The organism is Pollutibacter soli (genome assembly GCA_029269725.1).
Classification (GTDB): Bacteria; Bacteroidota; Bacteroidia; order Chitinophagales; family Chitinophagaceae; genus Pollutibacter; species Pollutibacter soli.
This window is the reverse complement of sequence record JARJHS010000002.1, coordinates 346029-403699: the sequence shown is the minus strand read 5'-3', so window position 1 is coordinate 403699 and position 57671 is coordinate 346029. Positions and strand designations below refer to the sequence as shown.

General features: G+C 42.4%; 52 protein-coding genes (2 of these 52 cut by a window edge). 32 read left to right on the top strand and 20 right to left on the bottom strand.

Annotated features, from left to right (window positions below; translation table 11 throughout):
* From P2W82_RS06265 to P2W82_RS06250, 4 genes are all read right to left on the bottom strand, one after another.
* On the bottom strand, nucleotides 1-2526 hold the 5' portion of the coding sequence (locus P2W82_RS06265; RefSeq protein ID WP_336514994.1) for a VCBS repeat-containing protein. Its footprint begins 882 nt before the window's first position; only the first 2526 of its 3408 coding nucleotides appear in the window; its start codon is at nucleotides 2524-2526; the stop codon falls past the left edge of the window.
* 145 nt (nucleotides 2527-2671) lie between these two features.
* Nucleotides 2672-4279 carry a RagB/SusD family nutrient uptake outer membrane protein gene (locus tag P2W82_RS06260; RefSeq protein ID WP_336514993.1) on the bottom strand — a complete coding sequence of 536 codons (1608 nt, stop codon included), beginning with the start codon at nucleotides 4277-4279 and terminating at the stop codon, nucleotides 2672-2674.
* Between the two features lie 26 nt (nucleotides 4280-4305).
* A complete protein-coding gene (locus P2W82_RS06255) occupies nucleotides 4306-7269 on the bottom strand; it encodes a SusC/RagA family TonB-linked outer membrane protein (protein ID WP_336514992.1) in 2964 nt (987 codons plus the stop codon).
* A gap of 218 nt (nucleotides 7270-7487) precedes the next feature.
* Nucleotides 7488-8216 (bottom strand): NUDIX hydrolase, encoded by a 729-nt coding sequence (locus P2W82_RS06250; protein WP_336514991.1) that lies wholly within the window; start codon nucleotides 8214-8216, stop codon nucleotides 7488-7490.
* 155 nt (nucleotides 8217-8371) lie between these two features.
* Here P2W82_RS06250 and ligA point away from each other — a divergent pair, with 155 nt between their 5' ends.
* The 3 genes from ligA to P2W82_RS06235 all read left to right on the top strand — a co-directional run bounded on the left by ligA (nucleotide 8372) and on the right by P2W82_RS06235 (nucleotide 11925).
* Nucleotides 8372-10474, top strand: a complete 2103-nt coding sequence (ligA, locus tag P2W82_RS06245; RefSeq protein WP_336514990.1) for an NAD-dependent DNA ligase LigA — start codon at nucleotides 8372-8374, stop codon at nucleotides 10472-10474.
* A gap of 92 nt (nucleotides 10475-10566) precedes the next feature.
* A complete protein-coding gene (locus P2W82_RS06240) occupies nucleotides 10567-11127 on the top strand; it encodes an NUMOD4 domain-containing protein (RefSeq protein ID WP_336514989.1) in 561 nt (186 codons plus the stop codon).
* Nucleotides 11128-11256: 129 nt separating this feature from the next.
* On the top strand, nucleotides 11257-11925 hold the full coding sequence (locus tag P2W82_RS06235) for a DUF2461 domain-containing protein (RefSeq protein ID WP_336514988.1): 669 nt from the start codon (nucleotides 11257-11259) through the stop codon (nucleotides 11923-11925).
* A gap of 178 nt (nucleotides 11926-12103) precedes the next feature.
* Here P2W82_RS06235 and P2W82_RS06230 read toward each other — a convergent pair whose 3' ends face one another.
* Nucleotides 12104-13111 (bottom strand): aspartate-semialdehyde dehydrogenase, encoded by a 1008-nt coding sequence (locus P2W82_RS06230; protein ID WP_336514987.1) that lies wholly within the window; start codon nucleotides 13109-13111, stop codon nucleotides 12104-12106.
* 252 nt (nucleotides 13112-13363) lie between these two features.
* On the opposite strand from P2W82_RS06230, the gene P2W82_RS06225 reads away from it, so the two are divergent.
* Nucleotides 13364-15079 carry a lamin tail domain-containing protein gene (locus P2W82_RS06225; RefSeq protein WP_336514986.1) on the top strand — a complete coding sequence of 572 codons (1716 nt, stop codon included), beginning with the start codon at nucleotides 13364-13366 and terminating at the stop codon, nucleotides 15077-15079.
* Nucleotides 15080-15086: 7 nt separating this feature from the next.
* On the opposite strand, the gene P2W82_RS06220 is transcribed toward P2W82_RS06225, so the two are convergent.
* Nucleotides 15087-16010 (bottom strand): PfkB family carbohydrate kinase, encoded by a 924-nt coding sequence (locus P2W82_RS06220; protein WP_336514985.1) that lies wholly within the window; start codon nucleotides 16008-16010, stop codon nucleotides 15087-15089.
* 66 nt (nucleotides 16011-16076) lie between these two features.
* Here P2W82_RS06220 and P2W82_RS06215 point away from each other — a divergent pair, with 66 nt between their 5' ends.
* From P2W82_RS06215 to paaE, 3 genes are all read left to right on the top strand, one after another.
* On the top strand, nucleotides 16077-16628 hold the full coding sequence (locus P2W82_RS06215) for a hypothetical protein (RefSeq protein ID WP_336514984.1): 552 nt from the start codon (nucleotides 16077-16079) through the stop codon (nucleotides 16626-16628).
* A 139-nt stretch (nucleotides 16629-16767) separates the two neighbouring features.
* Nucleotides 16768-17364 carry a TetR/AcrR family transcriptional regulator gene (locus P2W82_RS06210; protein ID WP_336514983.1) on the top strand — a complete coding sequence of 199 codons (597 nt, stop codon included), beginning with the start codon at nucleotides 16768-16770 and terminating at the stop codon, nucleotides 17362-17364.
* Between the two features lie 12 nt (nucleotides 17365-17376).
* The gene (gene paaE / locus P2W82_RS06205) at nucleotides 17377-18459 is read left to right on the top strand and encodes a 1,2-phenylacetyl-CoA epoxidase subunit PaaE (RefSeq protein ID WP_336514982.1); all 1083 of its coding nucleotides are present in this window, start codon (nucleotides 17377-17379) and stop codon (nucleotides 18457-18459) included.
* An 11-nt stretch (nucleotides 18460-18470) separates the two neighbouring features.
* Here paaE and P2W82_RS06200 read toward each other — a convergent pair whose 3' ends face one another.
* Nucleotides 18471-19094, bottom strand: a complete 624-nt coding sequence (locus P2W82_RS06200) for a Yip1 family protein (protein WP_336514981.1) — start codon at nucleotides 19092-19094, stop codon at nucleotides 18471-18473.
* A 223-nt stretch (nucleotides 19095-19317) separates the two neighbouring features.
* On the opposite strand from P2W82_RS06200, the gene paaA reads away from it, so the two are divergent.
* Genes paaA through obgE form a run of 8 tightly spaced genes read left to right on the top strand, consistent with a single transcriptional unit; the run spans nucleotide 19318 to nucleotide 24849 of the window.
* The gene (gene paaA, locus P2W82_RS06195; protein ID WP_336514980.1) at nucleotides 19318-20256 is read left to right on the top strand and encodes a 1,2-phenylacetyl-CoA epoxidase subunit PaaA; all 939 of its coding nucleotides are present in this window, start codon (nucleotides 19318-19320) and stop codon (nucleotides 20254-20256) included.
* Nucleotides 20257-20276: 20 nt separating this feature from the next.
* A complete protein-coding gene (gene paaB, locus P2W82_RS06190; RefSeq protein WP_473741691.1) occupies nucleotides 20277-20645 on the top strand; it encodes a 1,2-phenylacetyl-CoA epoxidase subunit PaaB in 369 nt (122 codons plus the stop codon).
* Nucleotides 20646-20666: 21 nt separating this feature from the next.
* Complete coding sequence (gene paaC / locus P2W82_RS06185) at nucleotides 20667-21416, top strand: 1,2-phenylacetyl-CoA epoxidase subunit PaaC (RefSeq protein ID WP_336514979.1); 750 nt, start codon at nucleotides 20667-20669, stop codon at nucleotides 21414-21416.
* A 3-nt stretch (nucleotides 21417-21419) separates the two neighbouring features.
* A complete protein-coding gene (gene paaD, locus P2W82_RS06180; protein ID WP_336514978.1) occupies nucleotides 21420-21908 on the top strand; it encodes a 1,2-phenylacetyl-CoA epoxidase subunit PaaD in 489 nt (162 codons plus the stop codon).
* Nucleotides 21909-21949: 41 nt separating this feature from the next.
* The gene (locus P2W82_RS06175) at nucleotides 21950-22726 is read left to right on the top strand and encodes an enoyl-CoA hydratase-related protein (RefSeq protein WP_336514977.1); all 777 of its coding nucleotides are present in this window, start codon (nucleotides 21950-21952) and stop codon (nucleotides 22724-22726) included.
* Nucleotides 22727-22737: 11 nt separating this feature from the next.
* On the top strand, nucleotides 22738-23175 hold the full coding sequence (gene paaI / locus P2W82_RS06170; protein ID WP_336514976.1) for a hydroxyphenylacetyl-CoA thioesterase PaaI: 438 nt from the start codon (nucleotides 22738-22740) through the stop codon (nucleotides 23173-23175).
* Nucleotides 23176-23213: 38 nt separating this feature from the next.
* Nucleotides 23214-23816, top strand: a complete 603-nt coding sequence (locus tag P2W82_RS06165) for an acyltransferase (RefSeq protein ID WP_336514975.1) — start codon at nucleotides 23214-23216, stop codon at nucleotides 23814-23816.
* A 31-nt stretch (nucleotides 23817-23847) separates the two neighbouring features.
* Nucleotides 23848-24849, top strand: a complete 1002-nt coding sequence (gene obgE / locus P2W82_RS06160) for a GTPase ObgE (protein WP_336514974.1) — start codon at nucleotides 23848-23850, stop codon at nucleotides 24847-24849.
* A 19-nt stretch (nucleotides 24850-24868) separates the two neighbouring features.
* On the opposite strand, the gene P2W82_RS06155 is transcribed toward obgE, so the two are convergent.
* Complete coding sequence (locus tag P2W82_RS06155) at nucleotides 24869-25189, bottom strand: heavy metal-binding domain-containing protein (RefSeq protein WP_336514973.1); 321 nt, start codon at nucleotides 25187-25189, stop codon at nucleotides 24869-24871.
* Between the two features lie 99 nt (nucleotides 25190-25288).
* Between P2W82_RS06155 and P2W82_RS06150 the strand changes: the two genes are divergently transcribed.
* The gene (locus P2W82_RS06150) at nucleotides 25289-27445 is read left to right on the top strand and encodes a S46 family peptidase (protein WP_336514972.1); all 2157 of its coding nucleotides are present in this window, start codon (nucleotides 25289-25291) and stop codon (nucleotides 27443-27445) included.
* 118 nt (nucleotides 27446-27563) lie between these two features.
* On the opposite strand, the gene P2W82_RS06145 is transcribed toward P2W82_RS06150, so the two are convergent.
* Nucleotides 27564-28169: a DNA-3-methyladenine glycosylase family protein gene (locus P2W82_RS06145; RefSeq protein WP_336514971.1), complete on the bottom strand. Its 606-nt coding sequence runs from the start codon at nucleotides 28167-28169 to the stop codon at nucleotides 27564-27566.
* Nucleotides 28170-28314: 145 nt separating this feature from the next.
* Here P2W82_RS06145 and P2W82_RS06140 point away from each other — a divergent pair, with 145 nt between their 5' ends.
* Complete coding sequence (locus tag P2W82_RS06140; protein ID WP_336514970.1) at nucleotides 28315-29136, top strand: UDP-2,3-diacylglucosamine diphosphatase; 822 nt, start codon at nucleotides 28315-28317, stop codon at nucleotides 29134-29136.
* Between the two features lie 20 nt (nucleotides 29137-29156).
* Complete coding sequence (locus P2W82_RS06135) at nucleotides 29157-30257, top strand: glycosyltransferase family protein (protein WP_336514969.1); 1101 nt, start codon at nucleotides 29157-29159, stop codon at nucleotides 30255-30257.
* Nucleotides 30258-30443: 186 nt separating this feature from the next.
* On the opposite strand, the gene cysS is transcribed toward P2W82_RS06135, so the two are convergent.
* From cysS to rlmD, 5 genes are all read right to left on the bottom strand, one after another.
* Nucleotides 30444-31961 carry a cysteine--tRNA ligase gene (gene cysS / locus P2W82_RS06130; RefSeq protein WP_336514968.1) on the bottom strand — a complete coding sequence of 506 codons (1518 nt, stop codon included), beginning with the start codon at nucleotides 31959-31961 and terminating at the stop codon, nucleotides 30444-30446.
* 118 nt (nucleotides 31962-32079) lie between these two features.
* A complete protein-coding gene (locus P2W82_RS06125; protein WP_336514967.1) occupies nucleotides 32080-33240 on the bottom strand; it encodes an endonuclease/exonuclease/phosphatase family protein in 1161 nt (386 codons plus the stop codon).
* A 9-nt stretch (nucleotides 33241-33249) separates the two neighbouring features.
* On the bottom strand, nucleotides 33250-34173 hold the full coding sequence (locus tag P2W82_RS06120) for a rhomboid family intramembrane serine protease (RefSeq protein ID WP_336514966.1): 924 nt from the start codon (nucleotides 34171-34173) through the stop codon (nucleotides 33250-33252).
* Nucleotides 34174-34237: 64 nt separating this feature from the next.
* Nucleotides 34238-34936, bottom strand: coding sequence for a rhomboid family intramembrane serine protease (locus P2W82_RS06115; RefSeq protein WP_336514965.1), 699 nt, complete (start codon nucleotides 34934-34936; stop codon nucleotides 34238-34240).
* A 50-nt stretch (nucleotides 34937-34986) separates the two neighbouring features.
* Nucleotides 34987-36405, bottom strand: a complete 1419-nt coding sequence (rlmD, locus tag P2W82_RS06110) for a 23S rRNA (uracil(1939)-C(5))-methyltransferase RlmD (RefSeq protein WP_336514964.1) — start codon at nucleotides 36403-36405, stop codon at nucleotides 34987-34989.
* A gap of 150 nt (nucleotides 36406-36555) precedes the next feature.
* Here rlmD and P2W82_RS06105 point away from each other — a divergent pair, with 150 nt between their 5' ends.
* Nucleotides 36556-37992, top strand: coding sequence for a redoxin domain-containing protein (locus P2W82_RS06105; protein WP_336514963.1), 1437 nt, complete (start codon nucleotides 36556-36558; stop codon nucleotides 37990-37992).
* Nucleotides 37993-38007: 15 nt separating this feature from the next.
* The gene (locus tag P2W82_RS06100; RefSeq protein WP_336514962.1) at nucleotides 38008-39924 is read left to right on the top strand and encodes a peptidylprolyl isomerase; all 1917 of its coding nucleotides are present in this window, start codon (nucleotides 38008-38010) and stop codon (nucleotides 39922-39924) included.
* Between the two features lie 120 nt (nucleotides 39925-40044).
* Here the strand turns inward: P2W82_RS06100 and metF are convergent, their stop codons facing one another.
* Nucleotides 40045-40998, bottom strand: coding sequence for a methylenetetrahydrofolate reductase [NAD(P)H] (gene metF, locus P2W82_RS06095; RefSeq protein WP_336514961.1), 954 nt, complete (start codon nucleotides 40996-40998; stop codon nucleotides 40045-40047).
* Nucleotides 40999-41146: 148 nt separating this feature from the next.
* Between metF and lptB the strand changes: the two genes are divergently transcribed.
* From lptB to can, 6 genes are all read left to right on the top strand, one after another.
* Complete coding sequence (gene lptB / locus P2W82_RS06090; RefSeq protein WP_336514960.1) at nucleotides 41147-41932, top strand: LPS export ABC transporter ATP-binding protein; 786 nt, start codon at nucleotides 41147-41149, stop codon at nucleotides 41930-41932.
* Nucleotides 41933-41985: 53 nt separating this feature from the next.
* Nucleotides 41986-43494 (top strand): GH3 auxin-responsive promoter family protein, encoded by a 1509-nt coding sequence (locus P2W82_RS06085; RefSeq protein WP_336514959.1) that lies wholly within the window; start codon nucleotides 41986-41988, stop codon nucleotides 43492-43494.
* 66 nt (nucleotides 43495-43560) lie between these two features.
* Nucleotides 43561-44316 carry a 3-oxoacyl-[acyl-carrier-protein] reductase gene (fabG, locus tag P2W82_RS06080; protein WP_336514958.1) on the top strand — a complete coding sequence of 252 codons (756 nt, stop codon included), beginning with the start codon at nucleotides 43561-43563 and terminating at the stop codon, nucleotides 44314-44316.
* Nucleotides 44317-44393: 77 nt separating this feature from the next.
* Nucleotides 44394-44690, top strand: a complete 297-nt coding sequence (locus tag P2W82_RS06075) for a hypothetical protein (RefSeq protein ID WP_336514957.1) — start codon at nucleotides 44394-44396, stop codon at nucleotides 44688-44690.
* Between the two features lie 70 nt (nucleotides 44691-44760).
* A complete protein-coding gene (locus tag P2W82_RS06070) occupies nucleotides 44761-46356 on the top strand; it encodes a SulP family inorganic anion transporter (protein ID WP_336514956.1) in 1596 nt (531 codons plus the stop codon).
* A gap of 8 nt (nucleotides 46357-46364) precedes the next feature.
* Nucleotides 46365-47000, top strand: coding sequence for a carbonate dehydratase (gene can, locus P2W82_RS06065; protein WP_419555704.1), 636 nt, complete (start codon nucleotides 46365-46367; stop codon nucleotides 46998-47000).
* A gap of 220 nt (nucleotides 47001-47220) precedes the next feature.
* Here the strand turns inward: can and P2W82_RS06060 are convergent, their stop codons facing one another.
* From P2W82_RS06060 to P2W82_RS06050, 3 genes are all read right to left on the bottom strand, one after another.
* The gene (locus tag P2W82_RS06060; RefSeq protein WP_336514955.1) at nucleotides 47221-47994 is read right to left on the bottom strand and encodes an enoyl-CoA hydratase/isomerase family protein; all 774 of its coding nucleotides are present in this window, start codon (nucleotides 47992-47994) and stop codon (nucleotides 47221-47223) included.
* Between the two features lie 22 nt (nucleotides 47995-48016).
* Complete coding sequence (paaZ, locus tag P2W82_RS06055) at nucleotides 48017-50065, bottom strand: phenylacetic acid degradation bifunctional protein PaaZ (protein WP_336514954.1); 2049 nt, start codon at nucleotides 50063-50065, stop codon at nucleotides 48017-48019.
* 550 nt (nucleotides 50066-50615) lie between these two features.
* Nucleotides 50616-51218 (bottom strand): adenylate kinase, encoded by a 603-nt coding sequence (locus P2W82_RS06050; RefSeq protein ID WP_336514953.1) that lies wholly within the window; start codon nucleotides 51216-51218, stop codon nucleotides 50616-50618.
* A gap of 146 nt (nucleotides 51219-51364) precedes the next feature.
* Between P2W82_RS06050 and msrB the strand changes: the two genes are divergently transcribed.
* Nucleotides 51365-51928 (top strand): peptide-methionine (R)-S-oxide reductase MsrB, encoded by a 564-nt coding sequence (gene msrB / locus P2W82_RS06045; RefSeq protein WP_336514952.1) that lies wholly within the window; start codon nucleotides 51365-51367, stop codon nucleotides 51926-51928.
* 70 nt (nucleotides 51929-51998) lie between these two features.
* Here msrB and P2W82_RS06040 read toward each other — a convergent pair whose 3' ends face one another.
* On the bottom strand, nucleotides 51999-52610 hold the full coding sequence (locus P2W82_RS06040; protein ID WP_336514951.1) for a YceI family protein: 612 nt from the start codon (nucleotides 52608-52610) through the stop codon (nucleotides 51999-52001).
* Between the two features lie 208 nt (nucleotides 52611-52818).
* On the opposite strand from P2W82_RS06040, the gene P2W82_RS06035 reads away from it, so the two are divergent.
* Complete coding sequence (locus P2W82_RS06035) at nucleotides 52819-54129, top strand: pyridoxal phosphate-dependent aminotransferase (protein ID WP_336514950.1); 1311 nt, start codon at nucleotides 52819-52821, stop codon at nucleotides 54127-54129.
* Nucleotides 54130-54225: 96 nt separating this feature from the next.
* On the opposite strand, the gene P2W82_RS06030 is transcribed toward P2W82_RS06035, so the two are convergent.
* Nucleotides 54226-54474 (bottom strand): hypothetical protein, encoded by a 249-nt coding sequence (locus P2W82_RS06030; protein WP_336514949.1) that lies wholly within the window; start codon nucleotides 54472-54474, stop codon nucleotides 54226-54228.
* A 27-nt stretch (nucleotides 54475-54501) separates the two neighbouring features.
* Here P2W82_RS06030 and P2W82_RS06025 point away from each other — a divergent pair, with 27 nt between their 5' ends.
* From P2W82_RS06025 to P2W82_RS06010, 4 genes are all read left to right on the top strand, one after another.
* Nucleotides 54502-54645 (top strand): hypothetical protein, encoded by a 144-nt coding sequence (locus tag P2W82_RS06025; RefSeq protein ID WP_336514948.1) that lies wholly within the window; start codon nucleotides 54502-54504, stop codon nucleotides 54643-54645.
* 110 nt (nucleotides 54646-54755) lie between these two features.
* Nucleotides 54756-55832 (top strand): glycosyltransferase, encoded by a 1077-nt coding sequence (locus P2W82_RS06020; protein WP_336514947.1) that lies wholly within the window; start codon nucleotides 54756-54758, stop codon nucleotides 55830-55832.
* 8 nt (nucleotides 55833-55840) lie between these two features.
* The gene (locus P2W82_RS06015) at nucleotides 55841-56746 is read left to right on the top strand and encodes a DMT family transporter (RefSeq protein WP_336514946.1); all 906 of its coding nucleotides are present in this window, start codon (nucleotides 55841-55843) and stop codon (nucleotides 56744-56746) included.
* A gap of 100 nt (nucleotides 56747-56846) precedes the next feature.
* A protein-coding gene (locus P2W82_RS06010; protein WP_336514945.1) for an amidohydrolase family protein crosses the window boundary here: on the top strand, nucleotides 56847-57671 show its 5' end (the start). It continues 2223 nt past the right edge of the window; 825 of the gene's 3048 nt are visible here — the first part of the coding sequence; it begins with the start codon at nucleotides 56847-56849; its stop codon lies beyond the right edge, outside the window.

Sequence of the window (57671 nt, the reverse complement as noted above, 5' to 3'; positions counted from 1 at the left end):
TTTCTCCGTTACATCGGTGAACTTACCTCTGCCATCGTTGTTCAGTACATAACCTTTGCACGGATAACCGTAAGCAAAGGGTTTTAATCTCACACCCACAAACAGATCCTGGTCGCCATCACCGTCATAATCAGCTGCTGCTACACAACTCGCGCTCTCAAATAAGGTTGCAGAAGGAAGCAGTTGCGGGGATTTTTTCAGCTTCCCTTTTCCTTCATTGATGTACAAGCGGCTGATCAGCTGTGTCGAGTTCGGAGAAAACTCATTGCCACCGCTGCACACAAACAGATCCTGGTCGCCATCACCGTCGGCATCAAAAAACAACGCATCTGTGTCTTCACTCTCTTTATCTGCTTCCAGTATGGCTTCGTTAGTTCTTTTATAACTGCCGCCCGCCTGTTGCATATACAGTGCGCCTGCCTGGCCACGGGCTCCGCAGATGTACAGATCCTCTCTGCCATCACCATTGACATCACCTGTCGCCATTCTCGGACCTTCCGTACTCAGCATACGAAAAATCAGTTTATCACGGTTGAAGTCTACAAAATCATTCTCCTTATGTACAAAATCGATCCCTTTGCTATCAGTTGTTGCCGTGAACAGTGTCTTCATTGGTGCCGGGGGTACTGCTGAGGCGGCTGTTGCATCTTTCTCCTTTAACACCAGCAATGTATCCATCGCTACCGTCGTCAGCGTCTGCACTTTGCCGCTATTCCACTCCACTTTTACTGAATCGATCTTCCCTGTCTTACCCAATCCAAAGTTCAGCCGCGCATCCACCGTACTCTGGAACCCGCGCATCGGCATCTGCTCCTGGTAAAACTGTTTTCCTTCCCCATACACCGTAACCTTACTGCCAATACCATAACGATTTTTCCCTTCGCCTTCAAAGGACACCTTCAGATAGTGCAGCTCCCTATGCAACTCACGGCTACGGTTACGGTACACAAAACAAGGCATGTTCACATTGTTTACCACCAGGTCCAGGTCCCCGTCATTATCCAGGTCTCCATAAGCACTGCCATTACTAAAGCCAGGTGTTCCCAAACCCCAACCCGCTGCCTCATTCGTAAACGTAAGGTCACCATTGTTCCGAAACGCATAGTTCGATAACGCATTCGATGGCATCAGGTCAATCAGCTTTTTGATGCCTTCTTTTTCAGACAACAATATTTTCCTGATCTCAGCAGGATTGGCCGTAAACTGCACATAATCCTGGTCTGTCAGATCTTTAAAAATTCCATTCGCTACAAACACATCTTTATAACCATCATTATCAAAATCTGAAATTAATGCTCCCCAACTCCAGTCTGTTGCGTACACATTTGCATAACGACTTATTTCACTAAAGTAAGGAATACTGCTGCGGCCTTCCGTCTGCTGATTCCCCCGGTTTAACTGTAAGGCATTCCGCACATATTGTTTGTAATAACCGTTGCGGATTCCCGATTGATATTTATCCCAGTCTTCAAAATTGGTTTTGGTTTTCACCCGACTCTCAATGCCAGGCAACATATCTGTAACATAAATATCAGGGCGCGCATCGTTGTTAATGTCTGCGATGTCGGCGCCCATGGAATTCATGCTGAGCTCATTGATGCCGGATTCAAGCGCTTCGGTAAATCGCCCGTTTTTTTGATTTATATACAGGTAGTCCTTTTCAAAAAAGTCGTTCGAAATATAAATGTCCTGCCAGCCATCGTTGTTGAGATCACTAACGGTAACGCCCAGGCCAAAACCAATTTTACTGGAATATATCCCGGCGGCTGCAGTGATATCTGTAAAGTGATTGTCATCGTTCCGGAAAAATTTGTTTCCTCCTATGCTGTCAGGAATGTTTCGCTGATCCTTTACCAGGTCAAAATTGCCAACAGATTTAAATGAGTTATTGAGAAGATAACAATCCAGATCGCCATCCCGATCGTAGTCGAAAAAAACAGCATGGGTTGAAAGCCCCAGGTTATTTAATCCGAATTCTTTTGCTTTCTCGGAAAATGTAAGATCACCGTTATTAATGTAAAGAGCGTTGCTCCGGTTCTTCTTTGTAAAGTCGCCTGATTTGCAAATGTAGATATCGAGCAGTCCATCGCCATTGATATCAGCAAGCGTCACTCCTGTTGACCAGATTCCTTCTGAATTTAGTCCGGCTTTATCAGTAATATCTTCAAACCGGAAATTGCCTTTATTGAGATAAAGTCTGTTTGTCTGCTGATTTCCGCAGAAAAAAATATCAGCGAGACCATCGTTATTCATATCTCCAATAGCTACGCCACCCCCATTATAAAAATTCCTGAAGGTATATACGTTGAGTTCTTCCGTATAAACAACATTATTTGCAAACTGAATTCCGGTAGTTGATGGAGACTCCTTAACAAACAACTGCTGTTCAGATACAGAGGCGTCTGAATTTAACCCGGCCTGATTGTTTTTTGATTCACAGGAAATAAATCCCGTTAGGAAAGATAATATGATCAGAGCCTTCTTAGCAAGACGATAAAATAAACAGGCACTCGTATAATTCAACATGACAGGATCTCTCGTACAGCGAATCGGTAAAGTTAAGGCGCAGTGCGGGTTTACAAGTTAATTTATGCCTAAAAAACAGAAAGGAATATAAAGAAAAAGCAAGTGAAAAATCACTTGCTTTTTCTTTATGGAGCTAAAATAATTCTTAGTATCCAGGATTCTGAACCAGGTTGGGGTTAGCATTGATCTGTGTTGCAGGAATCGGGAAAAGATTCCAGTGAGTATCACCATCTGCGGCATGCCAGTCAAATGCCCTGTTAAATGTTCCAAAACGGATCATATCGGTTCTTCTTACAGTTTCAGCGAACATCTCACGACCGCGTTCTGCAAGGAAAGATTCTGCAGTCAACGAACCCAGAGGATCAACACCACCATGTGTGGTTCTGATCTGGTTAACGATTGCCAGAGTAACCGGGTCATTCCAGTTGTTATTTTTTCGTGCAACAGCTTCTGCTTTCATCAGAAGAACATCAGCATAACGATAAATTGGGAAATCGTTATCAGCGTTCTGAAGAATACCAGTGTAGAACTGATATTTACCAATCCTTGCTCCCGATTGTCTCCATGCGTTAGGGAGCAATTCATTGATATATGGAGTAAATGTGAGCGGTGGTCCATCAGGATCAGTAAGATCAGCACCACCATCCAGCAATCTTGTAGTTCCGTTTGCAGCATATTGAGGACCTACCAGGAAGTTTGATAACCTCTTATCTACTGTACCAGTCACTTTTGTTCCAAGCGGGCTCAAACCTACAACTTCGCCCTGAGGACCAGGATTCAATGCAGGGTCGATGTAAGATTTATAAAATTCTGCTGTCGTAGCAAATCCGTTCCAGGGTTGCGCATTAATTTTGTACGTATCCTGGTTAAGATAACTCAACGTCATCATCACAATATTATTCCCGCCAGCTTTAACACCATCATAAGGAACCGCCCAGATAAACTCGCTTGATCCTTTGTTATCCCTTTTGAAGTTGTCAATATAATTAGACATCAACGCGAACTTACCAGAGTTGATGATGATATCAGCAGTAGCGATAGCTTTATCCCATTCAGGTGTCCCCTTATAAACTTGGGCATTAAGATATAAACGCAGTAATGCAGCCTGTGCAGTATAATAAGTGACGCGGCTGTAGAAAGGACCATCAGCATATCCTTCTTTAGGAAGAGCATCTGCATTTTCAAGCAGTTCTTTCTCGATGAATGCATATACTTCAGCTCGTGGTTTAGTAGCTGGAGGTGCAACATTAGTGAAGTCTGTGGTGATAGGTACGTTTCCAAACAGGTCTATAAGCCATAGATAGTATATGGCACGTAGCGCCTTTAATTCTGAAACATAAGCTGGAGCATTCGGTGAAGTACTTTCAGACACCGCAACCAGCAGTTTGTTACAGTTCGTTACGCCGGAAAATCCAAAGTTCCAGCTGTTGATGATCATTGGATCATCAATTTTATATGCGTGCTGCTTCAAACGAACCCAGTGACCACCATCACCCCAGTCAGCACCACGCTGTGGAACAACAATTTCATCTGACGGAACTTCCTGAACAGAAAAAATGTTTCCGTTTCCGAGTAAACCATATAGGTTATTGTAAGCTGCCCCTACAGCTGAAGCTAACTCTGCATCTGTTTTATAAAAATTAGCTGAGGTAACAGTATCATAAAGCAATTCCGTTTCATCCAGTTTAGTACAGGAAAGCGTGAAGCAAACGGAAGCTGCTACGGACGCTGTTATTAATTTATTCAGTTTCATATTTACTGAAATTTATTTAGTTGAGATTAGAGACCAATGTTAAGACCAAAAGTGAAAATCCTCGACATTACCCAGGTTTCCCTTCTGTCAATACCAGGAGCAAGAACGTTTGATCCATCCTGATATCTAACTTCAGGATCCACACCAGTATATTCAGTGATCATGAACAGGTTCTGACCAGTCACATACAATCTGAGATTACGAACATAGCTGGAGAAATTACTTCCCTGGCGAATCGGCAAATTGTAACCAATTGTTGCATTATCCAATTTGGCAAATGAACCCTTTTCTACGTGCAGACTGCTGTAAATCTGAGCATCAGTTATCGCAGGATTGAAGTACTTGGAATTAATAACATTATAGCTGGTTGCCACATTCGGGTTTTCATAAAACGCCCTGAACGTGTTAATCATTTCGTGGCCGATTGCACCACGGAAGAAGAAGCTAAGATCCCAATTTTTGTACTTGAAGCTGTTTGTCCAGCCAAACTCGAAATCAGGTAAACCATTTCCGATGAACTGGCGTACGGCACCGCTATCTGCTCTAACTGGCTTTCCGTTAGCATCAGCGAACAGGTATTTTCCGCGTGGATCCACTTCAATGAATTTATATCCCCAGAGATTACCAATCGGTTCACCTTCATAGTTTCGGTTCAACTCAGTAGCTTCCTGACCAGGAGTACCAAGGTTAGTAGAACCCACATAGGCACCTTTCAGTGATTCGTTTAACTCTTTAAGAAATACATTGTACGTAGTATATACCAGGCCGGTTGTCCAGGTGAAATCCTGACGTCTGAAAACGTCATAATTCAGTGACAACTCAATTCCATGGTTATCCAGTATTCCGATGTTCTGCCATGTATTGTTGAAGAGGTTTGGCGGAGAAGGTACTCCAACGTTGAAGATCAGATCTTTTGTTTGACGATTGTAGTAATCGAAGCTACCATTAAGGCGGTTGCTAAACAATGAGAAATCCAATCCGAAGTCAAGCTCTGTTTTTCTTTCCCAACCAAGGTTCGGATTTGGATTTACGAACCCTGCATAAGGGAAAAGATAGTTGTTGTTCCCGGCATAATAAGAACCGGTCTGTTGCAATCTATCCATTGAAAGGTATGGACTTGGAGGAAGCGCACCTGTTTGTCCATAGCTGGCTCTGAATTTCAACGAGTTGATGAAATCCAGATCAATTATGCGTTTCAGGTCGATACCTGCACTTACCGCTGGGAAATCACCCCATTGGTTTTCCTTACCAAACATGGTGGAACCTTCATGCCTTAAGCTCGCAGAAAGGAAGATGAAGTCATCCCAGTTCAGGTTAACACGACCAAAGAATGCGATAAGTCTGTTTGCATTTTTATAAGAACCGATTGATGCCAGACCATTACGTGTGTCAACCGCTGCACCAAAGTTGTAGCTTGATGCATCAGTGATGAAATCACCAGCACCTACGTTATGACCCTGGTAATCAAATTGCTGCCATGAATAACCGGCAACCGCATCGAGACCAAGCTTGCCGAATCTTTTGTTGTAAGAAAGAGTTGACTCAAACAACCTGTTGAAAGACTCGTTGAAGTTTCTATATGAATAACCGCGACGTGCATAACCGGTAACCCCGTTTGCAAAACCACGGGAAATGAATGCTGTTCTTGGAGAATACTGCTCGTTGATATTATTATTATCCTGTTGACCGTAACGTGCGAGCCATTTTAAACCTTTAATGATTTCCAACTCAGCAGATCCTTGCAGGAAATACCTGAGGTTTCTTGTTTTGTTGGTGTTCTGTTTCAACATAGCCACCGGATTTGAATAATCCACGAAGTTGGCTTCGTAGTATCCGCCACCAGTAATGTTGAACAGAGGGTCATTAGTATAAACGGGAGCAGTCGGGTTATAAATGGTAGCATATTTAAATGCATCAGCGTAACCATTTTTATTTTCCCTTTTTGTTCCGTTCATGTCCAGGGTTAAAACTAACCTGTTTTTGAGCGCTTTGTGCGTGATGTTGGCACGACCGTTGAACTGCTGGAAACCAGTTTCAATAGCAACGCCTTCCTGGTTACGGTAGTTGAATGAAACACTGTAAGTAGTCTGTGAGTTACCGCCAGTAAAACCAATATTATGTGTAGTAGCTACAGCTGTACGGGTAATTTCATCGTTCCAGTCTGTTGAAGCACCATAATCAGTTCCTTTGCCAAGAGCTCTGAATTCAGCAGCAGTCATATGCGGTGTGAACCTGAATGGATCTTCGATACTTACAGAACCTGAATAGTTCAATTGTGAAGTACCTGCGCGACCTTTTTTAGATGTTACAATGATAACACCTGCGGATCCACGTGTACCGTAGATAGCCGCGGCAGAACCATCTTTCAACACCTCGATGTTCGCGATGTCGTTTGGATCGATGGTGTTCAGATCAGCACCCACCTGGCCATCAACTACAACCAGTGGCTGTGAGTTTGGTCCGATGGTTGACAAACCGCGCAAACGAAGAGTATAACCTCCGTTGGGGTTGCTACCTGCTTTAGAAATGGAAAGACCTGCAACCTTACCTTGCAGCAACTGAGCAACATCAGCGATGTTACCTTTATTGAATCCTTCCGGACTAATTTTTGTAATTGCGCTGGTTACCTCCCTTCTGCGCTGCGTTCCATAACCAGTAACCACAACCTCATTCAGGTTAGAACCACCCTGCACAAGGGAAATTCCCATAGTGCCTGTAGTAATTGCTATCTCCTGGGTTACAAAGCCCACAGACGATATCACTAATGTTGTTGCTGTTGAAGGAACCGAGAGAGTAAAAGTTCCGTCTGCACCGGTGGAAGTACCCACATTGGTACCCTTTGCTGTCACAGAAGCACCAGCTACCGGAGTGTTGTCTTTACTATCGACAACCCTACCAGTTACGGTTTTATCCTGTGCTGAAGCAGTGAGAAATGAAAAAATGAGAAGACAAGGAAATACGATCGCTCGTAGCATAGTTTTGGCAGTCATAACAATCGTTTAGTTGGTTAAGATCGGGCTAAATTATGTAGTTTTTACATAAACCCAAAAAAATATTAACAGAAAATTAGTAAGACACAGCTGCAAAATCGTGTTATATCTAAGCTAAAACGTTTAATCCAAAATGAGGCATCAAATCCTTTCGTTCGAAAGAGACATTTTAAAATTTAAATCTGCTGCATAATTATATTTCGTCTTGACATTTTAATTCAGAAATCAATTCCTACAAAATGCTTTTTCTTCATTTCAGCATAATGGGCATGATTAAAGGAATACAGTTTACCTGGCCGGTGAGGAACATTGGCCTCCATTTCATCGAGATCGGTCAACAGGTTGGTAGTAAATAATTTCTTTCTGAAATTTCTCCTGTCCAATTCTACATTCAGAATCGTTTCATATAATAACTGCAATTCGCGCAATGAAAACTTATTTGCCAGCAGGTTAAAAATAATCGGCTCTTCCTGTATTTTTTTCTGCAGTGTAGCATAACAGGCATCCAGAATTTTCTTATGATCAAATGCCATCGTCGCAATGTCTTTCAACGGATGCCAGTGCAGGTCATTATTTAAAAGTTTGAGCTGATGATCGCGTATGTTCAATAAAGAATAATAGGCAGTGGTAATTACACGCCCGGCAGGATGACGTTTTACATCTCCGAAAGTGTGTACCTGTTCAAGAAATACATTTTCAAGACCTGTTCGCTCACGCAGAATGCGGTAAGAAGCTTTATCCAGATCTTCATCCGGAAGTACAAGATCTCCGAGTAAGGACCATCGGTCTTTAAATTCCGGCAGATCGCAATTGATTAACAACACCTTGAGCATGTTGTTCTCATATCCAAAAATCACGCAGTCTACAGACACTGCAAATTGAAATCTGGATTCCAGTTGAACCGGAGAGGTATTGATATTAGGTGCTGTTCCGCCGACTAATGTCATACGGCAATCGTTTAAGTTGGCTAAATCGTGCGCTGGTGTCGCTTCAAATGTAGAAAAAAAACCACGAGCCCCAATTTTAGTTTAGCCGTGACTGTCCGACTTTAATCAGTGGATGTGGTACTATCTTTATTCTGCCTTAATACATAATTCAAGCCATGTATACTATAGAACAAACAAAGAAATACCAGGCCGAAACCGTTGAATTACTTAAAACTGCAGGGAAAAAAATTTCAGCAAAAGAATTACAGCATCTGAAGGAAGTACTGCGCTTCCATGAGCACAGGTACTACATTCTCAGTGACCCTTTGATTTCAGATTTCGAATATGATCAGCTATTCAAAACGCTGGAACGAACCGAAGCCGAACATCCTGATTGGATAACAGCTGACTCTCCCACACAGCGCGTTGCTGCAGGTATTACAACCAATTTTGTAACTGTTGAACACCTGGTCCCGATGCTGTCTTTGGAGAACAGTTACAATGCAGATGATCTTTTAGATTGGGATCGCAAGGCACGTGAGCTTTCTAAATTAACTGAAGTCGAATATTGTGTCGAGCCGAAATTTGATGGAGCCAGTATTTCATTGATATACGAAAATGATTTATTTACCCGTGGAGCAACCCGCGGTGATGGTGTTCATGGTGAATTGATCACTACCAACCTGAAACAGATCAGGTCGATTCCTTTGTCAGCAGCTTTTTCACGCTATGGTATTCAACAGATTGAAATCAGGGGGGAGGTATTGATCAACAAAGACAATTTCAAAAAATTCAATGAAAAACTGGCTGAACAAAATTTGCCGCCGCTGGCCAACCCACGAAATGCAGCTTCGGGTACCCTTCGCATTAAGGATCCGAAAGAAGTCGGTAAAAGAAACCTGGAGGCCTTCCTTTATCACGTAAGCGATTACTCGCTGATTTCCGGCAAAAAGGCTGATACTGCACTTCAATCACATGCCGGTTGCCTGCAGATGCTTTGGGACCTTGGATTTCGCAGTCCGGTTAAAGAGAAAAAAGTCATTAAGGGAATCCAGGGTGTTATTGATTATTGTATCGATTATGAGGCTGAAAGAGACAAACTGCCATATGAAATTGATGGAATGGTGATTAAAGTGAATGACATCAACATTCAGGACCGGCTGGGAATGACCACTCATCACCCCCGCTGGGCAATTGCTTACAAGTTTAAAGCAAGACAGGCCACCAGTATTTTGAAGAATGTAGAATTTCAGGTAGGCCGAACCGGGAGTATCACTCCTGTTGCAAAAATTGAGCCCGTACCTATCGGTGGCGTAACAGTGGGATCGATTTCTCTCCATAACGAAGATTTTATCCGTGAAAAAGACATACGCATTGGCGATAGTGTTCTTGTGGAACGGGCTGGTGATGTTATCCCATATATCGTAAAATCCCTACCCGAATTGAGAAAGAATAATGTAAAACCTATCGTTTTTCCAACGAACTGTCCTGTTTGCGGAGATAAACTGTATAAGCCTGAAGGCGAAGCCGTGTGGCGTTGCCCGAATATGAACTGTAAGGCACAGGTCGTGGAAAGGATTATACATTTTACAAGTAAGGATGCGATGGATATCCGCGGACTGGGCGAAGCCAATATTAGAAATTTTTTCGAACTGGGATGGCTAACTGACGTTCCCTCCATCTATACTTTACCGTATGATCAGATGGCAAAGCTTGAAGGTATGGGAGCTAAATCGGTTAATAACCTGAAGGAAGCCATCGAAAAATCAAAGTCACAACCGGTACACAGACTGATCAACGCACTCGGAATCCGTTATGTTGGCGAAACAACTGCTAAAGTGCTTGCACGGACCGTGACACATTTATCCGACCTGCGCGACTATTCAATAGAAAATCTTTTACAAATCGAGGATGTTGGCGCTAAAGTTGCTGAAAGTATATATCAGTTCTTTCATAATCCGGACAACATAAAAATGATCGAAAGGCTTGAAGCACTTGGGCTCACGCTCAAAAGATCAGGAATTTCAGAAATAACCGGCAACCTGAGCAACCTTACTTTTCTTTTTACAGGTACGCTAACAAAACTGAAACGTACAGCTGCAGAAGAGCTTGTAGAAAAAAATGGTGGCAAGTTGCTTTCAGGCGTTAGTAGCAAACTGAATTACCTTGTGGTTGGGGATGATGCTGGTTCTAAATTGGAAAAAGCACGTAAAATTCCTTCAATCAATATTATCGACGAAGACGCTTTTATTAAAATGACCGGTTATGGCATACTGTGAGGTTGGAAACAATAAAACAGTTCATGCGTTTAAAAAAATATTGAGCTTTTGAAATTCAATTTTAGTAAATTAGAAATCTAAATTCTTTTCTTATGATTAAAAAATTAACCGGTGAAGTATGGAAATCGCTGCAGTTCCCGGGATGGAAGGAACTCAGAAAAAAATACGCCGTGTCTAATCAAGGCCGCGTTGCCAGTTACACCAACGATATAGTTGAAGATGGCAAACTCCTGAACGGATCACTCACCACCGGGTACAGGAGCCTGAACCTGCATCGTCCTAATAGTAAAGGCACCATTTATATTCACAGGGAAGTTGCCAAATTATTTCATAAGAAAGCATCTCCTAAATTCAAATACGTAGTTCACATCAATCATAATAAACTGGACAACCGCGCCGCAAATCTTAAATGGGCAAGCCAGGAAGAAGTTTCTGATCATCAGCAAAAATCTCCTGCAAAAATTGCTTATAAAAAAGTACAGGCATCCAGGACAACAGGTTTGAAATTGAATGCGAACCAGGTAAAAACGATAAAAAAACTGCTTGGTGATCCAAAAAGAAAACTGACCTATAAACAAATGGCAGAAAAATACGGAGTCAGTGAAATGACCCTTTACAGGATCAAAAGTGGTGAAAACTGGAGCCGTATCTAAAGTCTGAGCTATAGCTATTTTTTACTTATAAAGAAAGGCTGCTAACATCAAACTATAACCGAAAGAAACCCCGGTTGTTTGTGAGGGAATAGTATTAGCAGATCACAACTGTCTTGCCAAACTCCACAGATGCTTCAAACATCTTCCATTCGCTTTCTGAAAGAATTAAAAAAGAATAACAACAAATCCTGGTTTGATGCTCATCGTCCTGCATATGAAGCTGCAAGGAAAGATTTCGAATTGTTTATTCAACAATTAATTGATTTAACCGGCAAAAAAGATCCGGAATTAGCGGGAATCAAAGCAAAAGAATGCCTGTTTCGCATCAACAGGGATGTTCGATTTTCGAAAGATAAATCGCCCTACAAATCAAATTTTGGCGCATCTATCAACCGGGGTGGAAAGAAATCGATTTTCGGAGGGTACTATTTCCATTTTGAGCCGGGAAACTCTTTTATCGGTGGTGGACTGTGGGCACCCATGCCACAGGAATTGCAGAAAGTAAGACAGGAAATTGATTATTGCTTCGATGAGTTCAGCAAGCTTGTCAATGCAAAAAAGTTTAAGGATGTTTATAACGGGTTAGACTTTTCATCCGAATCATCCTTATCGCGTGTCCCTCGTGGTTATGAACCGGATAATCCCGCAGCAAAATATATCAAGCTGAAAAATTTTATTGCCATGAGGAAAGTTTCCGATAAAGAACTTCAATCACCTGAACTTTTAAAAGAATCAGCAAATACATTGCTCACGCTCACGCCGGTCATAAAGTTTATAAATCGCGCAATTGAACACTGACGTTGGTAAGTGTTAAGTTATAGGTTTTAAGGTAATTCATTGGGTGGCCAGAGTTCGATGGTTATCAAACGGACTGAAGTCAGGGTGCCGCACCAATTCGCGATTTTGAATAAAATTACAAATACAAAATGCCTGAATTTGCCAGGCATTTTGTTTATTATTCTACTACCACGATTTTTTACAAAAGGTTTTTTTCCTGCAGATATTCAGCGATCTGCACTGCATTTGTTGCGGCACCTTTGCGAAGATTATCAGACACAATCCACATGTTTAATGTATTCGGTTGTGTTTCGTCCCTTCTTAAACGACCAACAAAAACCTCATCACGTTCGTGTGCATCTTTCGGCATAGGATATTGCTGAGTCGCTGTGTCATCCACCAGTACTACACCTGCAGTGGCCGATAATATTTTTCTCACTTCAGCAAGATCGAAATCTTTTTCAAATTCCACGTTAACGCTTTCACTATGTCCACCCATCACAGGAATACGGACAGTAGTTGCGGTCACGCGGATACTATCATCACCCATGATCTTTCTGGTTTCATTCACCATCTTCATTTCTTCTTTGGTATATCCATTATCAAGAAATACATCGATTTGTGGAATGGCATTGAGATCAATCGGATATTTATAGGCCATCGGGTAATCTCCGGAGGATCCATTCATAGCCTTTCCGCGCTCGCCCATCAACTGATCAACTGCTTTCTTGCCAGTACCCGTTACACTCTGGTAAGTGGAAACCACGATTCTTTTGATCTTATATCTTTTATGAAGATCATTCAAAGCCACTACCATCTGAATAGTGGAGCAGTTTGGATTTGCGATGATTTTATCCTCAGCGGTAAGTACATGCGCATTGATTTCCGGTACAACCAGTTTCTTGGTTGGATCCATTCTCCATGCCGATGAATTATCGATTACTGTAATTCCTGCTTCCGCAAATTTAGGGGCCTGCTCGAGGGAAGTACTTCCACCCGCAGAAAATATCGCAACATCCGGTTTCAATGCAATGGCATCAATTGCAGTTACTACCTTATATGCCTTCCCTTTGAACTCCACTTCCTTACCTACTGATCTTTCAGAAGCCACCGGGATCAGTTCATCCACAGGGAAATTTCTTTCCGCGAGAACCTGTAACATTTTTGTGCCTACCAGGCCTGTAGCACCTACAACTGCAACTTTCATGATTTTTTTGTTTGTCTCCTTCCGGAGTTTTTGGTTTTTGGTTAATAAAAAAGCCTCCCGTTTCAGGAAGGCTTAAATATATTCTGTACATACAAATATTCTCAACCTTCCTCCGTCAGGAAAAGCTTGGTCTTCTTTGTATGTTTCTTATTGTTAAACATTGGAGAGCAAAAATAAAAGGGAAAGTTTTTTCTTCCAAATAATTGTTGTTTTTCCCCTTCTCAGCTATGTCAGTGAAGTTAATTTTATTCCATGAAGGCCTGGATACCGGTGATGTTTTGTCTTATTGGATGGAGTTCTGCGGATGCACAACCTGTAAAAATCTATGATATTGTTATTACCGAGCTCCTCGCCGATCCAAATCCTTCTGTTGGTCTTCCCGAGGCCGAATTCATAGAAATAAAAAACAATTCCAACGATACAATCATTCTCCTTGGATGGATTATCAGCGACGGGAATAGCCGCGGACGCATAACCGAAAATATCGGATTGCCGCCGGATAGTTTTCTTATTATATGTTCAAATGCTTATAAAACTGCTTTTGAAAAATTTGGTACTACCGCTGGCATCAGTGGATTTCCCTCGCTGGATAACCGCAAAGATCAGCTTATGCTTTTTGCGGCTGACGGAAGGCTCATACATGGAATCGAGTATAATATTGACAGTTTTCCTGACCCTGTGAAAGTAAACGGAGGCTGGTCGCTGGAAATGATGGATGAAAGTAAACCTTGCAGCGGCTGGAAGAACTGGCGATTCAGTGTCTCGCCGGTTGGCGGTACACCTGGCAAAAAGAATGCAATAACTTCTTCTTTCATTGATGAAGTCCCATTGTCAATTATTTCCAGCTTTGCAACAGACAGTCTTCACATTGTAGTGGTATTTAATAAATCTGTCGATAGCGCTATGATTACGCTGGAAAACGACGTATTTACTATTGATAACGGCATCGGGCAACCGCAGCAGATAACGGTTCAGCCTCCGCTTTTTAATACAGCAGTGCTTCTGTTGTCTGAACCGTTGATGCCGGATCATGTATTTACCCTATCAGCTTCGTCCATTCCCGATTGTTATGGATCACGCAACAATCTCACACTGGAGATAAAAACGGGATTTGCAGGTAAATCATATGAAGGACTTATTATAAACGAAATACTTTTTAATCCACGGCCATCAGGAATCGATTTTGTTGAAATCTATAATGCAGGAAATAGTATAATTGATTTAAACAACCTATTAGCGGCAGGACGTAACAATACAGGTGAAATCACCGGCATGGTGAGTTTGAGCAATCAGCATCAGTTGATTTTTCCGGGCGATTACTATTTGGTATCGGAAGATTTCATGATCGTCAGCAAGGAGTATGAGATCAGAAAAAATGTTGCATTTCTTAATGTTGATAACCTGCCTTCGTGGCCGGATGATAAAGGCTCAGTTATACTTTTAAATAATTCAGGTGATGTGATCGACGAATTCTCCTATTCAGAAAAAATGCACTATCCATTAGTGAATGATCCGGAAGGTGTATCGCTGGAAAGAATAGATCCGTTTGCAAAAACACAGGATGCATCTAACTGGATGTCTGCAGCAAGTGATGCAGGTTATGCTACTCCAGGCAGAAAAAACTCACAGTTCAAAAGACATATTCCATCAGAAGATGAATTCTCTACTGATCTGAAAATATTTTCTCCCGACAATGATGGGCATGATGATCAGTTAACTATCAGCTATAAGCTGGATAAACCAGGGTATAATTGCAGTATCAGTATATTTAACCAGGCTGGTTTCCTGGTGAACAACCTTGTAAAAAATCAGGTGTGCGGCACTGAAGGCTACTTTCGCTGGAACGGCCTCAACGACAGAAATCAGCTGTTACTTAGCGGAATTTATTACCTGGTCATCGATCTGTTCCACCTGGATGGGAAAAGAAAAATAATCCGTAAAGCTGCTGTATTAGTGTATCGGAACTGAGCTCAGGTTAAACCAGTTCGATATCAAAATTTACAAGCTCAACAAACTGTTGTATACGAATATCAACTTCTTCTTTGCTGATCTCACGAAGCCTGGTAGTTCCGAATTTTTCGACACAGAAAGATGCCATCGCAGAACCTACAATGATTGCAGTCTTCATGTTTTCAAAAGAAATATCCCGAGTGCGTGCGATATGCCCAATAAAACCCCCGGCAAATGTGTCGCCGGCTCCCGTTGGATCAAATACATCTTCGAGTGGCAGTGCCGGAGCATAAAAAACCTGGTCGCCATAAAACAGCAACGCGCCATGTTCACCTTTTTTTATCACCAGGTATTTCGGACCCATTTTCATGATCTCACGCGCTGCCTTCACCAATGAATATTGAGCACTGAGCTGGCGGGCTTCACTGTCATTAACAAGAAGTACATCGACATCTTTTATAACAGCTTCCAGTTCAGGCATCGCGATTTCCATCCAGAAATTCATCGTATCCATCACGATGAGTTTTGGCCTTTTCTTCAGTTGTTTGATAACACTATGCTGAACCGCCGGAGCCAGATTACCCAACATGAGGAACTCGCTGTCACCATATGATTCAGGCACTACCGGATTGAAATCAGCCAATACATTCAGTTCGGTCGTGAGTGTTTCCCTGGAATTCATATCCATATCGTACTTCCCGGCCCAGAAAAAAGATTTCTGGTCTTTTTTTATCTGCACCCCTTCCAGATCTACGCCCCTGTCAGCCAGTAATTTCAGCTCTGATTCGGGAAAATCACCACCGACAACGGAAATCTGTTGAACAGGTTTAACAAAATTTGAGGCACTCCAGGCTATATAAGTGGCCGCACCACCAACGATTTTGTTACTTTTTCCGAAGGGAGTTTCGATAGAATCAAAGGCCATTGAACCGACAACGATAAGCGACATGTGCGTTTTTTTTTAACTTTGCAAAGGTAGTCGGAAATTGTAATTTTCCGTAGAAATATTACCCTGATGAAACGTGTTTTGTGCATTTTATTTTTTTGTAGTTGTGCTCCATTTTTAAATGCGCAAACTGATTCTGTTACGCTTGCTTCCAACATCAGGACTGCTGCTGATTCAATGCTTCAATCATTCAGGGATCAAGATTTTATTGGGTTTGTCAAATACAACAATACCAATCTGGTTGCCATGATGGGTGGTGAAAATGAATTTGCATCTTATCTCCGCCAGGAAATGGATGCGTTGAAAGGTGTGGAATTCAGCCAGATGAAAGCAGGATCTGTAATAAGACTGATCACAAAAGCGAGTCCGATGCAATGTGTTGTTGAACAATTCAGCGAACTCAAAATCAATGGACAGCCAGTCAGTTCAGTTTCTCATCTTGTTGGGGTTTCCAGTGATGGCGGAAAGACCTGGCGCTTTGCTGATGCCAACACAGCTTCAGAAGAAGAAATAAAAAGCATCATACCCAATCTCAGTCCATTAATTGTCATCCCCAAAAAGCAACAGAAGTCCGGAGTGGATCTCACTACACTACTGAAATCTTATCGACCAGTTTATTGAGGCGTTATCCGTTTTTCGTTATTCGTTGTTCGTTGTTCGTATTTCGTTTTGTTCCGAAGGCTGTTTCGATGAACGAAGAACGATGAACGAACAACGTCACTAACAGCTGTTAGCTTTATTTTGTAGTTTCGCAGCAGGTATGGCAAGAATCAGGAGTAAAAAAAATAGTTCGAGGAAAGAGCTGATCACGTTGGCGGCAGCCAGGCTTTTTCGTGAGAAAGGATTTTCCGCTACCGGTATGCGTGATCTGGCGGGTGATGTAGGAGTTGAAGCTGCCAGTCTCTACAACCATATCAGCTCAAAGGCTGAATTGCTCCAGGAAATCTGTTTCAGAATTGCCAATACATTTACGACACAACTCAACGAACTGGAAGCAAACGACACGATGTCCAGCATTGAAAAAATAGAACAGGTGATCCGGTTTCATATCCGCATGTGGGTCGATCGCATTGATGAAGTGCTCGTCGCGAATAATGAAAGTAAATACCTCGACGAACCTTATCTCACGACTTTCTACAATGAAAGAAGAATTTATGTACGTCGCCTCGAAATGATTATTGAAGACGGCATTAAGAAAAAGCAGATCCGAAAAATTCAGCCTTATGCCGTTGTTCTGCTCCTGCTTAGTGCGGTGCGGGGGATTGAGTTCTGGCATCGTACAAAGAAAAATATCAGCGCCGCTGAACTGGAGGACAGTATGGTTGTGAATATCATCAATGGCCTTGCAGCACAATAAGATCCTTTACCTATGGCAGTTCATTTCCATCCGCTTACGATCAGGGATATCCGAAAAGAAACTCCGGATTGCATTTCTGTCGAGTTCGAAATTCCAGAACACCTCAAGGATCAGTTCGCATTTATTCATGGTCAGAACCTGACCCTCCGTAAAACAATTGATGGCACAGAACTTCGCCGGTCATATTCGATTTGTACGAGCCCGCATGAGAAAAGCCTGAGGATAGCAATTAAGAAAGCTGAATCAGGAAAATTTTCCGGATTTGCAAACGAGTTCTTCAGGGTCGGAGACCAGGTGGACGTAATGACGCCCACCGGAAGTTTTCATACGGTGCTAAATAAAGCTCAGAAAAAACATTATCTCGCTTTTGCATCTGGGAGTGGTATCACACCCATCATTTCCATTCTCAAGGCAATATTGTTTTTTGAACCGGAAAGTGAGTTCACTTTAGTATATGGTAACCGAAACCGCAATTCGATCATATTTCGGGAGGAGTTGGAAAACCTGAAAAATCAGTACATGACTCGTTTCAGGTTGATTCATATTCTAAGTCGGGAAGAAGCGGAACTTCCACTATTTTCAGGAAGGATCGATGCTGAAAAATGCATCCAGCTTTTTAAAAAATTGATCAATATCCGAACAATAGATGAATTTTTTATTTGCGGACCTGAGCAAATGATCCGTTCAGTGAATGGTTTTTTGTCTGAACAGGGTGTCGAAGAAAAAAAAGTTCATTTTGAATTGTTCACCACTCCGGGAGAGCAACAGCTTACTTCAAAAAAAGATAGTTCTTCTGTTTCAACTTCAGGTGAGCAGGCAAAAGTCACCATAATGCTGGATGGCAAAGCATCCTCATTCACACTCAATTATTATGGTGATTCCATCCTGAATGCTGCTCTTCACCAGGGAATGGATCTGCCTTATGCATGCAAGGGAGGAATATGCAGCAGTTGCAAAGCAAAACTCCTTATCGGCGAAGTAGAAATGGAAGCAAATTATGCATTAGGAAAAGATGAGTTGACTCAGGGTTTTATCCTAACCTGCCAGAGTCATCCACGAAGTCCGGACTTGTTTATCAATTTTGATGATCGTTGATATTGACCATCTCATTTTCCCCTGTTCAGATTTCTGAACTCTTCAACATTACTCGCATAAGGATCTCCAAAAAATTGTTCGAGTACACTGCCCACTCCAATTTGTATCAACCATGAAAGAATAATAATCAGCAAAGCGGAAACAAGCATGTAAATGATGCGCTTATCTGCAGGCGTTTTTTTAAGAACAGGCAGACCTTTATAAAACAGGTACACTCCATATAATCCCAGTAAACCTAAAAATCCCAGAAAAGGATAAAACAGCAATAAAGCAGTAATCCATGATGGGACTGATGAATATGCGATCAGTTGTGCTGACTTAATAAGGTTTCGCTCCGAATGGAATACCGGTGCCAGCATATCGATAGCATAGGTGCAGGCGAAGAATACAATAGTACCTGTAATTAAATATCTCAAACCAAACCATAACCCCCAGTTGATTCCCTTTATCTTAAGGATGAAGGTGTCCAGTCCCACAATTCCGTACCCAATAAAAATCGCGACCGATCCCAATAATAAAAAAGGCAGGACAAGCCGGAAGAAAATTGATGCTATAGCTCTGTTATCAGCCTCAATTTCCCTCCATGCGGCGACCGGCCTCGTGAGCAATCGTATGATTCTTGAAAATTCGTTCATAACAGTAACCTAAGTATAAGGTAATCATTCCCGGGACGGGTTGCAAGTAAACGGGTGCCTGAGTCACCCACCATTAAAACGAAGACAACAGTTTTGCTCTGGAAATCCTGTTAATCAGTAAGGTATAAGTTAAAAGATTCGTACCCCTGGATCAATTCCGACTAACAACTGTTAGTTTTTATCGGTTTTTTGTAGTTTTACATATTGTTCAAAATGCTTGAATATGGCACAGAACCCTGAGGAATTATTTCTGGAAAAAATTGAAGATGAAATAAAGATCGAGCCTCGCGACTGGATGCCGGAAGCTTACAGAAAAACGCTCATCCGGCAGATCAGTCAACACGCGCATAGTGAAATCATCGGCATGTTGCCGGAAGGGAACTGGATCACCCGCGCTCCGACTTTAAAGAGGAAAGCGATTCTTCTCGCTAAAGTGCAGGACGAAGCGGGTCACGGTTTGTATCTGTATGCAGCGACAGAAACATTAGGTGTGAGCAGAGAATCAACTGTTGCAGATCTGCTCTCGGGCAAGGCGAAGTACTCCTCGATATTTAATTACCCGACGCTGACATGGGCAGATATGGGTGCCATAGGCTGGCTGGTTGATGGAGCTGCCATTCTTAATCAGGTAATGCTTTGCCGAACATCTTATGGACCATATGCCCGCGCAAATATCAGGATATGTAAAGAAGAGAGTTTTCATCAACGGCAGGGATTTGAAATCCTGTTAACGTTGAGCAGGGGCACTGAAATCCAGAGAGCCATGTGCCAGGATGCCATCAATAGGTGGTGGTGGCCCTCGCTGATGATGTTCGGACCAAAAGACAGCGAATCAACACATTCAGATCAAAGCACAAAATGGAAAATTAAACGACAAAGCAATGATGAACTGCGCCAGCGTTTTGTTGATATGATCGCAGAGCAGGTTAAAGTTTTAAACATGCAGTTACCGGATCCCGACCTTAAATGGAATGAAGAACGCCGATCTTATGATTTCGGAGAAATCAATTGGGAGGAATTCTGGAACGTGGTAAAAGGGAATGGTCCATGCAATAAGGAAAGGCTTGAAGCAAGAAGAAAAGCACATACTGATGGTGCCTGGGTTCGGGATGCTGCACTTGCACATGCTGAAAAACAAAAAAATAAACAACGGGCTGCCTGAATTGAAATAAACAAATCACTATGTTAAATCATGTAAACATATTTTATTACGGAGATATTCCTGATGCAGGTGGTTCAGCTTCTGAAAACAATAAGAACAATTTTGCAGAAGTGAACTGGCCTTTGTGGGAAGTATTTATCAGGAGTAAGCAAGGTTTAGATCATAAGCATGTAGGAAGTCTGCATGCTGCCGATGCTGCTATGGCCATAGAGAATGCACGCGATGTTTACACGCGCAGGATGGAAGGAGTAAGTATCTGGGTGGTGAGAAGTGAAGATATCCATGCATCGAATCCTGATGAATCAGGAATGCTTTATGAGCCTGCAAATGATAAAGTGTATCGTCACCCCACATTTTATAACATTCCGGATTCCATTACTCACATGTAATTGTGCGTAGTATTTAATATTATGGATCATCTCCACAATTATCTTTTGCACCTGGCTGATAATGCTCTCATTCTTGGTCACAGAAACAGTGAATGGTGTGGCCACGGACCTGTTTTGGAACAGGATATCGCACTGACGAATATTTCACTTGATCTTCTGGGCCAGGCAAGATATTTCTACCAGTATGCTGCAAGCCGGGCAGGAGCGGGAGTAACCGAAGACAGCCTTGCATACCTGCGTGATACCCGTGAGTTTAAAAACTTCCTTGTTCTCGAGCTTCCGGATTCAGATTGGGGATTTACTGTTTTGCGTCAATACCTGTTCAGTCAGTATCAGTATTTGTTATATGAAAAACTGGTAGACGCTTCAGACCAGGAAATTGCGGCAATTGCTGAAAAATCGCTCAAGGAAGTGGCTTACCATGTAAGATGGAGCAAAGAATGGGTGATACGATTAGGGGATGGCACAACGGAAAGCCGGAAAAAAATGATCGCTTCATGGAATATACTTAAAGATTATGTTGGCGAATTTTTTATTGCTTCCGATGAAGAAAAAATGTTGACTGAATCCAACATGGCAGTCGATCCGGTTACGCTGAGAGAGAAGTGGATTTCGTTGGTAAATCCTGTATTTGAAGAAGCTACCCTTGAGTTCAGACTTCAGAAATGGACGCAACAAGGAGGCAGGCAGGGAATGCACACAGAACACCTGGGTTATTTACTTGCAGAAATGCAATATATGCAGCGAACCTATCCCGGTATGGAATGGTAGATCATGAAACTTCTTACTGAACATACAATTCTGGAATGGCTGGAATCAGTAAAAGACCCTGAAGTACCAGTGTTATCGATCCTTGACCTTGGAATAGTCCGAAAAGTGGAACTGATCAACGATCCAATAAATCCTTTCTGGGAAATAACGATCACTCCTACTTACTCCGGATGCCCTGCAATGGATGTTATTTCTACACAAATCAGGATGATCTTGTTTGCGAACGGCATTTCCAATTTCAGAATAAAACAGGTACTTTCACCCGCATGGACAACAGATTGGATGTCCGATGCCGGCCGTGAGAAGTTAAAGGCCTATGGTATAGCACCACCACAATATTCAGCTTCAGGAAAAGACAATTCAAAGGTTGTTTGTCCGAACTGCGGGTCTGCGGATACAACAGTGATCAGTGAATTCGGATCTACCGCATGCAAAGCTTTGTACCGGTGCGAAAATTGTCTTGAGCCTTTTGATTATTTTAAGTGTCATTAGTTATAGTGAATCCATTTCAATCCACGTTACTTTCACATGATATGTCTTCACTGCTTATAAATATAGAAGATGGTGTTGGCTTCATCCGTTTAAACCGACCGGCAAAATTAAACGCTTTCGATCGCGCAATGTCGATGGAATTGATTGATGCATTTCAAACATTTGAAAAAGATAATGCTGTTCGCTGTATTTATCTCACCGGGGAAGGAAAAGGATTTTCTGCCGGGCAGGACCTGGCTGAAGTAATCGATCCTGAAGGCCCGGGGATGCAGAAAATTTTACATGAGCATTATAATCCAATCATCAAAAAAATAAGATCGATAGAATTACCTGTCGTGGCGGCTGTAAATGGTGTTGCAGCTGGCGCCGGCGCCAATATCGCCCTGGCCTGCGATATCGTTGTTGCCACTTCTTATGCATCTTTTATACAGGCTTTTTCCAAATTAGGATTGGTCCCGGATAGTGGTGGCACTTATTTTTTACCTCGTCTTATCGGCTGGCAAAAAGCATCTGCTCTTACGATGCTGGGAGATAAAGTGTCCGCAGAAGAAGCGGAAAAAATGGGTATGATTTACCGCTGTATACCCGACGACCAATTTGTATCAGAATCCGTTTCCATCGCAAAAAAACTGGCAGCAATGCCTACCCGAAGTTTTGCATTGACGAAAAAAGCATTGAACCTATCATTTTCCAATACGCTGGAACAGCAATTAACATTGGAGGATCAGTTGCAACAGGCTGCTGCGAATACCGAAGATTTTAAAGAAGGGATAAACGCCTTCCTTGAAAAAAGAACACCATTATTTACCGGACGCTAAAAACATTTAATATGGCAGGTCAACAATTAGCAAGCGATGTAGTAGCGCATATGATGAAAAATGATTTTTTCAGTCAGTGGATGGGTGTTGAAGTAATAGACATTCGAGCTGGCTACAGTAAAATAAAAATGGTGATCCGCAAGGAAATGGTGAATGGCTTTGGAATCATCCATGGTGGAATCCCGTTTTCCCTTGCCGACAGTGCATTTGCGTTTGCCTGTAACAACCGGAATAATTTATCTGTGGCGCTGGATGTAACGATTACTTTCACAAAAGCTGTTCATGTGGGTGATGAGCTGATTGCTGAGGCAGAAGAAATCCATGATGGCAGAAGTACAGGCGTTTACCTGATACATGTACGTAATCAGTATAATGACCAGGTTGCACTATTTAAAGGAACCTGCTTCCGTACAGGTAAAGCATTGATTGGCGGAACATCTTCACTTTAATATTTCCGTTTGATTTAGCTATCTATAACTATCAGCATATGTTCTATGCATTCAGGGGTTTTACACCTGTGGCAGACCCGAGCTCCTTTGTTCACCCACAGGCATGCATAACCGGAAATGTAATTATTGGTAAAAATGTTTATATCGGTCCCGGAGCAGCCCTTCGTGGCGATTGGGGAGGAATCGTTATTAAAGATGGATGCAATATCCAGGAAAACTGTACTATTCATATGTTTCCGGGAGTTATCGTGGTGCTGGAGGAAGGAGCACATATCGGTCATGGAGCGATCATTCATGGCGCGCATATCGGAAAAAACTGCCTCATAGGAATGAATTCCGTGATCATGGATAATGTTGTATTGCGAGATGAATGCATCGTTGGAGCATTGAGTTTTGTAAAAGAGGGCGAGAAGATTGAAAGACGCAGCGTGATGGCAGGAAATCCCGCGAAGAAAGTGAAAGAGGTGAGCGATGAAATGATCGCCTGGAAGACTGCAGGCACACAACTTTATCAGCAGCTTCCTCAAGAAATGAAAAACTTCTGGCAACCCTGCGAACCTCTGCCTGAACAGGAAGCAAACAGACCAAAGCAGGAAGAACTTTATCATACACTGGGTCGAACGTTAAACGTTAAACGTTGAACGTTCAGCGTTTAACGTAATTTGCGGCCTGATGGAAAAATCAAACTTCGTAGACCAGATCAGGGTTTTCTGCAAAAGCGGGCATGGCGGCGCGGGAAGCAGGCATTTCATGCGCACAAAATTCAATCCCGAAGCCGGACCTGATGGAGGAGATGGGGGTCGCGGTGGCCATATCATTCTGAAAGGTAGTAAGCATCTCTGGACACTACTGCATCTGCGCTATTATAAGAATGTGTTAGCGGAAAACGGACAGGGTGGCAATAAGAATAACATGACTGGTCGCGATGGGAAAGACATTATTATTGAAGTACCGTTAGGAACCATTGCGCGTGACGAAGAAACGGGCGAAAAACAAGCTGAGATTTTGGAAGACGGTCAGGAAGTCATCTGGCTGAAAGGCGGACGTGGCGGACTTGGAAATAAAAATTTTGCAACAGCAACCAACCAGGCACCCGAATATGCCCAGCCCGGCGAACCAGGCGTTGAAGGCTGGAAAGTCCTCGAACTAAAAGTACTTGCTGATGTAGGTCTGGTTGGATTTCCAAATGCAGGAAAATCAACATTACTTTCTGCTATCACTGCGGCCAAACCGAAAATTGCTGATTACGCATTTACCACGTTGACACCTCAACTGGGCATGGTTGAATATCGCGAAGGAAAATCATTTTGTATTGCCGATTTGCCAGGGATCATTGAAGGCGCTTCAGAAGGAAAAGGATTGGGGCATCGGTTCCTTCGTCACATTGAAAGAAATCCTGTTTTACTTTTTATGATCCCTGCAGATAGTAAGGATCATAAAAAAGAACTGGAGATACTACTTCAGGAACTTGAAAAATACAATCCTGAACTGATGGATAAAAAATTCATCATCGCTATCAGCAAATCGGATATGCTTGACGACGAATTGAAAACAGCCATCAGCAAAGAGTTGCCGGCAAATATCCCTCATGTATTTATTTCGGGAGTATCAGGATCAGGATTGGTTCAATTAAAAGATCTGCTTTGGAAAAATCTGCAGGAACCTGTACATTAATGTTGAACGTTGAACGTAATCACCCCAGCTTAACGGCAGTACCACTGGCACTCACCATCAGCATACTTCCATTGGCTCCGATGGCCTGGTAGTCCAGGTCGATACCTACAACAGCATCAGCTCCTGCTGCATGAGCTTTTTGCGAAAGTTCAGTGATGGCATACTCTTTTGCTTCCTCAAGAACCCTTTCATAAGTGCTGCTGCGACCTCCGAAAGCATCACGCAGGCCACCGAGAATGTCTTTGAAAAAGTTTGCGCCGATAATGGTTTGGGAGGAAACGATACCCAGATAATCCCTGACGGAACGTCCTTCTACAGTAGGGGTAGTAGTTAAAATCATATGAGAAATTTTGTAGTAAAATTAAAACTTAGGACCGTTGATGGTCATGTTGAAATTGATTTTTAAACAGTAGGTTTGTCTTAATACATCGTTACACACATGAAAAAGTCATTGGTTGCTCTCATTTCATTTTTTATATCCCTATGCTGTATCGCTGAAGAAGGCATGTGGTTACCCATGCTTCTTGGTCAGGATGTTTATAATGATATGGTGAAAAAAGGCCTGCTATTAACTAAAGAACAACTTTACAGCATCAATAAACCTTCGATAAAAGACGGGATCATCATGTTTAACAGGGGCTGTTCTGGCGGAGTAGTGAGCAATGAGGGCCTCATCTTTACAAATCATCATTGTGGCTATGATGCGATTGCCGATGCAAGCTCAGTACAGAACAATTATCTGAAGGACGGGTTCTATGCAAAATCCAAGGCTGATGAGATCCCGGCAAAGCATGTGACAGTCGAGTTTCTTGTAAGTGTTGAAGATTTTACTTCTAAAATAGATAGCGCAACCAATGGCCTTAGTGTAACTGATAGGGCAAAAAAAATTCTTGAGCTTACTGAAGAAATCAATAGTCAATACAGCAAGCCCGATCAGTTTATTAAAGCGGAATTGAAATCAATTTTCAAAGGTAATCAGTACCTGCTTTTTGTGTACCAGGAATACAGGGATATCCGCCTTGTAGGAGCACCACCAGAATCCGTTGGAAATTATGGCGGCGATACGGATAACTGGGAATGGCCACGACACACAGGCGATTTTTCAATTTTTAGAATATACACAGGCAAAGATGGTAAACCTGCAGAATACGCTACTGACAATATCCCTTTCAAACCAAAATACTTTTTGCCGATCTCTGTCAAAGGAGTAAAAGATGGTGATTATGCAATGACTTATGGTTATCCGGGATCTACCAATCGTTATGAAACATCATACGGTGTAGCTCTGAAAACAACGGTAGAAAATCCGGCGCTGGTTGAATTACGTGATGTGCGACTGAAATTGATGTTAGCAGAAATGAAAAAAGATCCTGCCACCAGGCTTCAGCTGAGTTCTGCACATTCGACTATCAGTAACTACTGGAAATTTTTTGATGGTGAAACAAAACAATTAATCAAATACAATATACTTCAACGCAAACAGGCAGAAGAAGCTACATTCCAGCAATGGGCCAAAGGAAAACCTGTTTATGAAAATTTGTTTCCTGACTGGCAAAAAGCATATGATCAGTGGAAACCTTATGCAGCTCATCGTATGTACATCAGGGAAGGAATACTAGGTTCTCCATTGCTGGCATTTGCCAACTCACTTGCAAACCTGGAAGCCAGCCTCGTAAGAAAAGGACCGGATCATGCAGACACTAAAAAAGCTTTGGCGGCTGCTAGTGCACGCCGCGAGGAATTTATCAAAGATGAAAATATCGCTTCCGATAAAAAAATTCTTGCAGAAATGCTCAGCATGTTCTACCAGAACATCGATAAGAATCAGCATCCTATTGGCTTTTATGAAAATGTACGTAACACATATGGAGATCTGAAAGATCAGTCTACATGGGATAAATATGCAGCCAATGTTTTTGGTACAACATTTTTACTGGATGATTCGAAATGGAAGGCATTTGCTTCACGACCGGATGCGAACCAATTACAGAATGATGCAGCATATTCTATCGCAGATAAGTTTATCAAAAATTATGACAGCAAATACAACCCATATTTTACACGGTTTACTGCTTCGAACAATGAATACAGCAGGATCTATCTGAAAGGACTACGCGAAATGAGTCCCACAAAAAAAATGTATCCAGACGCCACCTTTACGATGCGTCTTAGTTATGGCAGTGTAAAAAACTATCAACCCAGGGATGCGGTAAAATATGACTATGTCTGCACAATGACGGGCGTACTTGAAAAATACCGGGCCGGTGATTTCGAATTTGAACTCCCGGCTAAACTAAGAGAGCTCGCTGCAAAAAAAGATTACGGGACATATATTGATAAATCGAGGAACGACCTTGTAGTAACATTCATTACTACAAATGATATCACCGGTGGCAATTCCGGCTCTCCTGTACTTAACGGAAAAGGTGAATTGATCGGTTTATCCTTTGATGGAAACTATGAAGCCATCAGTCACAAACTGGCATTTGATAAAAACCTCAACCGCACCATTTGCGTTGATGTACGTTATATTCTTTGGTGTATTGATAAACTCGGCGGGGCAGGATATCTTTTGAAAGAACTCTCTTTACGTTAAACGTAGAACGTTTAACGTAGAACGTTAGCGCTTGCGAAGGCAGTTACCCATCCTGTTTTGTTATACCCAGTCCAGAAACGGCTCTGCGTCATCAGGTTCCTACGTTCAACGTTCTACGTTAAACGTTCAGCGTATCCTTCCATCTCCACAGATACATACTCGCATAGGTCCTGTATGGTGACCATTTTTTTGCGATGCGATACATGGCTTCGGTCAGCTCTTTTTTATCCCCGGTTTTTATTTTGTAGATGCCGGCAATTGCCTGGCGGATACCGAGATCGTCCACAGGAAAAACATCTTCCCGTTGCAATGCAAACATCAATAACATTTCCACAGTCCATCTGCCGACGCCTTTGATTTCCGTCAGATAAGCAATCACTTCATCGTCAGTCATAGGATGTAGTTTGTCGTGGCTCATCCCTTTGACAATAGCAAACTCCGCAACATTTTTTACGTAGCTAACTTTCGCATTTGAAAGACCAATGGCCCGAAGTTTTTCGTGAGGCGTATCAATTATTCTTTGCGGTTCCGGCTCTTTTCCCCCGAACAACTCGATATAACGTCCATGAATAACAGAAGCCACTTTTGTTGAAAGCTGCTGACTCATGATCGATGCACATAAATAATTACAGAGATCCTTCTGCTTCCTGAGTTTTAGCGGGCCATGCGAATCCATAATCTTCTTAAGCCTGCGATCCTTTTCCAGGTGTGGTAAATAATGCATGAACCCAATTTACGCCATAGCGTTCAACAGAAATCACAGAACTGAATTCCTGTGATAACTTTTTCATCTTATTCCCTTCACATAAGCATAATCTACAGGCAACAATAGGTTAAGACAATATTTGGTTCTTTACAAAACCTCGCATTTGAAAACGCATTACAGGACGATCATTATTTCGGACATTCATCTGGGTATTAGGAATTCCCATGTAAGAGAAGCTGTACATTTTCTCCGGGAACATAGTTGCGAAACATTGATTCTGAATGGCGACATTATTGATGGATGGCAGCTGAGTAAATCAGGTAAATGGAAGAAAAAACATACTGCCTTTTTCAAACTTTTATTAAACAGACTTTCTTCCAGCGCTACAAAAATCATTTATCTCCGCGGCAATCATGATGATTTCCTTGACGAAATCCTTCCACTGGAAGTTGGAAATTTTTCTATCCTCAGAGATTATGTTCATGAATCGGAAGGCAGTAAATACTTTGTTGTTCATGGAGATATTTTTGATTCCGTTACAACCAACCTGAAATGGATCTCCAGGCTCGGAGATACAGGTTATACTTTTCTTCTTTGGGTTAACCGTCTTTACAATAACTATCGCAGAAAAAAAGGTTTGCCATATTATTCACTTTCGGCGACAGTCAAACAGCGTGTGAAATCCGCCGTGAGTTTTATTTCTGACTTTGAAAACGAATTATGTGCTGTAGCAGCAACTGAAAAATGCCAGGGAATTATCTGTGGCCATATACATCAGCCTGCTGACAAAATAATCAATGGGATTCATTACCTGAACAGCGGCGATTGGGTGGAAACATTAAGCGCTGTTGTCGAAACTGAAAACGGCGACTGGAAAATCATTTACTACAATGAATGGCTTAAAGAAACCGGCCAACATTCTGTCGATGGTAGTGCTCCTTCTGCTGATATCGATGAAGTACTTGAATCCATTATCAATTCCTGAAACCTCAACCAATTCTTCTAATGAAAAAAAAATCATTTTTATTTCTTGTACAAGGTGAGGGGCGTGGGCATTTAACTCAGGCCATTACCATCAGTGAAATGTTACAGCAACATAATCACGAAGTTTGTTGCGTTGTAGTTGGTATGTCCGGTAAAAAGACTCTTCCTGCTTTTTTCCCGGCCGCAATCAATTCACCAGTTGTTACCATACCCAGCCCGGGATTTGTTACGGACACCGAAAACAAATCTGTACTCGCAGGTAAAACAGTTTTCCATAATTTATTCAGGGTTAAAGATTATATCAGCAGCATCAGGAAGATCAATATGCTGATCCGTTTTCACAAGCCTGATGTCGTCATCAATTTTTACGAACCGCTGGCTGCAATATATAACCTCGTTTATCGTGAAAAAATCAGAACCTTTTCCATCGCGCACCAATTCGTATACCTGCATCCCGGGTTTCATTTCCCCGAAACCAGCCGGATCAGAAAAAATATCCTGAAATGGTACACACGTTTTGTCGCGTTACACTCTCATAAAATCCTGGCGATATCGATGTACCAACTTCCTTCCTCGATTTCGGAACAGATCATCGTTATCCCCCCTGTATTGCGCACCGCGATAAGAAAAATGAGTCCAGGGAAGGAGAATTTCATTCTTGTATATCTTGTCAACAGCGGATATAAAAATCAAATCATTGAATGGCACAAGCAACATCCGGAAATCAGCATCCATTGTTTCATGGATTGCAATCAATTGAAGAACGATCACAAAGGCGAATGGATTTATGATGAAACGCTTTCATTTCATTCTTTGAATGACAGGAAATTTATGGAGATGATGGCCAGTTGTAATGCGATGGCAACTACGGCAGGCTTTGAATCGGTTTGTGAAGCAATGTATCTTTCCAAACCTGTGATGATGGTGCCTGTAGAAGGACAGTTTGAGCAATGCTGCAATGCAGCAGATGCACAAAAAAATGGCGCAGGGATTCGTGCAGATCATTTTGATCTCAGTAAACTAATCCAGTACATCCCAAACCATAATCAACAATCACCGGAATATCATCGTTGGGTCGAGCAGGCGGAATCCATTATTATGCAGTCATTACAAGCCGGATGATTATCAGCAATTCCCTGGCGCACCTATAGAGCAATCGGGTTCTTGAAGCAATTATCCGGAACGTGCACGTTACACTCGTCATCGTATTAAATGAATCCGGATCTAGCAGCAGATCACTTACAACCTATCACTTTAAACCTTCAACTTTAATCTCCTTCTTACTTCTTCCTACTTAGTACTTACTATTTACTTCTCAATCGTCCAACTCACTCCGCCGCCCTTCTCATCCTTCATCTGGATACCCATTCCCAGCAACTGATTCCTGATCTTATCTGAAGTTGTAAAATCTTTTCGAAGTTTTGCTTCACTCCTGATGTCGGCAAGTAATTGCAATACCGCATCCAGCTTATTGCTTTCCTGCTGCAGTTCATCCTTCAATCCGAAAATTTCCACCAGGTATTTTTTGAATTGCGACTTCAGTTTTTCAAAAAGACTTATTGGTATCACTGTTACGGCTACCTGTTTGTCACGTATCGAATTGATCAGCGGAACAAGTTCGAATATATTTGCCAGCACCTTCGCTGTGTTAAAATCATCAGCCATAAACTCATCCATTTCATTAAGCAAACGGGTGGTATTGGCACTGAGTTCCTGATCGATCAGTTTCTCATCTTCAGTAGTGGTATACTCCAGTTTATTCAATTTCTGAAAAGCATCCCACACCCTTCTTAATCCTTTTTCCGCGGCAATTAATGCTTCATTACTGAAATCCAGGGTACTGCGGTAATGGGTTTGTAAAAGAAAGAATCTGATTGTCATCGGACTGAAGGCCTGCGATAACAGCGGATGAGAACCTGAAAAAAGTTCAGTGAGCTTAATCACGTTGTTATAACTCTTTCCCATCTTCTTTCCGTTAATGGTGATCATGTTATTATGCAACCAGTATCGTGCAGGGATTTCATGATTGCATACAGCGCTCTGCGCAATCTCGCATTCATGATGCGGAAACTGCAGATCCATTCCACCGCCATGTATATCAAACTGACCGCCCAGGTACTTGGTACTCATTGCAGAACATTCGATATGCCATCCCGGAAATCCTTCTCCCCAGGGGCTTTGCCAGCGCATAATATGTTCAGGAGCAGCATGTTTCCAGAGCGCGAAATCAGCCTTACTGTGTTTTTCATCCTGGCCATCCAGGTCTCTTGTTGTTTCCAGCTGGTCTTCGAGTATGCGTCCGCTTAATATTCCATACGGCATTCCTTTATCACCATAATCTGAATGGTATTTGTCGACATCAAAATATACCGAACCGTTGACTACATATGCGTATCCGGCAGCAATGATCTTTTCAATCATTACAATCTGTTCAACAATATGACCCGTTGCAGTTGGCTCGATGGTTGGATCAAGATTATTGAACTGGTGCATCGCCCAATGGAAAAGATTGGTATACTTCTGTACCAATTCCATTGGTTCCAGTTTTTCCAGGATTGCTTTCTTTGCGATTTTATCTTCTGCCTCCCTGCCCTCCTCTTCAAAATGTCCGGCGTCTGTAATGTTCCTCACATAACGCACCTTGTAACCAAGGCTCATGAAATAGCGATAGAAAATATCAAAAGTGATGAATGGCCGTGCATGACCGAGATGGCTTTCACCGCTTACCGTGGGTCCGCACACATACATCCCGATATGCCCCGGAGTTATACTTTCGAATGTTTCTTTAGCCCTGGTGAGTGAGTTATAAACTTTAAGCGATGCCATAAATTTTCAAAATGAAAAATCCAAAGATAATAAGGAGATGAAGCCGGAACGGGTGGTAATGGATCAACAACAACAGAAAAATACTGCTGAAAAGGGTGGAATCGACGTTGTAAAAAAATTACTTTTCATTATTCTCCATTTTTACCAGATCCACGATCAACGCGTTATGATCCGATAGTTTCCGCTGCATACGGGTGAACTGTCTGGTTTCCCATACAGGGTCTGCAAATATATAGTCAATCCTTAAAGTAGGCAAAATGTTCAACACCCGTGATGTGGTGCTGGTAAAAGTTTTGCCAAAACCCGTTCCGCGCTCGAGGAAACAATCGTTCATCCGGCTCCTGACAGTATGGTATGCATAAGAGTTAGGCACATCATTCAGATCACCACAGGCAATTACCGGGTGCGGACTTTTACTGATGTTTTCTTTAAGATAATCTGCCTGGAAAGCATGCAGATAAAATGTCTGCTTCATTTTCCGGAAAAGATTTTTTGACGCGACAAGATTGGTGTCCTGTTGAGCTTTTATTTTTCCGAAACTCGTATAATCACGCGGCCGGAATCCGAATGACTGTAAATGCAGGGTAAATATTCTCACAGTATCACTATGGACAACAATATCAGCTGCAATTACATTTTCCGCAGCGCGTGCCATAGAATCCGGATAGGTGAGAATCATCGAATCCACTATCGGGTACTTGGAAAAAATGGCAGTACCGCTAAGATGCCTGTATTGCTGGTGGTTGTCTTTGGCAAAAACAAACCATCGAAATCCCAGTTCCTGTTGTATCTGCCGGATATTGTTATTGACATCCGTAGTAGTAAAAAACTCCTGCAGGCACAGCACATCAGGATTGTATTTTTTGATTTCTGCAAAAATTGCTGGCTTATTCGCCAACTGATTGGGATTGAAATTTTTGGCGTCGAATGCTGTAAACCGCCTGATATTCCAGCTCATCACCCTGAGTGTACTATCCTTTTTTTCGACTGCAAAAGGAGCTGCAAAATTAAAAGGGAGAAAATTTTTGATTGCTGGAATCGCAGCGAGCAAACAAAAAATATTGAGAATAATTCTTTTGGGCGTAACAAAAAGCCAGAACACAATGAAGAAACAAACACCAGCAAGAAGATAAGGGAAAAGCAATCCAAGGAAACCAGAGAACCACCAGTTACGAGGATCAAAATGCGGGGTCAGGGAACTGGTAATAAACAGGAGTGCAGTCAGTACATTGATGAAAATCAGCAACCTCTTAAAAAAATTCCGAAAGAACTGCTGCATGAATTAAAGTTACAGATCTTCTTCGCTGGCTCTTTTCAGAAGGTCTTTTTCCTCTTCGGTCAGCCGGTCGTATCCTTTCTGGTTAATTTTGTCCAGGATCTCGTCAATTTTCTGCTGCGTAAGATTGGCTGTTTTTTTAAATGGCTTCTGGCCGCGCGTATTATAGAACACTTCCTGTTTTACAGGGTTTCTTTTGATGTTCTTCTTTTCCGGATTGAAAAGATTCATAAACCTGTCGTACAGATTTCCCATCCATGCTCCCCAATCAATTCCTCTTTGTAAAGCTTTTGCAAATGAAAAACCTACCGCTGCGCTGGCGATGTGCGGGAAGAAAAGTCCCGGCTGCCTGGATATCCATGCGAAGTCGACAACAACAAAAATGATAGAAATGATCCAGAGAGGGATACCTCCGCTGATCATTGGAAATAATCTGTAATTGGGAGAAATCACCGTTGTGGCAATGGCAATAGCAATAACCGAAGTGATTGCACCATTGTACACTTCTGTGTCTGCAAGACTTTTCAATTGCGGCAACGAATTAAACGAAAGAAGAAAAATGATACCGCCTGCAATACCACCATACAGGTAAAGCGGAACTATTTTCCTGTTACCTACCAGATCTTGTAATATGTAGCCGAATGTCCAGAGCCAGAATAAATTACTTAACAGGAGCATCGTCTTGAGCTCGGCAAACTGTGCGGTGAGTATTGTCCACGGACGTTGAAAAAATTTCTGGGGATCGGCAGGCATCGTAAACCAGGAATAAGTGTTTTTCATAAACGCTTCTTCCTTCATGAAAGACAATCCATAGATCGTTTTGATCATATGCAGTAAAACGAACACAATTACATTGAGGATAATGAGCATCATCAATGCATTATTATCACTCCAGATATTGCTTCGTTTCACTCTAGGATAGTCCCTTTGCCCCATACGTTCCGGAAAAAAATTGCAGATTTAAAATTAAAGCAAAATTCCTACTGATTACAGTTAATCTTTAGTAAAACGTCCTCCGGTTTCTTTTATTCCATATCATAACCAATATAATTCCCGCAGCTGCGCCTCCAAGGTGAGCGAAATGCGCTACAGACGGGTCTCTTCCGGTCAGGCCGTTAAAAAGATCAAAAGCCACCAGGCCCAGTATCGCCCATTTTACTTTTATCGGAAATGGTATCGGGAAGATGAACAATCGGTCATTCGGAAATGTGTATGCAAAAGCCGCCAATACTCCCATTACTCCACCCGACGCACCCATCATCGGAACATTCGCCACCTGTCGCAGATAAGGTTCCGGATTGAGCTGTTCTGCCATGGCTGCATGCTGAACCTGCACCATTTCCCAGGTGATGGCACCCATATGCGCAAGACCAGCCACAAAACCGCAGATAAGATAAAAAACCAGGAACCTGCCCGGCCCCCAAAGATTTTCAAGCGTACTACCAAACATCCACAAGCCGAACATATTAAACAGGAGGTGAAAAAAATCTGATGGGCTATGCAGAAACATATATGTAATGATCTGCCAGAAATGATAAAACTCGGATTTGGGATGATGAAGAGCGAAGAGATTTTCAAAGCTGAACAGCGACTTACCAACGCTTATCTGTGCCAGCCAAACCAGGCCGTTTATGATCAGCAAATTCTTAATAATTACTGGTAATATCTGGAAACTTCCCGGTCTGAAATCTGATGCCATTCTATAAAAATTAATCCTACAAATGTAGCTAAAGGCGCGTTATGCACCGGTTAAACATTTCGGTACTTCAGCTGCACAATGTTTTCAATATGATGGGTATGCGGGAACATATCTACCGGCTGAATGCGCTCGACAGAATACAATTCGTCCAGCAAGGCCAGGTCCCTGGCCTGTGTGGCAGGATTGCAACTTACATATACCACCTTGGGTGCTGCTATCTCTTTGATTTTATTTACCAGTTTTTCATGCATGCCAGCCCTCGGTGGATCTGTGATAATCACATCCGGTTTTCCTTCTCTATGAAAAAATTGTTCATCGCAAACATCAATCACGTCCCCTGCAAAAAAACGAGCGTGATTTATGCCGTTGATCTCCGCATTGATTTTTGCATCACGAATGGCTTCTGCTATTACTTCAACACCGATTATTTTCTTTGCCAGGTCGCTGACGAATAACCCAATACTTCCCGTACCACAATACAGGTCATAAACAGTTTCAGTACCCGTCAGTTCTGCAAACTGCTTCGTTACCTCGTAGAGTCTTTCTGCCTGACGTGTATTGGTTTGAAAAAATGATTTTGGTCCAATACGGAATTTGAGCTCACCCAGCATTTCCGTTGCGAACGGATTCCCCATGAAGCACACAGGTTCCAGGTCATGAATGCTGTCATTGAACTTTGTATTGATGGTATAGAAGAATGAGGTAATGGAGGGGAATTTAGCGAGTAGATGATCCATCATCATTTTCCTGTTCTCAGGCTCGTCAGCTCCTGTCACCAGGTTAACCATCACTTCCCCTGTCGTGCATACACGTACCATCAGATTCCTGAGCCATCCTGCATGATTTCTTATATCATAAAAACTGAAATCATTTGCCAAAGCGAATGAACGTGCCTCGTTGCGGATAGCATTGCTTGGATCATCTTGTAAAAAACATTGTTGTACATCCACAACTTTATCAAATATTCCAGGCACATGAAATCCCAGTGCAGGTTTTAACTGGTCGTCTGACAGCGACTCACCGGAGCGGGCAACCGAATAGGGAATGAATCTTTTACTGCTGAAAGTAAACTCAAGTTTATTCCGGTAATACCTGGTTTTTTCTGAACCCAGAATAGGTTGAATCGGCGGCAGTTTCACCTTTCCAATTCTTCTCAACTGCTGTTCGACCTCTTCCTGTTTGTATTTCAGCTGCAATTCATAAGGAAGCATCTGCCATTTACATCCGCCACAAACACCGAAATGTTCGCAAAACGGGTCAGTCCTTTGAGTAGAATACTCAATTATCTCCTGAACCTTACCTTCGGCCCAGTCTTTTTTTGATTTGGTAAGCCGAACATCCACGAGGTCACCGGGAACCGCGCCTTCAATAAAAATCACTTTACCATCCTGTTTCGCTAAAGCCTTTCCTTCGGCCGCATAACCCGTAACTCTGATTCCCCTGAGAACCTGAACCTTTTTCTTCCGCATCCGGCAAAAATAAAACCGCTGGGAAAATTTTTGTATGATTTCCCTGGTTTCGCAATAATTCGCTGGATTTCATGTTTTTATCTGCAGACACGGCTTTAACAGACCGTGAATGTCAATTTGAATAAATTTGACTCTTAATGTGGCTTATCCATGCGTAGAAACCTCTTTATCTTTTTTCTCTTTTCTGGATTGATGCAGGCCCGTTCGCAAGGGTATGAGATCAAGGTGACCCTGAAACCTTTTACCAAAGGTTACCTCTACCTGGCGCATCATTTCGGAGCCAAGCAATTCCTGATCGATTCGGCTGAGTTGAACAGCAACAGTGAAGCAACATTCCGCGGAAAGGAAAAGCTTTTTGGCGGCGTGTATATGATCGTATATCCGCAGAAAAATGGCTGGGTGGAATGCCTGGTGGACAAAGAACAAAAATTCTCCATGTCCACTGATACGGCCAACCTGATAGGTGCAACCAGATTTCAGGGATCGCCTGATAATGAGTTGTTTTCTGAATACCAGAAGAAAGCACAGACAGTTGGTATGCAGATCGGTGAGATCCGACAGAAAATGGCCGGAGCTTCACCTGCTGAGCAAAAGGAATTAAATGATAAAGCAGCTGCATTGGGGCGTGATATCCAGAAGTATAGGGAGGATTTCCTGAAGAACCATCCGGATCATTTATTATCAGCGATATTCAAAGTACTCAGAGAACCGGAGATTCCACCTGCTGCTCAACATCCCGGTGGAAAATACGATTCCAGTTATGCATACCAGTATTATAAAAAACATTACTGGGATGGAGTGTCATTTACTGATGAACGACTTCTTCGTACACCTGTTTTTCAACCCAAATTCGACAGGTATTTTGCTGAAGTGATTTCACCTGCGCCGGACTCACTGATTAAGGCGGCTGATTTTGTTCTCGATGCATCAAAGTCAAATGCCGAGATGTTCAAATTCTGTCTGTCAACACTTACCGATAAATACGTGAATCCAACTTATATGGGCCAGGATGCAGTATTTGTACACCTGTTTCAGAAATATTACCTGACTGGCATGGCGGACAGCTGGATGACTGACAAGTACAAAAAGTTTATTCATGATCGTGGTTATAGTCTGATGGGAAATATTATCGGGAACAAGGGAGCAGATTTTGAATTCCTTGACACATCCGGCAAGAAAAAAAACCTGTATTCAGTCACCGGAAAATATACCGTCATCTGTTTCTGGGATCCTACCTGCGGACATTGCAAGGAAGAAGTACCCAGACTCGATTCAATTTTTCAATCCACCTGGAAAAAACAGGGAATAACGTTGCTCGGTGTTATGACCGATGGAGGAAAGGAAGCATGGATCAAATTTATCAGGGAACATAATCTGAAAGATTGGGTTCATGTCTACCAGACAAAAGAAATGCGTGACGCAGATTACGCTAAAGGCAAACCAGGCATTCGCCAGTTATATGATGTTTACCAGACACCGATGCTATATCTGCTGGATAAAGACAAAAACATAATTGCAAAAAAACTAAGTTACCAGCAGTTGGGTGAGTTGCTCCAGGTTAAAGCCCAGACCGCAGCTGTAAACTAATATCCTTTTTACATCATGAAAAACCTCCTTGTCATATTAGGCTGTTTTTTTGTTGTTAACATTCATGCACAAACGCTTTTTACTTACGGAAAGAAAAGCGTAAGTAAAGATGAGTTCATACAGGCCTTTCTGAAGAACAAGCCGGAAAATGTGAATGAGAAAGAAGCGTTGAAAGAATACCTTGAGCTTTATACCCGCTTCAAATTAAAAGTACAGGCGGCATACGATCTCCGGATAGACACTCTTCCCAATCAGAAAGCAGATTTGGAAACTTTCAGGCACCAGGTAGAGAACAGTTTTCTTGTTGATTCCAGTGCTTTCCGCTCGCTTATTGATGAAGCATTTGAAAGAAGCAAAAAAGATATCCGGCTGTCATATATCCTGATCCCTTTCCCCGAACAGGGAAAGGATGATGCAGAAAGTACCGCACAGAAAAAAGCAACCGAGGCAATCAATAAAATTAAATCAGGTGCTGATTTTGCAGATATAGCTTCAAGCTATTCAGCGGATACTGCCGCAAAACGAAATGGTGGCGATCTTGGCTACATTACGCTTTTTACGCTGCCATATGCATTGGAAAATATTGCTTATCAATTAAAAACAGGAGAGGTTTCTTCGCCGGTAAAAACAAAAGCAGGATATATCATTCTCAAAAAAACGGATGAGAGACCTGCAGCGGGGAAAATCACGATTGCCCAGATCCTAATTGCTATTGATAAGACAGGTACTACCGATGAAAAACAAAGCCGGAAAAAACTCGCAGATTCATTGTACCAGGCAGTAATCAAAGGTTCGTCGTTTGATACACTGGCGATGCAATTCAGCAATGACCAGGCAAGTTTTGCCAATGGGGGACGTCTGGCAGAATTTGGTGTAGGTATTTACGATCCGGATTTTGAATCAAAAGCTTTTGCCTTAAAGAAAGATGGTGAGATTTCCACTCCGTTCGAAACGGGTTTTGGTTATCATATCCTGAAACGCATCAGTCTGACACCTGTTGAAACCAATCGCCAGGCTGCTGAAAATTTTCTCAAAGGCGTTATCTCGGAAGATGCGCGAAACAGGTCCGCGATGGATGTGCAGGAGAAAAAAATGCTTACACAGGTAACCATCAAAAATGAAGCTTATGACGAAAAGCAACTGTGGAGCATAACCGAAGAATATATAAAGACGGAGAGTTTTAAACCGACTGCAGCATTCGGTTTAAATAAGGTTCTTTTCCGCTTCCCAAAAAAAAATGTGGAAATTACGGACTGGTTGAGATATGCACGTACCTGGTCAGCTAATGAAAACGGTGCTGTTGATTTTCCTGGATTGATGAATAATTTCAGAAGATTTGCTTCAGCTAATTACTACAAAGCGCACCTTGAAGATTACAATCCTGCTTTCAAAAAACAGCTCAAAGAATTTGCAGATGGAAATGTGTTATTTGAAGTAATGGAAAGGGAAGTCTGGAATAAGGCTGCGGCAGATTCAAAAGGACTGCGCAGGTATTATGAAGAAAACAGGAAAAAATACACCTGGGAGAGCAGCGCATCAGCAATAATGTTTACGGCAGCGGATAAGGATATTGCTGAAAAAACAATTGCGCAGTTAAAAGCAAATCCAGCGCTCTGGCGTCAGCTCTCGGAGTCTTCTCAGGGAAAGCTTGTAGCTGACAGCGGTCGCTTCGAGATCAGCCAATTATCAACTGAAACTGATGTAAAAGAAAACAGTTTTACTCCTGTTCTCGGCAACGAGATAGACCAGACTGTGACATTCTCATATATCCTCAGATTACATCCCGCAGGAAGTATCCGCAGTTTTGATGAGGCGCGTGGAATGGTCATCAGTGATTATCAGCAGGTAGTAGAAGATCAATGGATGGCGCAGCTGAAAAAGAAATACCCGGTGGTGGTAAATCAGCAGGTATGGAAGGAGGTCATACGTTAAAAGTGTTAAGTTATAGGTTATAAGTTATATCATGCAATTTGGAGAACTCTTAGATCCTAATTTCATCTTCATTGACTTTTCAAAATCTGAAAAGTTAACCTATAACTTAAAACTTACAACTTAAAACACAGCTTTCACCGTATTATAAATCACCTTCGGTTTTCCCAGCGTATAGTAATGAAGAACGGGAGCCCCGGCGTTTTTCAATTCCCTGGATTGAGCGATTAGCCATTCCGTTCCAACGATTTCACAATCTTCATCTGTTTTACAACGTAGGATCTCGTTGCTGAGTTCCGGGGGAAAATCAACGTGGAAAATTCTTGAAATCACATTGAGCTGTTTTTTATTAGTAATGGGTTTAAGACCCGGAATGATTGGCACAGTAATCCCTGCATCCCGGCATTGCTGAACAAAACTGAAATATTTCGAATTGTCGAAAAACATCTGCGTGACGATATAATCAGCGCCGGCTTCCACTTTTAATTTCAGGTAATCCATATCCGATTGGAGATTGGGTGCTTCGAAATGTTTTTCAGGATAACCTGCTACTCCGATACAAAATTTTGTTTTGAATCCATCGCGGATATCTTCTTCAAGATAAATTCCATGGTTCAGGTCCTTAACCTGACGCAACAGGTCGATCGCATATTTATGTCCTTCAGGCTCCGGCTCAAACGAGCTTTCACTTTTTGTAGCATCGCCACGCAAAACGAGTACATTATCGATTCCAAGAAAATTTAAATCGATCAATGCATCTTCTGTTTCACGACGCGTAAACCCCCCGCAAATCAGGTGGGGCACCGCATCGATTTTATAGTGGTTCATGATGGCCGCACAAATACCAACTGTGCCCGGCCTTTTCCTGATCTCCACTTTTTCAAAAGTGCCATCCAGCTTTTTCTTGAAGATATGTTCACTCCTGTGGTAAGTCACATTAATGTATGCTGGTTTGAACTCCATCAGGGGGTCAATATTCTGGTACAGAGAGCTGATATTTTTCCCTTTCAGCGGAGGCAAAATTTCAAAAGATACCAATGTGTCATTCGCCTGGGTAATATGATCAATAACTTTCATTCTTTCCGGAATTTTAATACTCCGGCAAAATACGGCAGTATTTACTCACATAGCAAATCTGTTAAAGCAGTTATTGCATCCACTTTACGAGGAATAAGAACCTTATTTTTGCAGCTTAGGGTTCATCAGAATCATTTAACATACCTGCATGAGTTTAAGAATACACACGCATGATCTTGTCAAAAAATATCGCAGCCGTACTGTTGTAAACAAGGTTTCAGTGGATGTGAAACAAGGCGAAATTGTTGGTTTGCTCGGACCAAACGGTGCCGGTAAAACGACGTCATTCTATATGGTTGTTGGATTGATCAAACCAGATGAAGGTGAAGTATTTTTAAATGAGGAGAATATTACACGTCTCCCGATGTACAAACGTGCCCAGATGGGTATCGGTTATCTGCCGCAGGAAGCGTCTGTGTTCAGGAAACTCACTGTTGAAGCTAATATCTCCGCTGTATTGGAAATGACAAAACTTTCGAAAGCTGCACAAAAAGAGAAACTGGAAACTTTATTGTCGGAATTTGGTCTCGCTCATGTGCGGAAAAACAATGGCGACAGCCTTAGTGGTGGCGAAAGAAGAAGAACTGAAATTGCGCGTGCACTTGCTGTTGATCCGAAATTCATTTTGCTGGATGAACCCTTTGCGGGGGTCGACCCGATTGCTGTTGAAGACATTCAGACTGTAGTAGCAAGATTGAAGTATAAAAATATCGGTATATTAATTACAGATCACAACGTAAACGAAACGCTTTCCATTTGCGACCGGGCTTATCTTTTGATTGAAGGAAAGATATTTAAACATGGAACTGCAGAACAGCTGGCAGAAGATGAGCAGGTGAGAAGATTGTATCTTGGCAGGAACTTTGAGCTGAAAAGAAAAGATTATCTTCATGAGGAAGCGAGGATTGGAAGTCTTGCTGATGATACACCGTGATGTAATGACCGACGGGGAGGGAATTTCAGAGGGTACTAATTATTTTGCCATATATGAAATTACTGAGTCCTGCAATTTCGCGTTTAGCACGCATGCGCATGTGGCGCGTCGAATCCTGGATGAATCATCCGGTAGAAGCCCAGCGTGAAGTATTACAGGATCTCGTAACATCAGCCCAGTACACAGAATTCGGACGCAAGCATCGCTTCTCCCGTCTGTTCTCAGCAAAATCATTTAAAGAGGAAGTACCGATTCATGAGTATGAGGACCTCAAACCTTATATCGAAAGGATCATGAATGGTGAACAGAATATTCTCTGGAACACCCCGATGTACTGGTTTGCGAAAAGCAGTGGTACTACCTCTGATAAAAGCAAGTTCATACCTGTCAGCGACGAGAGCCTGGAAGACTGCCACTTTAAGGCCGCTAAGGATGTTCTCACCATGTACTATAATTATTTTCCCGAATCAGACCTTCTTACCGGCAAAGGATTGGTAATCGGCGGAAGTCATACGGTTCACTCCCTGAATGATGAAACGCGTTTCGGCGACCTGAGCGCGGTTCTTTTACAAAATTCTCCATTCTGGGGAAGCTGGATCCGAACTCCGGAATTAAGTATTGCCCTCATGGGCGAATGGGAGGAAAAGATTGAAAAACTGGCTCAAAGTACTTTGCATGAAAATGTGACATCAATTTCCGGTGTACCTACCTGGACGATCGTTTTATTTCAGCGGATCCTGGAAATAACCGGCAAGAAAAATATGCTGGAGGTATGGCCTAACCTCGAGCTCTACAACCATGGGGGCGTTTCGTTTGTACCTTACCGTGAACAGTTCCGCAAACTGATCGGGGGCGATATTTTCTATCTTGAAAAGTACAATGCGAGCGAAGGTTTTTTTGCGGCTCAATACCATCCGGACGAAGAAGGTATGATGCTTTTCGTGGACCATGGCATTTTCATGGAGTTCATGCCTGTAGAGGAATATGGCAGTCGCAATCCGCAAACCATCGGTTTACAGGATGTGGAGATCGGAAAGAATTATGCTCCCGTAATCAGTACCAATGGTGGATTGTGGCGTTACCTGCTGGGGGATACCATTCAGTTTCTAACGAGGTATCCATTCAGAATAAAAGTGACCGGCAGATTAAAACATTTTATCAATGCTTTTGGAGAAGAATTGATTGCTGATAATACCGACCGCGCAATCGCCATTGCGTGTGAGAATACGGGAGCAGTCGTGAAAGATTATACAGCGGCGCCGGTGTACTTCAGCGATTTCAGCAATGGGGCCCATGAATGGCTGGTAGAATTTGAAAAAAAGCCTGCCGATCTCCAACATTTTGTGTATGAACTGGATTCAGCTCTGAAGAATATTAACAGCGACTACGAAGCGAAAAGACATAAGGATATCGCTTTACGTATGCCGTTGATGAAAGCGCTGAGACCCGGAGTTTTTAATACCTGGCTCAAACAGAAAAACAAACTGGGCGGTCAGCACAAGGTTCCCCGCCTGAGTAATGACCGCATATTGATAGAGGAAATCCTTTCTTTAAACGTTTAACGTTAATCGTTGAACGTTACACGTATTACATTATATTGCGCCCTGTTGTGAGATAAATCCGGTATAATGAAATTACTTGAAAATAAAACTGCGATTGTAACCGGAGCCGCACGCGGCATCGGTGAAGGTATTGCCTGCAAGTTTGCTGAACACGGAGCTAATGTGGCTTTCACTTATATCAGTGACAGCAGTGCCGAAAAAGCACATGCGCTTCAGCTGAAACTCGAGGCCATGGGCGTAAAAGCAAAAAGCTGGCAGACTAACGCCGCCGATTACGCGCAATCTGAATCTTTCGTAAATGATGTGGTTAAAGAATTCGGAACGGTTGACATTTGCGTGAACAATGCCGGAATTTCGAAAGACAATTTATTGTTGAGACTTACACCCGACCAATGGGAAGAAGTAATCAGGGTGAACCTGAACAGCGTATACAATCTCACTAAGCAGGTGATCAGACCAATGCTTAAAGCACGCAGCGGTTCGATTGTAAACGTGAGCTCAATCATCGGAATTAAAGGGAACGCTGGCCAGGCAAGCTATGCAGCGAGCAAAGCTGGAATTATCGGCTTCACGAAATCCATTGCTCAGGAACTGGGTAGCCGTTCTATAAGATGTAATGCAATTGCCCCCGGCTTTATTGAAACCGACATGACACAATATCTCCAGGAAGGCGAAATTTCAAAATCGTTTCTTGATAAGATACCTCTCGGCAGATTTGGTACCTCGGAAGAAACAGCGAATGCAGCATTATTTTTAGCTTCAGATATGAGTTCCTATATCACCGGCCAGGTACTCAGTATCTGCGGCGGTATGAACACGTGATTTTTAACATTTATTGTTAAAAATCTTAACAACTCCTGATAGGAATAGCGACCCTCAAAAATTAGTTTTGCACACTGATGGCATTGAAAAAGACAATAGCAACGATTTTATTGTCTCTTTTTGCTTTCCAGCTTATGCCGGTAAAGCAGGTAGGGTCAGTATTATATGCCAACAGGTTACTTGAAGAAATTCCTCACAGTACTGATGCAGCAACAGCCAAATTCAGTGACGAAGTAAAACACCTGGAGTGCCTCGTGCATAATCACCAGGACATTACTCCGGCTTTCGTCTCCACTCATTCCATTCATTGCAGGAATATAACATTCGTCACCCGCAGCTCCGACGACATACCCACTCCGCCGCCCAACGCTTAGTTTGTTTTGGTTTTACCTCCGGTGAAACATATTCTCACATTTTTGGATATAACAGCATTAAGCATAAAGCATGAAAAACCTGTTTAAGACAGTCAGGCATGATGTTCCATCATCTATAGTAGTATTTCTCGTCGCGGTTCCGCTATGTCTTGGCATCGCGCTCGGATCAAAGGCTCCGTTATTTTCCGGTATTATCGCAGGTATTGTTGGTGGTATCGTCGTAGGCTTGTTGAGTAAATCGCCATTGAGCGTTAGTGGCCCCGCTGCAGGACTCACTGCTGTCGTTGTTGCAGCTTTGGGTAAACTTCCGGGATTTGAATCTTTTCTCCTTGCAGTAGTATTGGCTGGCGTATTTCAATTGATTCTTGGTTATCTGAAAGCAGGTGTCATCGGTGACTTCGTGCCCAATGCAGTGATCAAAGGCATGCTTGCTGCCATTGGAATCATCCTTATATTAAAACAGTTTCCTCACCTCGTTGGTTATGATGCAGACTTTGCAGGAGATGAAAGTTTTAACCAGGATAACAGGGAAAACACATTTTCGGGCCTGGCCCATGCATTGAGGGCTTTTACGCCAGCGGCCATGTTAATTGGAGGTATTTCCTTTGCGATTTTATTGCTATGGCAAACACCTGTTTTTAAGAAAAGCAGGGTACTTCAACTCATTCCAGCACCACTCGTGGTGGTTGTGCTGGCAGTGACATTAAACCAATGGTTCCTGTCAGGTTTTACAAATCTGGGCCTGGAATCAACGCACCTGGTGAATCTGCCAATTGCTGAAGACCTTTCCGCATTTCTTAGTTTTTTCACTTTCCCTGATTTTTCCTCTTTGAACAATTACAATGTATGGACAGTTGCATTAACGATCGCCATCGTAGCCAGTCTTGAATCTTTACTTTGTATTGAAGCGATTGACAAGCTTGATCCCTTTAAAAGAGTAACGCCTTCAAGTCGCGAACTTAAAGCGCAGGGCGTTGGCAACATCGTATCCGGCTTACTGGGAGGGATACCCATAACATCAGTAATTGTAAGAAGCTCTGTAAACCTTAATGCAGGAGCAAGAAGTAAAGCATCTGCTATTCTGCATGGCACTTTACTGCTGGTGTCAGTGATATTTATTCCTAAGATTCTCAATATGATACCGCTTGCTGCGCTTGCTGCAATTCTGATTCACACAGGTTTAAAACTGGCAAATATTAAAATGATTCGGAATTTTTACAAACAGGGATGGGACCAGTTTGTACCGTTTGTGACAACAGTTATCGCCATCCTGTTTACAGATTTGCTTATCGGTATCGTCATTGGTTTACTGGTGGGACTCTTCTTTATGATCCAAAGCAATTTCAAATCGGCAGTGCTGGTTGTGAATAATCAGAAGAATTACCTGTTCCGTTTCCGCAAAGACGTTTCCTTTTTGAACAAGCCGATTGTAAAAAGAAAATTGCAGGAAATTCCTGAAAATTCTCATGTACTTATCGATACGAGCAGGGCAGATTTTATTGATAAAGATGTGATCGAGGCCGTGAATGATTTTCTTTCACACGCGCATTTGAAAAACATCAGGGTGGAATTAAAAAACGGGAATCACAGACAGGTGAATGAATTATTCAAAATTCCCGGTGCAGAAATCAATTCACAATTCACAACCCAAACTCTTCAACACTAAAAAATCAGATGATGTTAGGACACGAAAGACTATTACTTGAAAATAAAGCATGGGCAACAGAAAAAGTTCAGGATGATCCCCAGTTTTTTGAACGACTGGCTGATGTACAAACGCCAGAGTATTTGTGGATAGGTTGCAGCGACAGCCGCGTGCCTGCGAATGAAATCACAGGTACGAATCCGGGTGAAATTTTTGTACACAGGAATATCGCGAATATGGTGGTACACACCGATTTAAATATGCTATCAGTGTTACAATATGCTGTACAGGTACTGAAAGTAAAACACGTTATTGTTTGCGGACACTACGGCTGTGGGGGAGTAAAGGCAGCAATGACACAGCACTCTTTTGGCATGATCAACAAATGGCTCCGCAATATTAAAGATGTGTATCGCTTTCATGAATCAGAGATTGAAGCACTCGCAACCGACGATAAAAAAGTAAACCGGTTGATTGAATTGAATGTGAAAGAGCAGGTAATGAACCTGGCTAAAACTTCAATTGTTCAGAAAGCCTGGAAGGAAAATCAATTTCCGCACCTGCATGGCTGGGTATATGGACTTGATAATGGCATCCTGCACCCCATTTTTGAAATGCAGGCAGGAAGCAAGCTGGAGAAGATTTATACGTTTGATAATCTATAAGGCAAGTTCATGGTTCATAGTTCATAGTTGATAGTTCATAGTTCATAGAACCTTATAGTTTTTAGTTTATAGTTTCAGTATAATTAACCTAAGTAATAGTAATTTTTAAAATCGCTTATTGCTTAGGTTTTTTAATTTTCACAAACTGACTGTTCCTGACAACTGACAACTTGAAAGAATACGTTGTTCAAACTATGAACAATGAACCATAAACTCCCTTTCAACTTTTAACTTTCGACTTAAACGAAGCAATCGCATTCTTCGTAAAACTGCTCAGCACCAATCTTCCACTGATCGCAGCTCTCTCCTCCAGCAATTGATCCCAGTGATCAGTGCCTGCCCAGAATATTTTTTTCATCTCAGCCATTGCATCGGGATTTGCGTGGCTCAGGAAATGAACATGTTTTGAAACCGATTCATCCATCCCTTCGATAGTATCATGAATTTCTGCAAAGAGGCCCTTTCTTTTTGCCCAGTCCGCATTACGCCAGAGATTAGCATCGATCGCGAGCTGAGCAAATGCTGCGGTTCCCATCTTCTTTTCAATGACCGGCCCTACAACAAAAGGACCAATACCGACTGCAAGCTCACTCAGTTTAACTTCTGCATGTACAGTTGCAATTGTGTAATCAGCAGCTGCAGCAATACCAACGCCACCACCAACACATTTTCCCTGTACACGGCACAGTACTAATTTTGGAGATTTCCTCATCGCATTGATGACATGCGCAAAACCAGAAAAAAATTTTTTTCCTTCCGCCTCTGTCGTAATCGAAGCAAGTTCATTGAACGAGGCACCGGCGCAAAAAGCTTTATCGCCCTCACTTTTGATAACGATTACCAGCACTTCGGGATCGTGTGCAAAACGGTTAATCGACCTCGTTAGTTCCTGCAATAATGCTCCAGGCAGGGAATTGCTTTGTGGATGAGAAAAACTGATGGTCCCTACACCTTTATGAATTTCAGCATGGACAAAACCATTATCGGTAGACATATGCATTGATTTAATTTGTTAATCAAACCATATCATTTCTTCTCACCATCGTAAGGATGGTGGCAAGAGCTACCAACTCCCCTGTTTCATCTTTAACTTCTACGAGCCATTTTACAATTCCCCGGGGAATATCATTTGGCTCGCGAGGATCCTGCGGAATTTTTTCTTTGCAGGTGAGTTGAACTCCTATAGTTGAACCAGCATACACAGGTTTCAAAAAACGACATTCTTCAAGTCCGTAATTCAATAACACCGGACCTTTCTTTGCATCAACAAATAAACCTGCTGCTGCGCTCAAAATAAAATATCCGTGAGCGACGGGTTTTTCAAACAGGGTGCCTTCCAACGACGTGTGATCGGTATGCGCATAAAAATGATCCCAGCTCAGATTCGCGAAATTGGAAACATCTGCTTCAGTAACTGTTCTTTTATGCGTAAGCAATGTATCACCGATCTGCAACTCATCATAGTATTTTCTGAAAGGATGTGTTTCATCCTGGAGAGTAGGAGCATGTTGCTGGTAAACCTGCGAAACATTCGTTATCGCTCCCGGAGAACCCTGCACCGCCACTCTCTGCATATAATGAAGAACACCTCTTACACCACCCATTTCCTCGCCACCGCCTGCGCGACCGGGACCACCATGCACCAACATGGGTAACGGAGACCCGTGACCGGTACTTTCCGCTGCACAACTGGTATTGAGAATAAGAATACGTCCATGATGCGTACCAGCATTTAAAACATAGTTCTTCATTGTATCAGCATCGTCAGTAACGATCGTACTGCAAAGAGAACCCTTTCCCATTTTTGCAAGTACAATTGCTTCATCGCTATTTTTATATGGCATTAGGGTACTTACTGGCCCGAACGCTTCAATGTCATGCACAGCCGTACTTTCAAAAGGATTGTCCTTTTTCAGCAACAAAGGGCTTATAAAAGCTCCTTTGCTATTATCAGCATCCAACAATTCAACCGTTTCCACTGAGCCATACACCAGTTCAGCATGCTCGAGTAATTTTTTAACCTGCGTCAGCACTTCTTTTTTTTGCGTTTCACCTGCCAGGGATCCCATACGCACTTTTTCATTTCTTGGATTTCCAATCAAGGTTCCGGACAACGCTTTACTGATTGATTTCCATACATCTTCCATTCTGTTTTCAGGAACAAAAATGCGCCGGATAGCTGTACATTTCTGACCAGCCTTGACGGTCATTTCCTTTCTCACTTCCTTTATGAAAAAATCCCAGTTAGCAGATCCGGGCAGTACATCTTCTCCCAAAACAATACAATTCAGTGAATCAGCTTCCATATTGAAAGGGACACTGTTCTGAAGTATTACAGGATGCGATTTTAATTTCAAACCGGTACTTGCAGAACCGGTAAATGTGACAACATCCTGCGATTGCACAAAGTCCAGCATATTACCAGCACTGCCACAGACCAGCTGTAACGCGCCATCAGGTAAAATTCCGGATGCAATAATTTCGCGAACTACAGCTTCGGTAAGAAACGATGTTACTGTAGCAGGCTTAACAATAGCCGGAACCCCCGCGAGCCAGTTCACTGCGCATTTTTCAAGCATCCCCCAGACAGGAAAATTAAACGCATTGATATGGATCGCAACGCCTTCTTTTGGGATCATGATATGTTGACCAATGAAATTTTTGCCCTTACTCAAATGCACCACCGATCCGTCCGTGCAGAATGGTTCATCCGGAAATTTCCTTCTGAGCGAGGCATATGAAAAGAGATTGCCAAATCCACCCTCAATATCAATCCAGGAATCGGCCCTGGTAGCACCCGTCTGGTAACTGATATCATAAAACTTTTCTTTTCTCTCTGAAAGATATATCGCCAGCGCTTTCAGCATTCTGCCTCTGTCGTGAAAACTGAGCTTACGAAGGTTGGGATTTCCGGTGATACGTGCATAGCGCAATGCGGCTTCGAAATCGATACCTTCAGTCGAAGCGGAAGCGATATATTCGCCATTTACTGCATTGAATAAGGCCTGACCCTCACCACTACCCGAAATCCATTGGCCCGAAATATAATTACCCAGCTTAATCATTGGCAGCATTTTATTGTAGTACTAAATTAAGCTAATACCTGCTGGCCTGACTGTCTGTGGTGCAATGTTAATCCGAATTATCTGCTATCCGGCGTATACCAATTCCAAATTGGAGAAGGTGATGTATACCGTGTTTGTAACGGAGTTGAATTGCTCATTGAAATTAAGATCTGAGGAAATTGGTATTGCCAATGATGGGCCGCCTTCGTAATTTTTAAAAAAAGCGATCAGACTGATCTGCAGCCCGTCTGTTGCAACCGCTGCGGTATTGTATGTTGAAGGTGGTGGTTTCTCCGGCAGTAGCGGCTTCTATATGTTCTCAGGAAAAGGTATTTCTGTCGTCAGCCAGACATGGGAGAAGCATTCCGGATTTTTCCGTAAGGTGATATTAAACGTATTGCCGAGATGATCGACCATGTGAAGAAAATTCATTTTGCCGCATTCGGCATGCGTGCAGGGTCTGCATTTTTCAACAGAGCAACCAATTCCTTTCCGAGAAAGCGAATTTTTCTGCTGGTGTCATCAGTAGATGTTTACGGAAGGATGACAATTACTCGTTTTCCATCTGTCTTTGCATTTCCATGCGCTTCTCGATCTCGGTAGAAAGTTTTCCAAAAATCTCTTCGATAGCTCCAACGCCTTTGAGTTCCACTACTTTATCCTGTTTACGATAATGTGTCGCAACGGGAACAGTATCGCGATGATAAACTTCAAGTCTTTTCCTTTGAATGTTTTCATCAGCGTCGTCACTACGACCCGATGTTTTTGCACGATTAACCAGGCGGGCAATCAGTTCTTCTTCGGGAACCTGCAGAGCCAGTACAACTCCAATACTGGTCCTGTTGAGGCTAAGCAATTTATCCAACGCCTCCGCCTGGGCGGTTGTACGCGGAAAGCCGTCAAACAGGAACCCATTTACTCCTTTGTGTTTATCAAGTGCTGAACTGATCATACCGATAACCACTTCATCCGGTACGAGCTGTCCCTTATCCATTATCTTTTTGGCTTCCATACCCAACGGAGTCTGATTTGCGATCTCCGAACGGAGTATATCACCTGTCGATAAATGCTTAAGTCCGTATTTTTCAATCAGTTTCTCTGACTGTGTGCCTTTACCACTACCTGGAGGACCGAACAAAATAATATTAAACATAAGCGAGTAACGATTTTAAACCGGGGTTTCAAATATAGGGGTAAAAAGAGAATGTTAAATCAAATAGAGACAAAAGCTTTGCGCTTCTGAAACCAAACTGACTGATCCCACACGACGTATATTTGTTATACTTATTCCAGATAATCATGCGGAATTTTATCATTTCTTCAGGATGCTTACTCATCCTCGCGATGCTTCAGATCAACTGCAGCTATTCACAAAACACAGTAAAGAAAGAATCTATGTCAAATAATGAAAAAAAGCCTTCGGTGTATTCAAAAACGGATACTTCGAAAGTGAACCTTTCGGAAGAAGAATGGAAAAAGGCACTTTCACCGGAAGTGTACCAGATAGCACGTCTTAAAGGTACCGAACGGCCATGGACGAGCAAGTTTGAAAAATTTGATGAGAAAGGCACTTATTATTGTGCGGCTTGCGGCAATGCACTTTTCATGAGTGATACAAAGTTCGAAAGCGGTTGCGGCTGGCCGAGTTTCTACGAACCGATTTCAAAAACAAGCATTATTTATACTCCGGATCACACCTATGGAATGACCCGTACGGAAGTACAATGTGGTCGTTGTAAGGCACATCTCGGCCATGTATTTGAAGATGGTCCGCCTCCGACCGGGTTACGGTATTGCATAAATGGAGTGATACTTGATTTTGAGAAAGCCAAGGAAGCAGAGAAGAAGTTTGGGAAAAACTAGATGACGTTATACGTTTAACGCCTGCCGGCCGGCAAAGGCAGGTTGAACGTTAAACGTATAACGTAAATTCTTACTGTGCAGCAGTTTGCGGCTTGGCCTGATCAAGTTCCAGATTGATCTGGATATCTACATTTTTTTCTACTACAAGACCACCTGCTTCTGTTGCGCGATCCCATTTAAGATTGTAGTCGAAGCGATTGATCGTTCCCTTTGCTTTAAAGCCGGCTTTTGCACCTCTTGAAGTGGTAAGTGTTCCACCATAAGTAACTGCAAAAGTGATGGGCTTTGTGATGTCACGAATGGTAAGATCGCCACTCAGTTCGTATTTATTATTTCCGAGTGGTTTGAAAGATTTGCTGACAAACTTCATTTGCGGGAATTTCTCTGCGTTAAAGAAATCATCGCTTTTCAGGTGCCCATCCCTGCGCTCGTTATCAGTGTTCACAGAAGCCACGTCAACGGTGAAGTTGATCTTAGCATCTGAAAAGTCGGGCTTGGTGTGTTCTACACTACCGTCGAATACCTTGAAATTTCCCTCAACTTCGGACACAGTCATATGTGTAACAGTGAATTTCACATTGGAATGGCCTTTATCCACCGTCCATTTAGTCTGTGCAGATGCACTCCAGGAACCCAAAATAAATGCTGCAAGAAATGCAGTTTTTACAATTTTTCTGTACATGATTTGAATTTGAATGTTTAAACACTAAATTAAAGGAAATTTTATATTACTCCACCATTTTAGGGGATTAAGCTTTGATGCTTGTTCGGATTTTTTCCTTCGCCTGATCAAAGGTTCTCCCACAAAAACAAGTGCATGGTGTTAAAAAGGTTCAGTCAACAGCCAAATTAATGCCGGATTTGTGTAGGACGGCCTGTATTTTTGCGGCATGGAAAGAATAGTGGGATCAACACAGGCTGATTCAGGCAGCATCGGCGACTCTCCTTTATTATCACATTTGTCCGGAACGCTGATCGGATCAGAGATTGTAAAGATGAACGGCGACATAAAAGAAAAGATCAGGGCCGGGGAGAAGATATTCAATTATACAATAGGCGATTTTGATCCATCGATATTTTCAATTCCTGCCGAGCTGGAAGAAGAAATCATTTATGCTTACCGAAAGCATTTTACCAATTACCCTCTTGGAGAGGGAGAGACAGATCTTCGCCAGGCGATTTGTAAATTCATCAGCGACAGGGAAAAGCTGAATTACAAGCCGGAAGAAGTACTTGTCGCGAGCGGCGGTCGCCCACTGATTTACACTGTTTACAGGACTATCGTTGACAAAGGCGAGAAAGTCATTTATGCGGTTCCTTCATGGAACAATAATCACTATGTACATTTTGTAGAGGGCGAACATTGTGCGATTGAAACCACGGCAGAAAATAATTTCATGCCTACTGCGGATGATATTCAGCCTCATCTGAAAGGAGCAGTTCTCCTTGCATTATGCTCGCCTTTGAATCCCACGGGCACAACATTTTCCCGCGAACAACTGGAAGAAATCTGCGCTATGGTTTTAAAAGAAAACCAGTCACGTGGTGCAAGTGAGAAAAAACTGTTCATATTGTTTGACCAGATGTACTGGTTAATGACTTACGGAACAACAGAACATTATAACCCTGTTTCACTATTCCCCGATTTGAAACCTTATACCATTTTCGTAGATGGGATCAGCAAATGTTTTGCAGCGACGGGAGTTCGCCTGGGATGGTCTATTGGGCCGGCATTCATAATCAATAAAATGAAGTCGATCCTGTCCCACCTTGGTGCCTGGAGTCCTTTGCCCGAACAAAAAGCAACGGCTAAATATCTATTGCAGAAAGGGGCAATCGATCAATATCTTAAAATTTTTAAAGCCGGTCTTTTCGAAAGACTTCAGAAAATCCATGCGGGATTTCAGCAGATGAAAAAGGACGGATTTACTGTTGATTCTATTGCACCTCAGGCAGCTATTTACCTTACAGTCAAAATCGAAGCAGTCGGTAAAAAAAACGGAGCGGGTGTTTTACTCGAAAAACAATCTGACGTAACCGCCTACCTGCTGAATCAGGCCGGGCTGGCGCTGGTACCTTTCTCGGCATTTGGAGCATCACATACGTCACCCTGGTACAGGCTCAGTGTGGGTACTGTAAGAATTGAAGACCTTCATGAGATGTTCGGGAAGCTCAGAGATTCATTAAAAAAACTGAATTGAATTCGGTTAGGCGGGACGGTCAGCCAATGTAAGACACACGGGTCTGAAAATTAAAAAACCTGCATCACTGCAGGTTTCAATATTCTATCCTGTAGGTCAGTTCATATTGCTCAGGAACACAAAGGGTTTCAATTCTTTTTCTTTCAGTGCCGAAAGAATCACTTTTCTGTCGTGGAAGATCCGGTACTTATTCAGGTCAATTATCTCATGTGCTACACAGATATTATCAAAAGACTCCACATTAAACAGCAATGCATTGAGGCGCTCTACTTCACGCTCAATAGCATGTTCACTCATGAATTCATCTTTTAATAGTACCAGCAGATCTCTGTTGGGACTTTTCATATTAATGGATTTAACTAGTAACCAACCATGCCTTTTTTATTGGGACAACCGCAATTACTTTTTTTCGAAGCATTACAGGACGTCGCTGCTATTGAAATCAGAATAACTGCAAAGATCATCAATAATTTCAGGCCTTTCATGGGATCGAAGTTGAAAATATTAAAACAGTAATCGGTAAAATAAACTATTTTCCAACAAAATGCCAACCTCGCACGGATTATTGGAAAAAAATTAATAAATCCCGTAAAAATACGGTTCTGAACACCCAAATTCCAAAGAAATTGTTAATTGCTCCCCTCGACTGGGGTCTCGGTCACACTACCCGCTGTATTCCTTTGATCTCTTACCTTTTGCAAAAAAACTGCCAGATTACAATAGCCGGCACAGAACAACAGTTCGCTATATTAAAACCGGAATTCCCTGATGCTGAATACATTTTGCTACCAGGGTACGGAATCGAATATCCGCTTAATTATAAACGATTTAAAAGGAAATTGTTGTACCAGATTCCGGGTTTGTTAAAAAGAATTTCCAACGAACGAAAGTGGCTCGGGCATCATTATAACAGCTATCGCTGGGATGCCCTGATCAGTGACAACCGGTTCGGGCTGGTTCACCCCCGGATCTATTCAGTATTTATAACCCATCAGCTGCATATTTTTTCCGGATTAGGAAGAGCAGCAGACAGTCTTCTTCAAAGAATGAATTACCACTACATCCGGAAATTCAATGAATGCTGGATTCCAGATCTTCAAAGAGAGCCTTCGATGGCAGGGTTACTATCGCATCCACAACTGCTCCCGGGAAATGAAAAATATTTGGGCCCTTTGTCCAGGTTTGACATAAAGGAGAGCAATGAAAAATCTGATTTGCTGGTTTTAATATCGGGCCCCGAACCACAAAGAACAGTTTTCGAAAACCTGGTTTTACAGCAATTGGCAAAATTCACCGGCAAGGTCTTCCTTGTCAGGGGTCGGCCATTGGATATCGCTGTTCCTGAAGTAAATACAAATGTTACAGTGCTGAATAATCCCGGTAGCCTGCAACTTGAAAAGTTCATGAATGGAGCAGCAACAATTCTTTGTCGCTCCGGTTACACAACGATCATGGATCTTATCAGGCTCCAAAAAAAAGCCATCCTTGTTCCGACACCCGGGCAGACAGAACAGGAATACCTTGCTACACATTTGCACGATGCGGGCCTTTTTTTTACTGTTGAGCAAGCGCAGCTTAATATTGAATCTGATTTTAAAGCAGTAAATAAATTTCAAAAGAATAACTTTCCTGCTTATAATTTCGGATTGTACAAAGAAGTGATTGATGACCTGCTATTCACCATTTCATCAAAGAATAAATAAACATTCTGTTGCGAACACCGGTAAAAGCGCATTTATCTGTATTTCTAGCCAACCTGATTTTTAGTGTCAATTTCAGCGTAGTAAAATTCATTACACCGGTTTTTATCAAACCTTTTGGATTGAATGTAATCCGCGTACTGGTAACATCTTCTTTATTGTGGATCGGATTTTTGATTTCTTCTCCCGAAAAGAAATTGGAAAAAAAGCATATGGGAAGACTTATCCTTTGCGCGATCACAGGCGTGACAATCAATCAGCTTTTATTCATTAAAGGACTTTCCATTACATACTCCACGCACGCCTCGCTGCTCATGTTGTGTACGCCAGTACTAATAACAGCAATAGCGTTTTTTATGCTGAGGGAAAGAATCAACTTTTTTCGAATACTGGGATTGATTCTAGGCATCACGGGAGCAACACTTTTGATTTTTACAGGAGAAAGAACCGGCAGTGGAAAAGATATTCTGTTTGGTGATACTCTGATCATGCTCAATGCCATCTCCTATTCCTTCTATTTCGTACTGGCAAAACCGTTATTGCAGGTCTACACTCCGGTGCAGATTCAACGCTGGGTATTCACTATTGGTGGAATTCTGATCCTTCCATTTGGATGGAATGAATTCATTGCGGTAGATTGGAATGCTTTGCAATTTAAACATTGGGGCGCGCTGGCTTTTGTGGTGCTGGGTGCAACCTATATCGCCTATTTACTGAATGCCTATGCACTTCAGCACCTGAAAGCATCTGCAACTGGTTCTTATATGTACACCCAACCTTTTTTCGCAGGGTTGGTTGCCTACTTCTTTCTCGATGAACCATTTCCACCAATCAAATTCGTAGCTGCATTACTGATCATGGCCGGTGTTTTCCTCGTGAATAAAAAGACAACAAAACCAATTGGAATAAGGATATAAAATATGTGACCATTAGACTTTGGTTAGCAAATGTGCAGATCAGTTTCGTATCTGATTTTCAATTAAATTGAATTTTTTTCTTACCGAAATAAACATAATCATGAGAAAACTCTTATTAGTAGCGTTGGTGCTCTGCATCAGCCTGACGCCCTTTGCCCAGCCTACGTTCCCTGTGAACGGGGTGGCGGATCCGCGCGATCCGGTATATGCATTTACACATGCGACGATACAAGGTGCGGCACAAACACAATTGAAGGATGCAACACTCCTGATCAGGAATGGTAAAATCATTGCAGTGGGTAACAACGTAGCCATTCCGAAAGAAGCATTGATAATTGATTGCAGTGGTAAATACATCTACCCATCATTCATCGATCTTTATTCTGATTACGGCATCCCTGTTCCACAACGTACCGGTGGGGGCGTTGGATTTTTTGGTCGCGCGCAACTGACTTCCGATCGCAAAGGCGCTTATGGATGGAACCAGGCCATCAGATCTGATGTACAAGGCTCGTCCATCTTTTCCATCGATAATAATAAAGCAAAACAATTACGCGACCAGGGTTTTGGAACCGTTCTGACCCATCAGAAAGATGGCATCGCCCGCGGAACCGGCGTACTCGTGACTTTAAATGAAACTAATGAGCATGAGGCAATACTGAAAGAAAAAGCAAGCTCTCATTATTCATTCAGCAAAGGAACTTCCACGCAGAGTTATCCTTCTTCGATGATGGGATCTATCGCGTTGCTGAGACAAAGTTTTATCGATGCTGCGTGGTACAAGGACAATGTTGCAAAAGAAGGCATCAATTTAACTCTCGATGGCTGGAATAACAACCTGGCCTACCCGAAAATTTTTGAGGCCAATGATAAGTGGAACGCACTACGTGCTGATCGTGTTGGGGATGAATTCGGTGTGCAGTTC

Coding starts and splice junctions, on each gene's coding strand:
- P2W82_RS06200 (WP_336514981.1), bottom strand. CDS start 19,094: ATGAACGAATTTTCAAGAATCATACGATTGCTCACGAGGCCGGTCGCC.
- cysS (WP_336514968.1), bottom strand. CDS start 31,961: ATGGCATCGCTTAAAGTTTATAACTCACTCACCAGGGCTAAAGAAACA.
- P2W82_RS06230 (WP_336514987.1), bottom strand. CDS start 13,111: ATGAAAGTTGCAGTTGTAGGTGCTACAGGCCTGGTAGGCACAAAAATG.
- P2W82_RS06075 (WP_336514957.1), top strand. CDS start 44,394: ATGGCATTGAAAAAGACAATAGCAACGATTTTATTGTCTCTTTTTGCT.
- paaI (WP_336514976.1), top strand. CDS start 22,738: ATGGCAGGTCAACAATTAGCAAGCGATGTAGTAGCGCATATGATGAAA.
- P2W82_RS06220 (WP_336514985.1), bottom strand. CDS start 16,010: ATGTCGCTTATCGTTGTCGGTTCAATGGCCTTTGATTCTATCGAAACT.
- P2W82_RS06025 (WP_336514948.1), top strand. CDS start 54,502: ATGCCTTTTTTATTGGGACAACCGCAATTACTTTTTTTCGAAGCATTA.
- paaA (WP_336514980.1), top strand. CDS start 19,318: ATGGCACAGAACCCTGAGGAATTATTTCTGGAAAAAATTGAAGATGAA.
- P2W82_RS06115 (WP_336514965.1), bottom strand. CDS start 34,936: ATGGCATCAGATTTCAGACCGGGAAGTTTCCAGATATTACCAGTAATT.
- P2W82_RS06085 (WP_336514959.1), top strand. CDS start 41,986: ATGAAATTACTGAGTCCTGCAATTTCGCGTTTAGCACGCATGCGCATG.
- lptB (WP_336514960.1), top strand. CDS start 41,147: ATGAGTTTAAGAATACACACGCATGATCTTGTCAAAAAATATCGCAGC.
- can (WP_419555704.1), top strand. CDS start 46,365: ATGATGTTAGGACACGAAAGACTATTACTTGAAAATAAAGCATGGGCA.
- paaC (WP_336514979.1), top strand. CDS start 20,667: ATGGATCATCTCCACAATTATCTTTTGCACCTGGCTGATAATGCTCTC.
- msrB (WP_336514952.1), top strand. CDS start 51,365: ATGCGGAATTTTATCATTTCTTCAGGATGCTTACTCATCCTCGCGATG.
- P2W82_RS06105 (WP_336514963.1), top strand. CDS start 36,556: ATGCGTAGAAACCTCTTTATCTTTTTTCTCTTTTCTGGATTGATGCAG.
- P2W82_RS06240 (WP_336514989.1), top strand. CDS start 10,567: ATGATTAAAAAATTAACCGGTGAAGTATGGAAATCGCTGCAGTTCCCG.
- P2W82_RS06040 (WP_336514951.1), bottom strand. CDS start 52,610: ATGTACAGAAAAATTGTAAAAACTGCATTTCTTGCAGCATTTATTTTG.
- P2W82_RS06225 (WP_336514986.1), top strand. CDS start 13,364: ATGAAGGCCTGGATACCGGTGATGTTTTGTCTTATTGGATGGAGTTCT.
- fabG (WP_336514958.1), top strand. CDS start 43,561: ATGAAATTACTTGAAAATAAAACTGCGATTGTAACCGGAGCCGCACGC.
- rlmD (WP_336514964.1), bottom strand. CDS start 36,405: ATGCGGAAGAAAAAGGTTCAGGTTCTCAGGGGAATCAGAGTTACGGGT.
- P2W82_RS06145 (WP_336514971.1), bottom strand. CDS start 28,169: ATGCATTATTTACCACACCTGGAAAAGGATCGCAGGCTTAAGAAGATT.
- P2W82_RS06155 (WP_336514973.1), bottom strand. CDS start 25,189: ATGATTTTAACTACTACCCCTACTGTAGAAGGACGTTCCGTCAGGGAT.
- P2W82_RS06060 (WP_336514955.1), bottom strand. CDS start 47,994: ATGTCTACCGATAATGGTTTTGTCCATGCTGAAATTCATAAAGGTGTA.
- paaZ (WP_336514954.1), bottom strand. CDS start 50,065: ATGATTAAGCTGGGTAATTATATTTCGGGCCAATGGATTTCGGGTAGT.
- P2W82_RS06035 (WP_336514950.1), top strand. CDS start 52,819: ATGGAAAGAATAGTGGGATCAACACAGGCTGATTCAGGCAGCATCGGC.
- P2W82_RS06165 (WP_336514975.1), top strand. CDS start 23,214: ATGTTCTATGCATTCAGGGGTTTTACACCTGTGGCAGACCCGAGCTCC.
- P2W82_RS06260 (WP_336514993.1), bottom strand. CDS start 4,279: ATGAAACTGAATAAATTAATAACAGCGTCCGTAGCAGCTTCCGTTTGC.
- P2W82_RS06215 (WP_336514984.1), top strand. CDS start 16,077: ATGAAACGTGTTTTGTGCATTTTATTTTTTTGTAGTTGTGCTCCATTT.
- P2W82_RS06100 (WP_336514962.1), top strand. CDS start 38,008: ATGAAAAACCTCCTTGTCATATTAGGCTGTTTTTTTGTTGTTAACATT.
- P2W82_RS06235 (WP_336514988.1), top strand. CDS start 11,257: ATGCTTCAAACATCTTCCATTCGCTTTCTGAAAGAATTAAAAAAGAAT.
- paaB (WP_473741691.1), top strand. CDS start 20,277: ATGTTAAATCATGTAAACATATTTTATTACGGAGATATTCCTGATGCA.
- P2W82_RS06250 (WP_336514991.1), bottom strand. CDS start 8,216: ATGACATTAGTCGGCGGAACAGCACCTAATATCAATACCTCTCCGGTT.
- P2W82_RS06120 (WP_336514966.1), bottom strand. CDS start 34,173: ATGGGGCAAAGGGACTATCCTAGAGTGAAACGAAGCAATATCTGGAGT.
- P2W82_RS06210 (WP_336514983.1), top strand. CDS start 16,768: ATGGCAAGAATCAGGAGTAAAAAAAATAGTTCGAGGAAAGAGCTGATC.
- P2W82_RS06125 (WP_336514967.1), bottom strand. CDS start 33,240: ATGCAGCAGTTCTTTCGGAATTTTTTTAAGAGGTTGCTGATTTTCATC.
- paaE (WP_336514982.1), top strand. CDS start 17,377: ATGGCAGTTCATTTCCATCCGCTTACGATCAGGGATATCCGAAAAGAA.
- paaD (WP_336514978.1), top strand. CDS start 21,420: ATGAAACTTCTTACTGAACATACAATTCTGGAATGGCTGGAATCAGTA.
- P2W82_RS06030 (WP_336514949.1), bottom strand. CDS start 54,474: ATGAAAAGTCCCAACAGAGATCTGCTGGTACTATTAAAAGATGAATTC.
- P2W82_RS06255 (WP_336514992.1), bottom strand. CDS start 7,269: ATGACTGCCAAAACTATGCTACGAGCGATCGTATTTCCTTGTCTTCTC.
- P2W82_RS06135 (WP_336514969.1), top strand. CDS start 29,157: ATGAAAAAAAAATCATTTTTATTTCTTGTACAAGGTGAGGGGCGTGGG.
- obgE (WP_336514974.1), top strand. CDS start 23,848: ATGGAAAAATCAAACTTCGTAGACCAGATCAGGGTTTTCTGCAAAAGC.
- P2W82_RS06175 (WP_336514977.1), top strand. CDS start 21,950: ATGTCTTCACTGCTTATAAATATAGAAGATGGTGTTGGCTTCATCCGT.
- metF (WP_336514961.1), bottom strand. CDS start 40,998: ATGAAAGTTATTGATCATATTACCCAGGCGAATGACACATTGGTATCT.
- P2W82_RS06070 (WP_336514956.1), top strand. CDS start 44,761: ATGAAAAACCTGTTTAAGACAGTCAGGCATGATGTTCCATCATCTATA.
- P2W82_RS06050 (WP_336514953.1), bottom strand. CDS start 51,218: ATGTTTAATATTATTTTGTTCGGTCCTCCAGGTAGTGGTAAAGGCACA.
- ligA (WP_336514990.1), top strand. CDS start 8,372: ATGTATACTATAGAACAAACAAAGAAATACCAGGCCGAAACCGTTGAA.
- P2W82_RS06150 (WP_336514972.1), top strand. CDS start 25,289: ATGAAAAAGTCATTGGTTGCTCTCATTTCATTTTTTATATCCCTATGC.